The sequence below is a fragment of the Streptomyces sp. NPDC015220 genome (genome assembly GCF_043079345.1).
Taxonomy (GTDB): domain Bacteria; phylum Actinomycetota; class Actinomycetes; order Streptomycetales; family Streptomycetaceae; genus Streptomyces.
The window spans coordinates 1-55,859 of the sequence record NZ_JBIBUK010000032.1; the positions used below are offsets into that span (position 1 = coordinate 1).

Consider the following 55,859-nt stretch of genomic DNA (forward strand, 5'->3'; position numbering starts at 1 on the left):
CGCCCGGTTACATTCCGAACCCGGAAGCTAAGCCTCACAGCGCCGATGGTACTGCAGGGGGGACCCTGTGGGAGAGTAGGACACCGCCGAACAATTCTTCAGAAGAGGCCCACACCGAAATGGTGTGGGCCTCTTCGTTTTTCCTGCATTACGGTGGCCCCATGAGCAGCCCTGACAGCGACGAGAAGTACCTGGTCCGCGCCATACGAGCTGAGGAATGGCCCGCCGTGAAGGCGTTGCGGCTCCGTGCACTGCGGGACCCGATCGCTCACCTTGCCTTCCTGGAGACGTACGAGGACGCCGCCGCGAAGCCCGATTCGTTCTGGCAGGAACGCGCCGCCAAGGCGTCCACGGGCGAGACCGGCGTGCGGCAGTTCGTCGCCCAGGGCCCCGACGGCGAGTGGGTCGGAAGCGTCACCGTGCTCCTGGAGGAGGCCGGCACGACGGACTGGGCCGGGTTCCCGGTCGAACGCCGCCAGGGGCACCTCGTCGGCGTGTACGTGCGTCCCGAACACCGCGGCTGCGGGCTCACCGAGGTGCTGTTCGACGAGGCCGTGCAATGGGCCTGGGCGATCGGTGTGGAGCGGATACGGCTGATCGTGCACGAGGACAACGGGCGTGCCCAGCGCTTTTACCGCAGGGTCGGCTTCCTGCCGACCGGCCGCACCGTGCCGTTGGCAGGCAAGCCCGGCGAGACCGAGCTGGAGTACGCGCTCGAGCGCCCCTGAGACCCCTGCCCACCGGCGGGAGAGACCCTCGGGGAGGACGCACGGTCCTCGATGAGCCGGTTCCCTCGGGCCCAGGGCGTCGGGTCAGCCCGGCGTCAGACCGGCAGTTCGTCGTGGGGCCAGCGGGCGCGGCCCTGTTCCCGGGAGCGGAGCAGGGCCAGGGTCGGCAGCCCCTGGTCGGCGCCGCGGGCCAGCAGCTCGGGGAGCTGCGGCAACGGGGCCACGGCCGCCACGTCGTCCAGGACGAGGACGAGTGGTGGGTCGAGCCGACCGGAGGATGACCGTTCGGCCATGCGCCGGCCGCGCTCGACCACGCTTGCGGCGAGTGCCGTCAGGAGAGGCATGGCACCCGGGTTGGTGCGGGGATCCTCGATGGATTCGCCGACCAGATAAAGCGTTCCCCCTTCGTTGACGAAGGAATCCAAGGCGAGCGCATCAGTTCGGTTGGGAGTACAGGCTTCACGGATGTTCACCGTGGAGAGCGAGGCCAGGGCACGGCCCGTCAGTTCCTGGGCGATGTCGCGGCGTTCTGGGTGGGCGGTGAGCGCCGCCTCGAGCTCGCCCGCGGAACCCGAGGCGGCCCTGGGGTTCGTACGCAGGGTCCGCACGGCGTCCTGGAGCTGGGTGCCCTGGGACCAGCGGTGGACGTGGCGGATGGTGCGTCCGTCCACGGCCGCGGCGTGCAGGAAACTGCGCAGCAGGGTCTGCGCGGTCTCGGCCACCGCCTGGTCGATCTTCGCGGTCGGACGGACCGGGGCCAGGAGGGCGGCGGCCCGCAGGAGAGCGGTCTGCTTGTCCTCGCAGCCGACCGACGGTGACCAGTGGAGGCGGGCCGGGGTGTCGCACAGGTGCGCGGGGTCGTAGAGGAGGACCGGGCCGAGTTTGGCGCGGGAGTCCTTGGTGTCCAGCCACAGGTCCGGGTTCGACGTGACCACGAGGGCCGGGCCGACCGCGTCGCGGATCGCCTCGGCGGCCGCGGTCCGGCGGGTCTCCCGCGGACCGACGAGGACGCTGGAGAACCGGGCCGCGGCGAACGGCGCGGGTGTCGCCCCGGGCTCCGGCGCCGGCGTCGTGGGTCGCCCCGAAGCCGTGAGCGGCTCGTGCCCGAGTCCCGGCCGGGAGGCGCTGCCGGACCCGGGCTCGGTCTCGGAGGCGGGGGCGGCCATGCGCTGGCCGGGAAGCCCGACCTCCTCAGGGGCCGCGGCAACCTCACGGGGAGCGGGAACCACCTCTGGCTCGGACGGTACCTCATGGGGTTCGGAAGGCGCCTCATGGTGCCGGGGTCCCCGGGGGGCCGGAGCGGGGGCCTCGCGGTCCTCGGGCGTCACGGCGCGCTCCCGTGACCCCGCTCCGCTCCGCTCCCGGGCCGCCGCCTTCTCCGCCCGTCGCCTGAGCCGTCCGGCTCTCCACCGGGTCACCGTGCCGATCACGAACACGGTCAGCACGAACAGCACCATCAACTGGCCGATGAACAGGCCCCAGAACAGTCCGTATCCCGAGAGCCGGTCCGGTGGGGTGCCGGGCCAGGCGCCGGGGACGTCGTGCGGCTCGGTGACGAGGTGGCGCATGGCCAGGGGCGTACGGGCGAAGCTGACACCGGACGGCCAGGAGCCGTGCGAGAGCAGGCCGGCCAGGCCCGTGGCCGTCCACACCAGCACGGTCATGCCGAGCAGGAAGGCGAGGAGCCCGACCAGCAGGCCGTCGGGGATGCCGCCCTGGCCCTGCCGGCCCCCGCCCCGCCCTCCGTCGTCCGCTCTCACCGCTGCGCGCCTCCCTGCACGGCCCTCAGGCCACCGTCGACTCGGAGGAGCCGCCCAGGTCGGGGACGTGCTGCTCCACGAAGGCGGCCGCCCGTGCCTCGGCCTCCAGTTCGGCGGCGCGCAGGGCGTCGTCGGCGAGACGGTCGTGCGAGGACTCGGTCATGGCCCGGTCGGTGAAGACCAGTGGCCGTTCGGTCTCCGTGATCAGGTGTTTGACGACCTGGACGTTGCCGTTGACGTCCCACACCGCGATACCGGGCGTCAGCGTCGGGATGATCTCCACCGCCCACCGGGGCAGGCCCAGCACGCGGCCAGTGGCCCGTGCCTCGTCGGCCTTCTGGGCGTAGATCGTCCTGGTCGACGCCATCTTCAGGATCGCCGCGGCCTCCTTGGCCGCCGCGCCGTCCACCACGTCGGACAGGTGGTGGACGACCGCCACGAAGGACAGACCCAGCCGGCGCCCGAACTTCAGCAGCCGCTGGAACAGCTGCGCGACGAACGGGCTGTTGATGATGTGCCAGGCCTCCTCGACCAGGAAGATGCGCTTCTTGCGGTCGGGGCGGATCCAGGTGTGCTCCAGCCACACGCCGACGATCGCCATGAGGATCGGCATGGCGATGGAGTTGCGGTCGATGTGGGAGAGGTCGAAGACGGTCAGCGGCGCGTCCAGGTCGATGCCGACCGTGGTCGGGCCGTCGAACATGCCGCGCAGGTCACCGTCGACCAGGCGGTCCAGGACCAGGGCGACGTCCAGGCCCCAGGCGCGTACGTCGTCTATGGCGACGTTCATCGCCTCGGCCGACTCCGGCTCCGGGTGGCGCAGCTGCTCGACGATGTCGGACAGGACCGGCTGGCGCTGGACGATCGTCTCGTTGACGAAGGCGTGCGCGACCTTCAGGGCGAAGCCGGAGCGTTCGTCGAGGCCGTGGCCCATCGCGACCTCGATGATGGTCCGCAGCAGCGCCAGCTGGCCCGTGGTCGTGATCGCCGGGTCCAGCGGGTTGAGCCGGATGCCGTGGTTCAGGGCGGCCGTCGGGTCGAGGCGGATGGGAGTTATCCCGAGCTCCTCGGCGATGAGGTTCCATTCGCCCACCCCGTCCTCGCCCTGGGCGTCCAGGACGACGACCTGGCGGTCGCGGAAGCGCAGCTGGCGCAGGACGTACGTCTTCTCCAGCGCCGACTTGCCGTTGCCGGACTCGCCGAGGACCAGCCAGTGCGGGGCGGGCAGCTGCTGGCCGTACAGCTGGAAGGGGTCGTAGATGTAGCCCTTCCCGGAGTAGACCTCGCGGCCGATGATGACGCCCGAGTCGCCGAGGCCGGGCGCGGCGGTGGGCAGGTAGACCGCCTGGGCCTGCCCGGTGGAGGTGCGCACCGGCAGCCGGGTCGTCTCGACCTTCCCGAACAGGAAGGACGTGAAGGCGTCCGTGAGCGCGGTCAGCGGGTCCCGCATCAGAGCATCAGCCCCTACCGTCGGATTCCGGTGGCGAACGGGAGCGTGTTCACGAAGGCGCGGTGGTGCTCACGGTCGCACCACTCGAGTTTCAGGTACGACTTTCCGGCCGACGCCCTTATCGTCCGCTTGTCGCGGGCCAGGGCCTCGGGGGTGCGGGAGGAGACGGTGATGTAGCCGACCAGGTTGACACCGGCCGCGCCGCTGGCGAGGTCCTCGCCGCGCTGGTCGATGCGGTTGTGGGCGGCGACGTCGCGCGGGTCGACGGTGCGGTTCATCTTGGCGGCGCGGCTCGCCTCGGCGACGTCGTTCGTCTTCTCGGTCAGCATGCGCTCGATGGCGACCTCGGTGGGTTCCAGGTCCATCGTGACGGCGACGGTGCGGATGACGTCCGGGGTGTGGACGAGTAGGGGCGCCAGGAAGTTGACGCCGACCGGGGTCATCGGCCACTCCTTGACCCAGGCGGTCGCGTGGCACCAGGGCTCCCGGGTGGCCGACTCGCGGGTCTTGGCCTGAAGGTACGTCGGCTCCATCGCGTCCAGCTCGGCCGGCCAGGCGTTGCGCCTGGTCATCGCCTGGATGTGGTCGATCGGGTGGTCCGGGTCGTACATGGAGTGGACCAGCGAGGCCAGCCGTCCCTGACCGAGCGGCTGCCGCACCCGGATGTCGGCCTCCTGGAGCCGGGAGCAGATGTCGGTCAGCTCGCGGGCCATGACGACCGCGAGACCGGCGTCCCGGTCGAGTTTCCGGCCGGACCGCGGCCGGGCGGCCCGGGCCATGGCGTGCGCCTCGGCGGCCAGTTCGCGGGTGAAGTGCATGCAGGCGACGAGGTAGGCGCGGTGCTGCTCGCTGCTGGTGGACACCATGGACTGCAGTTGGTCGTACGACTGCTGGAGCCAGCCCGGGGAGCGCTCGTCGCCGCGCTGGGCGACGTCCTTGGCGTGGGCGTCCGGGTCGGCGGGCAGGGTGCGGGCGAGCATCTGCAGACGGGTGACGAAGCCGTCGCCGTTGGCCACGTGCTTGAGCAGCGTGCCGAACCGGTCGACCAGGGCCTCCTGGTCCTCGGAGTCGCGCAGGCCGACGCCGGGCCCCTCGATCTCGATGGCGGCGGTGACGGTCTTGCGGTCGGCGTGCAGCAGCACGGCGATCTCGTCGGGGCCGAAGGGAGCGGCGAGCCAGGTGATGCGGCCGATGCCGGGCGGCGGGCCGATCTCGATCTCCCGCCCGTCGATGCGGGTGCCGGCCTCCATCGCGCCGGAACGGTAGGCGGCGTTCCGCTTGACCGTGCGCTTGTAGCTGCGGTTGATCTCGAACCACTTGTAGAAGGTCCGGTGCCGGTAGGGCATGTAGACGGCCGCGAGGGCGAGCAGCGGGAAGCCCGCCAGCAGCACGATGCGCAGGGGCAGCACGGGGACGAGGAGCCCGCACATCATGCCGATGAACGCGCCCACGACGATCAGGGCGATCTCACCGGTCTCGCGGTTGCGGCCGACGATCGCGTTCGGCCGGGCGCGGCCGATCAGATATGTACGGCGGGGCGTGACCGCGTGGGACACGTGGGACTCGGTCGTCAACGCCCTTCACCTCCCGTGCGGTTGGTACTGCTGTTGCGGGTGCTGCTGGCGTGCGGGGTGTTCACCGGGCTGGGCGAGCGGGGGGCGGGGGTGGCGGAGGGGGCTCCGCCGCCGTCCGAGGGGCGCGAGCTGTGCGCCGCGACGCCGCCGGAGGCGGTGTTGGCCGGGCGGGGGGCGGCGGACTGGGCACCGCCGTTGCTGTCGGCCCGGGTGCTGTGGGTCTTGATGCCCTGGGCGACGAGGGTGGCCGGGGAGCTGATGACGGCCGCTGCCTTGCCTTCGGCGCCCTGCATGATGCGGTTGTTGCGGCCGGCCGCGATCTCGTCGCCGAAGCCGGGGACGAACCGGTAGATCATCGCGCTGGCGAAGATGGCGAGCAGGATGATGGCGAGGCCGGAGACCACGGCTCCGAGCGCGTCGGGACCGCCGTCGGTGGTGAGCGCGCTGGCCAGGCCCAGCACGATGACGATCACCGGCTTGACCATGATCACGGCGATCATGACCCCGGCCCAGCGGCGCACGTGGCCCCAGAGGTTCTTGTCGACGAGCCCGGAGTAGACCACGACGCCGAGCAGGGCGCCGACGTACAGCAGGATGGCCCGCAGGAACAGCTCCAGGTAGAGGATGCCCGCGGCGAGGATCGAGACGAGCGAGACGATGATCAGCATGATCGGGCCGCCGCCGATGTCGTTGCCCTTGTCCAGCGCGCCGGCGAAGGTGCCGAAGAACATGCCGGTCTGGTCGCCCGTGCCCTTGGCGAGGACGTCGCTGACGCTGTCGGTCGCGGAGACGACGGTGTAGAGGATCAGCGGGGTGAAGGCGGAGGCGAGCACGGTCAGCCAGAGGAAGCCGACGGCCTCGGAGATCGCGGTGGTCAGCGGCACGCCGCGCACGGCCCGCTTGGCGACGGCCAGCAGCCACAGCAGCAGGGTGAGGATGGCCGACGCCGCGAAGACGATGGCGTACTGCTTGCGGAACTCCGCGTTGGTGAAGTCGACCGTGGCGGTCTCGTGCAGGGCCTTGCTGAGCTGCTTGATCGTCCAGGAGGCGGCGTCGGCACAGCCCTTGGCGAGGGAGGAGAGGGGGTCGAGGGTGGAGGTGGGGTCGGAGGTGGTCGCTCCGCTTCCACTGCTCTCGTTGCCGCGCTCGCAGTACTTCTTGGCTTCGCCGAAGATCAGGTCGCAGTTGTTCTTGCTCGGCGACGGTGACGGCGCTGCCGACCCTGATGGCGAGGGCGTCGAACTGGGTGAGGGAGGCGCGGCGACGGCACGGGTCGCCAGCAGCACGGCCGACGTCTGCACGGCTGCCACGACTCCGGTGAGCCCGAGCGCGCGCTGCTTGCTACCGGGCATACGTGAACCCTCCGTACTCTTCGATGGCCTTGCTGATCTCGTCGGAGGTGGCGGCCCTGTCGTCACCGGGGACCGGGGCGGGGCCGTTCTTCTGCGTGTCAGCGACGATCTTCCAGTCGCTTCCCGCCCACTGGAGATCGAACGTCCAGGTCTTCCAGGACGCGGTGATCGGGTCGGTCGAGCGCTGTCCGGACATGCCGATGAGGCCCACGTACCAGACCGCGATCTGGGTGCCGCTCTTGTCGTACCGCTGGACTGTGGTGCCCATGGGGGTCACGCGGGAGACGAACGTGCTGCCGGACGGCGCCTTGCCGTCGGCGTCCAGCCCCATCTTGCTGAGGAAGCCGGTGGAGTAGGCCTGGTCCATCGGGCCCTGGAGTTTCGCCGCCGCCTCGGAGGTGTACAGGAAGTCCACGATGGTGTGCCGGCTGGTCTTGTTGAACATGTCGGTCGAGCCCAGTGCCACGGCGTAGTTCGCCGCCGCGCTCTGTGCCCCCTGCTGGTCGTGGGCGAAGCCGGAGGGGATGCCGCCGGTCTTCGTCGTCACCGGCCGCTTGCCGGTGGCCGCCGTGGAGGCGCTCCTCGGCTTGGCTCCGTCGCCGTCGGCGGCGTCCGAGCCGCCCTTGCCGCCGCCGCGGTTCGCGAAGGCGATGGCGGCGATGAGGAGGACGACCACGGCGACCACAGTGACCAGGCCGCGCGAGGACGAGCGGGCACCGCGCCGGGCGCCCCCGTACGGGTCGCCGGCCCGGTCGGGGAGTCTCGTGCGGGTCTGTCCGCCGCCGTAGGGATCGTCGTCGGCGCGTGCGGAATCACCGAATCCGTGCTCGTCTCCGAGACTCATGCCCGGTACGCCCCCTCGACCTCGACCTCGTGGCGGTACGCGTGGAAGTACGACGGTAGCCGCGCTGGTTCCCGCGCGGGCGCGGTGTGGTGACTCGACATCAGGGAAACGCAACCTCGGCCGGTGGGCACGGTGGATGGGTGGGGGCAGCGGGGGCACCGGGCGCGTCCGGAGGGGCCGGCCGGCGGCGTGGCCGGAGCACCGTGCGCGGCATGCGCGGGTGTGCGCCGGTCACCCGGTCTACACGGCCATGCCGTACACGATGGTGAACAGCGTGCCGAGGGAGCCGATGATGAACACCCCCGTGAGACCGGCGATGATCAGTCCCTTGCCCTGTTCCGCGCTGAACGTGTCGCGCAGGGCGGTGGCGCCGATCCGCTGCTTGGCGGCTCCCCAGACGGCGATGCCGAGGCAGAGCAGGATGGCCACCGCCATCACCACCTCGATCATCACCTTCGCCTCGTTGCCCAGGCTGCCGAAGGGCCCCCAGTTCGGAGCGATCCCGCCGATGATGGTGTTGATGTCTCCCTTGTCGGCCGCAAAGAGCATGTAAGTCACCGCCCCTGGTGGGTAGTTCCGCGCGCCCCCGCGGGCGCGCGGAGGTCAGGCCTCATTGTCGCCGACGATGATGCCCGCGTATGTCGACTTGGCGCCATTGACTGGCGAGTTTCGTACCTATGGTTACTGTGTGTATCACGGCAGGTCACGCCGGGCAATGAAGTGTGAGCGGAACCTGCCGTGCGGGCCCGTCGTTGACACTTTTCACGTCCGGCAAGGTTTCTGACGGCCAGTCGAGTGAGTGGTCGTCACGATGGTCTCACGTCCGGGGGTCCCCCACGAAGTGGTCCAACTCGCCCGCCCGTGCCGCGGCCGCGGAGGACGGCCCGACTGCCCCGCCGCCGCGTGGGTATCCGTACTGCCGGCCGTCGAGGAGGCGGGACGGCCGTCGGGTCTGCGGAGCCGCGCCGGGGCGGCGGGACGAGGAGGACGATGCGGGGCGAGGCGTGCGATGAACGGGGGTTTCACAGGAAAATCTCAGTGAAGTCGGGGCCCGTTTCTCACCTTCGTGGGTCAGAGTGGGGCGCGATGAAGCGCACCTCAGGCACCCAGAGCCCCGCTCGTCACGGACGCCCGCGCAACCGCGCCCGGAACCAGGCGCTGTTCGTCGGCTTCGTGCTGATCGCCGTGACCTCTGCCTCGGTCGCGGCCGCCGACGACGGCAGCGGTCCTCTCGGGGTGACCGAGATCTCCGCCACCACCCCGCCGGCCGCGAAGGTCGGTGCGCTCTTCGGTGCGGACAAGGCCGACGCCCTGTCCGGGAACCACTTCTGCACCGCCTCGGTCGTGCACAGCCCCGGCCGGAACCTGATCCTCACCGCCGCCCACTGCGTGACCGGCGACAGCGACCTGGTCTTCGCGCCGGGTTACCGCGACGGCAAGGCGCCGTACGGCGTCTGGGCGGTCAGCAAGCGCTTCGTGCCCGGCGGGTGGTCCAAGGACCAGGACGAGGACAGCGACCTGGCGTTCGCCGTGCTCGCCCCGCTGAAGGGCAAGGAGGTCGAGGACGTCGTCGGCGCCAACCGCTTCGCCACGGGGAAGAGGACCGGGGCGACGGCGGTGACCGTCACCGGCTACCCCGACGAGCGCGAGGTGCCGGTCAGCTGCACCAACAGGCCCAGCGCGCACAGCGACACCCAGCAGCGCATCGACTGCCCCGACTTCACCAGCGGCACCAGCGGCAGTCCCTGGATCAACCGTGACCGGCAGGTCGTCGGCGTCCTCGGCGGGCACGAGATGGGCGGCTCCACCCCGGACACCTCCTACAGCGTCGCCTTCGGCGACGAGGCGGCCGAGCTCTACAAGGACGCCGCCTACGAGCCCTGAAGAGCACGGCGCGGGCCGTGGCCGCTGGGCCGGCCGAGGTAGCGGTGAGGGATGCGCTGTCGTTCAGATGCCTCTCACCCTGAGGACGGAGGCGCGGACGCGACCCCATTCGTTTCGCGCCCGTGTACGGACCCTGGAGGCTGGATCATCCACAGTGGGCTGCTAGTGACTCCGCCTGTGCGATCTTGCCGGCGTAATTGATCTGCCCGAATATCGCGATGCACCGTCCCGCGGCCTTGACCGATACCGGACCCGCGTAGTTCGAGTATGTTCCGGCGTCGTTGTCGTAAGTGACTACGGACTGGCACGCGTCCCCCGGTACGGTCGACGCGCAGACATCTATCTCGGCCCTCATGTACTTGGGCGTTCCGTAACCTCCGGCCGAGTTGGCGACCGTGACACCGCAATTCCTGCCCGTGGAGGCGTCGTAGTAAAGGTAGAAGTACCCGAACACGGCACCGCCCGGGTAGGCCTTTGCGTAGTACGTGTCGATCAGGTTACCGGCACATCCGTAACCAGCGGCGTGGGCGGACGGCGTCAGCGCAATGCTGCCGAGTGCCACGACCGAGACGGCGGTGATTCTGGCGATTCTTCTGTATATGCCGGCTGGAATCCCCACACGTGACATCCGTAATCCCCTTCACCTGGGCGTACTGTCCTGAAGCGTGGGCAGCATACATAGATCCTTTTGGATGGCCGAGCCGGTTCGGACGGCTCCTCAATACCTGACCCACAGCGCGCCTGTGTCGCATCCGGCCCACCCTTCGTGCCTCTGCGGAGCCTTCCTGGTGACCGACTCTGCGTGAGGTGTTCCCGGCGGCGCCTTCGGGCGGAACCCGCCGCCTCCGTCCCGCCCGTCGTGGACCGTGTGCGCATGACGGCCGGGGTGGCGCGAACCTGGTGGTCCTCGGTGCGCGGTCCTCTCAAAAAGCGAGCGATGCGGCCCTAAACTGTCGCTCGGCTGGACTCCCCTGCCACGAGAGGTGGTTGACGGTGCGTAAGGCGTGGATCGTGGCGTTCGCCGTCGTGGGGTCAGGGGTTTCCTTCGTGTTGCTGCTGGTCGTCGGCGTGTACGTCGTCGCCGGGAACGTCGCCGGCGGGGTGGGCGCGGGATCCGTCGGGCTCGCCAGAGGAGCGGTGCCGGCCGCGTACCAGACCCTCGTGCAGAGGTGGGGCAACCTCTGTTCCGCACTCAACCCGGCTCTTCTCGCCGCCCAGTTGTACCAGGAGAGCGGGTTCAACCCGAAGGCCAGGTCTCCGGCCGCGGCCGAGGGCATAGCGCAGTTCATCCCCGGCACCTGGGCCACGCACGGTGTCGACGGCAACGGCGACGGCAAGCGCGACGTCTGGGACCCGAATGACGCGATCCCATCGGCCGCCTCCTATGACTGCGAGCTCGCGAAGTACGTGAAGACCGTGCCCGGGAACCCGACGGACAACATGCTCGCCGCGTACAACGCCGGGGCGGACGCGGTCATTAGGTACGGGGGCGTACCGCCGTACGCCGAGACCCGGAACTACGTGAAGACGATCACCACACTGGAGAAGAGCTTCGCCGCGCCCGTCACGCGGGTGGATCCCTCCAAGCAGGCCGCCGTGGCGATCTCCTTCGCGCAGAGCAAGCTGGGCACGCCCTATCTGTGGGGCGGGGAGGGAACCGCCGCGCAGGGGGGACGGTTCGACTGCTCGGGGCTGACCCAGGCGGCGTACGAGACCGCGGGGATCAACCTGCCGCGGGTCGCCAACGACCAGTACAACGCGGGGCCACACCCCAAGCGCGAGGAGTTGCTGCCGGGCGATCTGGTGTTCTTCTCCCCGGATCCGACAAACTCGCGGGCCATCAGGCACGTGGGTATCTACGTCGGCGGCGGGTACATGATCGACGCACCGCGGACCGGGGCCGTGATCCGGTTCGACCCGATCGACACACCGCTCTACTTCGGGGCCACCCGGGTCACCGAAGATGGCGCGAAAGCGCTCCCCGTCTCGGTGTGAACCCGGCGTGAACCCACGCCCTGAGCTGCGGTGACGAGTCTCTCTTCGGTAACGTCTGCGTGATCATTCGGTGGAGCGTGGAACGCATCAATCGGGCTCGTGCGTTCCTGTTGACGTAGCCAAGCCGACGTCGGACGGAGCGCGTGCCGCACTCGCGCGCTCGCAGCGGGAGCGGATCTACGACCACGGGGGTGGCAGGCGCGGCGCACACACCGTGCGCCCGGAACGACACGACGAAGGGGCCGCAGCACCATGGCTGGACTCGCCGAATCCGGGTCGAACCCCGACGTCGACCTGCTCTACGACATCAACGGCCTCGCCAAGGACGCCCCGCACTGGTTCGACAGGGCCGTGGAGTACGTCGGCGAGTACGGGCTGCTGCTCGCCATGGTGCTGCTGGTGGTGTGGTGCTGGTGGTCCGTGCGGCGGCGGGGCGGGGAGAACGCGGCTCCGTCCGTGGCCGCGCTGGTCTGGGCGCCGCTGGCGGCCGGCATCGCCGTGCTGGTGAACGTGCCGATACGGGGCTTCGTGGAGCGGCCCCGGCCCTTCCTCGACCACCAGGGGCTGGACGTGCTGGTCTCCGGCAAGACCGACTACTCCTTCGTGAGCGACCACGCGACGATCACCATGGCGATGGGCGCCGCGCTGTTCGTGGCCGACCGTCGGTTCGGTCTGGCGGGGATCGCCCTGGCGCTGCTCGAGGGGTTCTGCCGGGTGTACATGGGCGTGCACTACCCGACCGACGTGGTGGGCGGGTTCGCGCTCGGGACGGCTGTGGCGCTGTTGCTCTCGCCGCCGGCGATGGCACTGCTCACGCCGGTGGTCAAGGCGGTCGAGCGGACCGGCTGGGGCGCCCGGCTGGTGCGCGGCGGGCGCGGCGCCGCGGCGGGGGCGGTGCTGTCCGAGGCCCGCGGTACGGAGCAGGCCTCGGCACAGGAGCGGGACCTGGCCGCGTGAGACGGCCGAGGGTCCTTACAGCCCCTGCGGGTAGCTGAAGAACCGGTCCGGGTCGTACCGCTGCTTCACCTTGGCCAGGCGGGCCGCCGCGTCGCCGTAGTAGGCCGTGCGCCAGTCGGTCAGGGTCGGGTCGGTGTAGTTCTGGTAGGCCGCCCCGGAGGCGTACGGCCGCATCGCGGTGTGCGTCGCGGTCAGCCAGGACTGGGCGATCGCGCCGGTCGTGCCCGGTGTCCAGGAGACTATGTACTGGGCGAGCATGCGGGATCGGCGGTGGACGAAGGCCGTCGCCGTGGGCGGGACGCGGTTGACCGCGCCGCCGAGCGCGGTGAGCGCGATGCTGCCCGCGCCGCCCCGCACCGAACCCGTCCGGGCGAGCAGGGTCTGGACGCCGGCCGCGGAGATCGAGCGGTCGAAGAAGTCCGAGCGGGCCGCGTACGTCTCACGGCCGAGCCGGCCCTGCGGGGAGCGGCCGGGCGTCGAGCCGGGCAGGTGGCACTGCGGCTCGGTCGGGAAGGACGAGCAGCCCGCGTAGGCCTCCATGGCGCCCTCGTAGGAGTGGCGGCGCAGGGACACGCTCGACGCCCGCGCGCCGATCCCGGCGGCGAGGCGGTCCACCGCGTTCTGCAACTCGCCGTAGGTGCCCAGTGAGAAGGCGGCCACGGAGACCTTCGGTGTGCCGCCCGGGGTGTTCTCCAGGTGCAGGGAGGACCAGATCTCGTCCGGCTGGCCGGGTCCCCACTCCTGCCAGGCCCGCACCACCGCCGCCGCCCGCGCCCACGGCCAGGTGAGGTGGGCCGACACCGCCTGGGGCGCGGGATGGGTGCGGAACCGCAGTTCGGTGACGACGCCGAAGTTGCCGTTGCCGGCGCCGCGCAGCGCCCAGAAGAGGTCCTCGTTCTCCGTGGCGTCGACCGTCAGCTGCTTGCCGTCCGCCGTGACGACGGTGGCCTGGGTGAGGCTGTCGCAGGTCAGGCCGTAGGCGCGGGAGACCACGCCGTGGCCGCCACCGAGGACCAGACCGGAGACGCCCACCGTCGGACAGGAGCCGGCGGGTATCGTCACGCCCTTCGCGGCCAGCGCGCGGTAGACGTCGATCAGTTTCGCCCCGGCGCCGACCACCGCCGAGGTGCCGCTCGCCCTGACCTGGTCGAGCCGCGAGACGTCGATGACCAGCCGGCCGTCGCCGGAGGACCAGCCCGCGTAGGAGTGGCCGCCGTTGCGGACCGCCACGCGCAGCCGGTGGGCGCGGGCGTAGGCCAGTGCCGTGCGGATGTCGCCGGTGTGGGCGACATAGGCGACGGCGGCCGGTCTCAGGCCGTCGAAGCGGGTGTTGTAGAGCTGACTGGCCGTCGTCCACCGGCTGTCGCCGGGACGCAGCAGGGTGCCGTCCAGGGCACGGGCGAGGGCGGTCCAGTTCGAGGCCGTGCGCGCGGCGCCGGAGGTGCGCAGCGCCGTGCCGGCGGACCCGGACGCCGGTGAAGCGCCCGCGCCGGACGCTCCGTTCGCGCCTTCGCCGCCGCCCGGGCCGCCCTCGCACGCGGCCGTGGCGACCGCGGCGAGTGCCGCCGTACCGCTCGAGATGAACGCCCGCCGTTCCATGGTCGCGCCTCCTTCGGCTCCTGTGGACCGAGACGACCGCCGGGCCCGGCGGGTTCCCGGGACGGCCGCCGAAGGGGCGCGAGTGCGCCGGGTGGGGCGGGACGGCGGTCGGCCGAGGCCGGGTTGCCGGGCGGTCCGGTGGCGGGGGGGGCGCCACCGGGTGGGGCCGATTGGTGGTGGGCCGGAGCCGGGTTGTCGGCGGTCCGGTGGCGGAGGGTGCCACCGGGTGGGGCCGATTGGTGGTGGGCCGGAGCCGGGTTGTCGGCGGTCCGGTGGCGGAGGGTGCCACCGGATGAGGTCGAACGGCGGTCGGCCGAGGCCGGGTTGTCGGCGGTCCGGTGGCGGGGGCACCACCGGGTGGGGCGGGACGGCGGACGGTCGGGGCCCGGTTCCGGGTGGTCCGGCACCGGAGGGCACCACCGGGTGGGAGGCGGCAGCGCCCGGCTCCGGGACCTGCACGTGTTCTCCCCGTGAGCATTCCGTGACCTCACCGCGCCGACGGCAGGGGTTCACCCCTCGTTCACTTCCGGCCATCGGCGGCTTCACCTGTTCTGCCTAATTTCGGCCTTACCCGGTGCTGATGCGCATGTCGGCGCATCGGTGTCGACCACTCTTCGCACGCCGCCGGTCAGGACGGCGGCTCCTGGAAGGAACTCCCTTAAGTGAAGCTTCAGCGCAAGAACCGGCGGGCACTCGCTCTCGGCGCTCTCGCCGTCTCCGGCGCCCTGGCCCTCACGGCGTGCGGCTCCGACGACACGGGCGGCAAGGACGACGCCGGCGGCGGCAGCAGCACCGCGGCCTCCAACAGCTCCATCAAGTGCGACGGAGCCAAGGGCCAGCTGCTCGCGGACGGCTCCTCCGCGCAGAAGAACGCGATCGACGCCTGGGTGAAGGAGTTCAGCCGGGCCTGCGGCGTGCAGATCAACTACAAGGGCGGCGGCTCCGGCGCCGGCGTCACGGCGTTCGGCCAGGGCCAGGTGGCCTTCGCCGGCTCCGACTCCGCGCTGAAGCCGGAGGACGTGGCGGCCTCCAAGAAGGTGTGCAGCGGCGGCCAGGGCATCGACCTGCCGATGGTGGGCGGCCCGATCGCGGTCGGCTACAACGTCCCGGGCGTCGACAACCTGGTCCTGGACGCCCCGACCCTGGCCAAGATCTTCGACGACAAGATCAAGACCTGGGACGCCCCGGAGATCAAGAAGCTGAACCCCGACGCCAAGCTGCCCAGCCTGAAGATCCAGGCCTTCCACCGCTCGGACGAGTCCGGCACCACGGACAACTTCACCAAGTACCTCAAGGCCGCCGCCCCGAACGACTGGAAGTACTCCGGCGGCAAGGCCTGGCAGGCCAAGGGCGGCCAGGCCGCCCCGCAGTCCTCCGGCGTGGCCCAGCAGGTCAAGCAGACCAACGGCGCCGTCGGTTACTTCGAGCTGTCGTACGCCAAGGACATGTCCACGGTCGCCATCGACACGGGCGCCTCGGCCCCGGTCAAGGCCACCGTCGAGAACGCCACCAAGGCCATCGCGGACGCCCAGGTCGTCGGCACCGGCAGCGACCTGTCGCTGAAGCTGAACTACGCCACCAAGGCCGACGGCGCCTACCCGATGGTCCTGGTCACGTACGAGATCGCCTGCGACAAGGGCAACAAGGCCGACACCCTGCCCGCCACCAAGGCGTTCCTGCGCTACATCGCCAGTGAGGACGGCCAGAAGATCCTCACCGAGAAGGACTACGCGCCGATCCCCGACGCGATCATCAGCAAGGTCCGCACCACCATCGAGGGCCTGAGCTGATCCGCGTGCGGTCCGGCCCCCAAAACGGGGCCGGGCCGCACCGTCCGGTGCACCGCCGCCAGGAGCCGTACGCCGTGTACGGCTCCGCAGACCGGAGAACCCGATGGACATATCCACACAGCAAACAGACGCCGTCGCGCCTCCCGCCCCGTCGGGCCCGGCCGAGCGCAAGCGCGCCGCCCGCGGCGCCACCCGCCCCGGAGACCGGGTCTTCGTCGGCCTCACCCGCGGGTCGGGCATCCTGCTCCTGGTGATCATGGCCGCCATCGCGGTCTTCCTCACCTACCGCGCGTCCCTGGCCATCAGCAAGGACCACGGCAACTTCCTCACCACCTTCGAGTGGAACACCAGCCTGGTGCCGCCGACCTTCGGTATCGCCGTGCTGGTCTACGGCACGGTCGTCTCCTCGGTCATCGCCATGGTCATCGCGGTCCCGGTCGCGGTCGCCATCGCGCTCTTCATCACCCACTACGCCCCGCGCCGGCTGAGCGGCCCGATCGCCTACATGATCGACCTGCTCGCCGCCGTACCGTCCATCGTGTACGGCCTGTGGGGCGCGCTGGTCCTCGGCCCGCACCTGGAGGGCCTGTTCGGCTGGCTGGACAAGTACCTCGGCTGGACCGGGATCTTCTCCTGGGAGGGCGGCGCGCCGCGCTCGATGCTCACCGTCGGCATCCTGCTGGCGATCATGATCCTGCCGATCATCACCAACGTCAGCCGCGAGGTCTTCCGCCAGGTCCCGCGGATGCACGAGGAGGCGGCCCTGGCCCTCGGCGCCACGCGCTGGGAGGTCATCCGCATGTCGGTGCTGCCCTTCGGCCGCTCCGGCGTGATCTCCGCCTCGATGCTCGGCCTCGGCCGCGCCCTGGGCGAGACGATGGCCGTCGCCACCGTGCTCTCCCCGACCTTCGAACTCAAGGCCAGCCTGCTCGACCCGGGCGGCGGCACCTTCGCCCAGAACATCGCCAGCAAGTTCAGCGAGGCGACGGAGTTCGGCCGGGACGCGCTGATCGCCTCCGGTCTGGTCCTGTTCGTCATCACCCTGCTGGTCAACGGCGCGGCGCGGCTGATCATCGCCCGCCGCAAGGAGTACTCGGGGGCCAACGCATGAGCACCGCCGCAGTTTCCGACGAGCGGACCAGCAGCCTGCGCGGCGCCAGTCTGCCGAGGTGGACGCCGTGGGCGATCGCCGCCGGCTCGCTCGCCGTCGCGATCGCCGTCGGTCTGGCCGGCGGTCTGGACAGCCACGTCCAGTGGGGGCTGATCGCCGCCGTCCTCTTCGTCCTCGGCACGTACGCCGTCGCCGCGCGCGTCGAGGGCCGCCGGCAGGCCAAGGACCGGGTCATGACCAGCCTGGTCTGGGTCGCCTTCCTGCTCGCCGTGGTGCCGCTGGTCTCCCTGGTCTGGACGACCGTCAGGCGCGGCGTGAAGGTCCTGGACGTCTACTTCCTCACCCACTCGATGGGCGTGGTCGCCGACACCGAGCCCGGCGGCGGCATCTACCACGCCATCCTCGGCAGCCTGGAGCAGGTCGGCCTGGCCACCCTGATCGGTGCGCCGGTCGGAGTGCTCACCGCGATCTACCTGGTCGAGTACGGGCGGGGCGCCCTGGCCCGGGCCGTGACCTTCTTCGTCGACGTGATGACCGGCATCCCGTCGATCGTCGCCGGTCTGTTCATCCTCAGCCTGATGCTGATGACCAAGACGCAGCCGTTCGGCTTCGCCGGTTCGCTGGCCCTGGCCATCCTGATGATGCCGGTCGTGGTCCGCTCCACCGAGGAGATGCTCAAGCTCGTGCCGAACGAGCTGCGGGAGGCGTCCCTCGCCCTGGGCGTGCCGAAGTGGCGCACGATCCTGAAGGTGGTCCTGCCGACCTCGCTCGGCGGCATCACCACCGGCATCGTGCTGGCCATCGCCCGTATCGCCGGCGAGACCGCGCCGGTGCTGCTGCTGGTCTTCGGCAACCCGTTCATCAACACGAACCCCTTCGAGGGGGCGCAGTCCTCGCTGCCGCTGTACATCTACCAGCAGTACGCGAACAGCGCGGGCTACGGAGCGGCGTACGACCGCGCCTGGGCGGCCTCGCTCACCCTGATCGCCTTCGTGATGATCCTCAACCTGGCGGCCCGCGGCATCGCCCGCTGGAAGGCCCCGCGCTAACAATCCGCGGCTCCGCCGCGCGGCCGGTCGCCGACGCCTTCGGCTCGAGGCCACCGCCGCGCGGGGCCCGACGGCGACCCCCGGACTTTTTGGAAGTGAAGTAGTCATGGCCAAGCGAATCGACGTGAGCGGGCTCACCGCCTACTACGGCTCCCACAGGGCGATCGAGGACATCTCGATGACGGTCGAGCCGCGTTCGGTGACGGCGTTCATCGGGCCGTCCGGCTGCGGCAAGTCGACGTTCCTGCGCACCCTGAACCGGATGCACGAGGTCACCCCCGGCGGCCGGGTCGAGGGCAAGGTGATGCTCGACTCCGAGGACCTCTACGGCGCCGGGATCGACCCGGTCTCGGTCCGCCGCGAGGTGGGCATGGTGTTCCAGCGGCCCAACCCCTTCCCCACCATGTCGATCTTCGACAACGTGGCGGCGGGGCTGCGGCTGAACGGCAAGTACCGCAAGAGCGAGCTGAACGACATCGTCGAGAAGTCGCTCAAGGGCGCCAACCTCTGGAACGAGGTCAAGGACCGCCTGAACAAGCCCGGCTCGGGCCTGTCCGGCGGCCAGCAGCAGCGGCTGTGCATCGCCCGCGCCATCGCGGTCGAGCCGAAGGTGCTGCTCATGGACGAGCCCTGCTCCGCGCTCGACCCGATCTCGACCCTCGCCATCGAGGACCTGATCGGCGAGCTGAAGGAGCGCTTCACGATCGTCATCGTGACGCACAACATGCAGCAGGCCGCCCGGGTCTCGGACCGTACGGCCTTCTTCAACCTGGCGGCCGTCGGCCAGCCGGGCCGGCTGATCGAGATCGACGACACCGAGCGGATCTTCTCCAACCCGTCCGTCCAGGCCACCGAGGACTACATCTCCGGCCGCTTCGGCTGATCACGGACCCCTCATGGTGCTGCATGGCGGTGCCACCGTGAGGATGCGGAAGGGCCCGCCCCTGGCTCCCGGGGGCGGGCCCGTACGCGTGGTGCGGCGGTCCTACAGGAACGCCAGGTCGATCAGCCAGAAGGCGACGGCCGACACGATCGCCGCGGCCGGCATGGTGATGAACCAGCCGAGGACGATGTTCTTCGCCACGCCCCAGCGGACCGCGTTGACCCGCTTGGTCGCGCCCACACCCATGATCGCCGAGGTGATCACATGGGTGGTGGAGATCGGGGCCTTGAACAGGAACGCCGTGCCGAACATGATCGACGCGCCGGTCGCCTCGGCCGCGAAGCCCTGCGGCGGGTCCAGCTCGATGATCTTGCGGCCCAGGGTGCGCATGATGCGCCAGCCGCCCGCGTAGGTGCCCAGCGACAGCATCAGCGCGGAGACCAGCTTCACCCACACCGGGATCGGGTCGCCGTAGGTCTCGACGCCGCCGATGACCAGGGCCATCACCACGACGCCCATGGTCTTCTGCGCGTCCTGGAGGCCGTGTCCCAGCGCCATGCCGGCCGCCGAGACGGTCTGGGCTATGCGGAAGCCGCGCTTGGCCTTGTGCGGGTTGGTCCGGCGGAAGATCCACATGATCGCGGTCATCACCAGGTAGCCGACGATCAGGCCGACCACCGGCGACAGGAACATCGGGGTGACGACCTTGTCCAGCACGCCTGACCAGTGCACCGCCGTGCCGCCCGCCAGCGCGGCGCCGACCAGGCCGCCGAACAGCGCGTGCGAGGAGGACGAGGGCAGTCCGAAGTACCAGGTGATCAGGTTCCAGACGATGGCGCCGAGCAGCGCGGAGAAGAGGATGCCCATCCCCTGGCTGCCGGTGGGGGTGTCGATCAGGCCTTCGCTGACCGTCTTGGCGATGCCGCTGCCGAGGAAGGCGCCGGCGAGGTTCATCACCGCCGCCATCGCCAGCGCGGCCCGCGGGGTGAGCGCGCGGGTCGACACCGAGGTGGCGATGGCGTTGGCCGAGTCGTGGAAGCCGTTGGTGTACGCGAAACCGAGCGCGACGAGGATGGTCAGTACAAGAGCGAAGGTGTCCATGGACGCCTCAGGACTCCTTGACCGCGATGGTCTCCACCGTGTTCGCCACGTGCTCGAAGGCGTCCGCCGCCTCCTCCAGTACGTCGACGATCTGCTTGAGCTTCAGCACCTCGATCGCGTCGTACTTGCCGTTGAACAGGTGGGCCAGGAGCTTGCGGTGGATCTGGTCCGCCTGGTTCTCCAGACGGTTCACCTCGATCCAGTACTCGGTGAGGTTGTCCATGGTCCGCAGGTGCGGCATGGCCTCCGCCGTGAGCTCCGCCGCCCGCGCCAGCACCTCGATCTGCTGCTCGACGCCCTTGGGAAGTTCCTCGACGTTGTAGAGGACGACCAGGTCGACGGCCTCCTCCATGAAGTCCATGATGTCGTCCAGGGACGACGCGAGGGAGTAGATGTCCTCGCGGTCGAAGGGCGTGATGAACGAGGAGTTCAGCTGGTGGAAGATCGCGTGCGTGGCGTCGTCACCTGCGTGTTCCGCGGCCCGCATACGCTCTGCGATCTCGGCCCGGGCGGAAGCGTCCGCCCCGAGCAGTTCCATCAGGAGTTTCGAGCCGGTGACGATGTTGTCCGCGGACGCGGCGAACATGTCGTAGAAGCTCGTCTCCCTGGGGGTCAGACGAAAGCGCACGTGGGGTCCTCGGGGTGCTTCGGTTTCGGTCAGGGTGATGCTAAGCGCATCATCCGGCCACGGCTAAGGGGCCGTCCCCAGTGTCGCCCATCGGGCAGAGTGTTCGGCACGGGGGCGGGCCAAGGGTCCTGTACCCCGGGAAATTAGGTAGGATATACCGGGCAGGGGTATGTCTGCCTGATTCTGTCCCGAGCGGGAGGACGCGATGACGACCACCGAGGCCGGCGCGACGGCGGTGCCCTGCGCGGGCGAAGAGGCCGGACAGGAACACGCCACCTACGGCTACCACAAGCAGAAGGACGAGCACCTCAAGCGGCTGCGCCGGATCGAGGGGCAGATCCGTGGCCTGCAGCGGATGGTGGACGAGGACACCTACTGCATCGACATACTCACGCAGGTGTCCGCCTCCACCAAGGCCCTGCAGTCCTTCGCGCTCCAGCTCCTGGAGGAGCACCTGCGGCACTGCGTCGCCGACGCGGCCGTCAAGGGCGGCGCCGAGGCCGACGCGAAGGTGGAGGAGGCCACCAAGGCGATCGGCCGGCTGCTGCGCACCTGACGCGTGACCGAATGCCGCTCCCGCGGCGCGGACGGTCACGTGACCTTCATGACGTTTGTGACGAATCAGACTTACGCGACGGGCGCCGGGTTCACCGGCCGGTGCCGTCGCGGCGTTCCTCGGTCACTCTCAGTACCTCGTCGATGCTCTCCAGGCTGAGCCGCTCCCGGGCCGCCGAGGCCGCGATGATCAGTTCCCCGCACAGTTCGATCTCGGCGAGGGCCACGTGGTCCTGTACTGCCGTACCGCCGGCCGGAGCCACGCGCATCACCTCTTCTCTGCCGTCACCGGCTTCCTAGTGCTGCGACCGCCAGTGGCCTGCCGTGAGGTCCGCGGCGTCCGGTGCGGTGCGTCGCGAGGCGGAGCATCGCCCGCGTACCGGATGTACTCGGGTGATGCGGCAACGCGGCGCGGGGGCGCCCCCGGCCGAAGGACGGGGAGTGCCGTGCCGGGCGTCGCGAACCGGTGGACCGTTCCGGTCGCAGCACTAGAGTAGGGAGCGGTGTGCGTGCCGCGCATGGCACGGAAGGGCTAGTTCGCCTCGGCGATCCGGCCGGTGTAGATGTCCGCGGCGCGCGGCAGGGTCACGGTGACCGGAGTGCCGAAGGCGTACAGCAGTGTCGTGGAGTCGACCGACACGGTGTCGCGGTGGCGGCCGTTGACGAAGGCGAAGCTCTGCCTCAGCTTGCGGATGCGGCCCTGGTCGTCGAGGTAGGCGTCGAACGGGACGTCCGGCGTGGCGAACCCTTTCGCCGCCGCCCGCAGCGCCGCCTCGTCGGCCGCCGACGCGCCGCGCGCCGCGAGCGCGAGGTCCGCGGTGCCCCGGAAGTGCCGCACCGCCACCCCCGCCACCCGGGTCCGGCCCACGTACGTCGCCCTGCGCGTGCCGCGCAGCACCTCGGCGGCGGTGAACGGGTCGGTGGCGCCGCCGGTGACCAGGTTGCCGTCGGAGAGGGTGGCCGTCGCCACCCGCACCCACTTGTCCGCGGGCACGCCCGCTCCCCGGTTCTTCATGAACAGCGCCCCCGGGGCGAGGAGTTCGACGATGGGCACGTGCTCGGCGGCGCCGGTCGGGTCCTGCGGCAGCACCACCGTGAGCTGTCCGAGCTGCCGGCGGAAGTCGTAGGCGCCCTCGCCGCGGATCGTCACCCGGGTCCCGCCCGTGGCCATCTCCATCGCCGTACGGGCCTCGGAACTGCCCGCCGCGAGCAGCGCCTCGGGGGCCTGCCGCAGGGCCTGCACCGGATCGGTGGCGGCCCGGGCGTCCTCGGAGGCGGCGCCCTCGCCCGCGCACCCCGAGGCACACGCGCAGAGCAGGAGTCCCGCCGCGAGTACCGCTCCGTCCCTCTGCCGCCGCTGCCGCTTGGCCATCGCCTGCCTACCCCCAGCCGGTACGTCCGTCACGGGCCCCCTGTCGTCCGGTTAACGACGAGTAGGGGGCCCCGTCACGCGCCGCCGGACGCGGGGGAGGTCCACAGGAAACCGCAACCGGCCGTTCACCCGGCGTGGGTAGCGTTGACCGCGTGGCGCAGCAGGAGGGGCTCGGCCCCGCCCAGGAGCAGCACCGGGACGGCCTGGAACACCGGGCGCACCCCGGACACCAGGGGCACTCGGCACACCCCGAGCGCCCCGGACCCCCGGACCATCGGACGACCACCGTCGAACAGGGCCGCTTCTGTCTGGCCCGGTGCAGCTGCGGCTGGCGCGGTCCCGCGCGCCGGGCCCGCAGTCTGGCGCGCACGGACGCGGAGGGACACGCGCGAGACGCCTGAGCCGGTCCGGTCCGGTCCGGTCCGGTCCGGACGAGCGGATCCCGGTCTAGGCGAGGCGCAGGGCGGCGAGGAGTTCGTCGACCAGTTCGCCGTCGCGCGGCCGGGTCAGCCGGTCACGGGCGGGGGCGGGCGCGAGCCAGCGGAGGCGGTCCACCTCCCTGTTGGGGGTGAAGTGGCCCGACGTGGCCTCGGCGGCCCAGTAACGCACCTGTTTCGGGCGGCCGTCCGCGGTGTAGGTCACGGTGCTCAGTTCCGGGCCGGGCACGGCGGTGTACCCCGTCTCCTCGGCCACCTCGCGCAGGGCGCCCGCGAGCGGGTCCTCGCCGCGTTCGAGCTTGCCCTTGGGCCAGGACCAGTCGTCGTACTTCGGCCGGTGCACCAGGCACAGTTCGAGCGCGCCGGTCGCCGGCGAGCGGCGCCACAGCACGCAGCCGGCCGCCCGGACGACGCCGTCCTTCGGTGAAGTCACCGGATCCCCTCCTCAGTTGGCGCCGACCGCGCGCTTCTGCCAGGACTGCTGGAAGGCGAACCGGGCCGCCTCCACCTCGTGCCGCTGGTCGGCGTGGAGCACGCCGAGCGCGTACGCCGTCGCCGGGGCGATACGCGGGGTGCGGGCCGCTGAGGACGCGGCGGCCGCCGCCTCCGAGGCGTCCCGGTGCCGGTTGAGCGCCCGGCCGGCCGCCGGCAGCCTCGGGTCGGCCGGGGCGTCGGGCTCCTCGCCGCCGCGCAGCGCCTCCTGGGCGTAGCGGTGCAGGCGCAGCAGCAGGCGCACCTGGTGCCAGGGCGCGTCCTGCGGGTGCGGCGCCGGGTCGGGGGACAGCCCGTGGATCAGCGCCTCGGCGTTGTAGGGGCTGCCCGCCGTGACCAGGGGCAGCGCGGCCACGGCGTCGGTCAGGCGTTCCTCGGCGGCGGCGGCCAGCGGGCGCAGGTCCATGCCGTGCGCGGCGGCGGTGAGGGGGACGTCGCTGGCGAGTAAGGCGACCTTGTCGGCGACGGCGTGGAAACGGGAGGAGCCCAGCGCCTGGAGGGCCGTCGAGTGCGCCCGGGTGCGGGCGAGGGTGAGCTGGCGGTCCAGGAGGGCGCCGGCCTTGGCGGCGCCCACGGTGAGGTTGCCGCGGCCCGGTGCCGGCGGGTGGGCCAGGGCGTCGCCGGGCGCCTCCGCCAGGCCCTTCTGGCCGGGGATGCCCCCGGCGGCCGCTCTCCCCCGGGAGCCGCTGACGGGCTCCGGCGCGGGGGAGACCCCCACCGCCGCGGCGGTCCGGCCGGCCGCGGCCAGGTCGGCGGCGGCCCGGCCGACGGGCACCTGGGCGTTGCCGGCCGGAGCCGGATCGGTCCGGGGCGACAGCCGGTGCAGGGCGAGCAACAGGCGGTCCAGGCGGGCCTGGTAGGCGTGTTCCCGGGCCAGCGTGCCGGAGAGCCAGGCCAGTTCGGGGCGCAGCTCCTCCGCCCAGGCCTCCTCCAGCAGGGGGCGGAAGGTGTGCAGGCTGCCGCTGATGCGGCGGGCCGAGTGGCGCAGGGCGCGCGCCGCGTCGCCGGACTCCGCCGTGCCGCCCGCCGCGCCGCCGCCGGTCTCGCGGTGCAGGCGCAGGGCCCGGAGGAACTCCGTGGCCTGGGCCCGCAGATAGGCCGCGAGGGCGTCGGCGGCCACGGGCGCGGCGGCCGTGGGGTCCGTCGGGTCAAGGTGTCGCTGTGCCACGCCGGCGCCTCCGGGCGTCTATGAGCATCTCCTGGACGTTGCGCAGGGGCTGGCCGTCCGAGTCGGTCGCGTGCCGGGTCCAGTCGCCGTCCGGGCCGAGGTGCCAGGAGGCGGTGGTGTCGGACATGCCGGTCTCGAGCAGCCGGTTCAGGGCCGCCCGGTGGGCCGGGTCGGTGACCCGGACCATGGCCTCGATACGGCGGTCGAGGTTGCGGTGCATCATGTCGGCGCTGCCGATCCACACCTCGGGTTCACCGCCGTTGCCGAAGGCGAAGACCCGGGAGTGCTCCAGGAAGCGGCCGAGGATCGAGCGGACCCTGATGTTCTCCGACAGGCCCGGCACGCCGGGGCGCAGGGCGCAGATGCCGCGCACCCACACGTCGACCGGCACGCCGGCCTGCGAGGCGCCGTAGAGCGCGTCGACGACCGCCTCGTCCACCATCGAGTTGACCTTGACGCGGATGAAGGCGGGCCGCCCGGCGCGGTGGTGCTGGATCTCCTTGTTGATCCGGGAGACCAGGCCGTCCCGCAGGGACTTGGGGGCGACGAGCAGCCTGCGGTAGGTCTCGCGGCGGGAGTAGCCGGAGAGCCGGTTGAAGAGGTCGGAGAGGTCCGCGCCGACCTGCGGGTCCGCGGTGAGCAGGCCGAGGTCCTCGTAGAGGCGGGCCGTCTTGGGGTGGTAGTTGCCGGTGCCGACGTGGCTGTAGCGCCGCAGCGTGTCGTCGCCCTCCTGGCGGACCACCAGGGACAGCTTGCAGTGGGTCTTCAGACCGACGAGGCCGTACACGACGTGGCAGCCGGCCTCCTCCAGCTTGCGCGCCCACTTGATGTTGGCGTGCTCGTCGAAGCGGGCCTTGATCTCGACCAGGACGAGGACCTGCTTGCCGGACTCGGCCGCGTCGATGAGCGCGTCGACGATGGGGGAGTCGCCCGAGGTGCGGTACAGGGTCTGCTTGATGGCGAGGACGTCCGGGTCGGCGGCGGCCTGCTCCAGGAAGGCCTGGACGGAGGTGGAGAACGAGTCGTAGGGGTGGTGCAGGAGCACGTCCCGGCTGCGCAGCGCGGCGAAGATGTCCGGCGGGGACGCCGACTCGACCTCGGCGAGGTCGCGGTGGGTGCCGGCGACGAACTTGGGGTACTTCAGCTCGGGCCGGTCCAGGCTGTGGATGCGGAACAGGCCGGTGAGGTCGAGCGGGCCGGGGAGCGGGTAGACCTCCGCCTCGGAGATCTTCAGCTCGCGCACCAGCAGGTCCAGGACCTCGCGGTCGATGGACTCCTCGACCTCCAGGCGCACCGGCGGCCCGAAGCGGCGCCGCATGAGCTCCTTCTCCAGGGCCTGGAGCAGGTTCTCGGCGTCGTCCTCCTCGACCTCCAGGTCCTCGTTGCGGGTGAGCCGGAAGGTGTGGTGCTCCAGGACCTCCATGCCCGGGAACAGCTCCTCCAGGTGGGCGGCGATGACGTCCTCGAGGGGGACGTAGCGGCCCGGGGAGCTCTCCAGGAAGCGGGACAGCAGCGGCGGCACCTTGACCCGGGCGAAGTGGCGGTGGCCGGTGACCGGGTTGCGCACCACGACGGCCAGGTTCAGGGAGAGGCCGGAGATGTAGGGGAAGGGGTGCGCGGGGTCCACGGCCAGCGGGGTCAGCACGGGGAAGATGCGGTGCCGGAAGAGGGTGAACAGGCGGGCCTGCTCCTTCTCCGTCAGCTCCGTCCAGCGGACCAGGTGGATGCCCTCCTCCGCGAGGGCGGGGGCGACGTCCTCGTGGTAGCAGGCGGCGTGCCGGGCCATGAGCTCGCGCGAGCGCGCCCAGATCATCTCCAGCACCTCGCGCGGCTGGAGCCCGGAGGCGGAGCGGGTGGCGACGCCGGTGGCGATCCGGCGCTTGAGACCGGCCACCCGGACCATGAAGAACTCGTCCAGGTTGCTGGCGAAGATCGCGAGGAAGTTCGCCCGCTCCAGCAGGGGCGTGTTCGGGTCCTCGGCGAGTTCGAGGACCCGCTCGTTGAAGGCGAGCCAGCTGCGCTCCCGGTCGAGGAACCGGCCCTGCGGCAGCGCTTCGGCGTCCTGCGCCGACTCCTCGTAGGCATCGAGGTCGGCGTCGATGTCGGGATCCAGGTCGGAGACCGGCGCCGCCACGGTGTGCGGGCGGTGGGCGGCTATCGAGCCCACGGAGGGCTGGACCTGTGCTGCCTGGGTGTCTGGCTGGCTCATGAACCCATTCTTCCGCGCCCGATGGGATACAGGCGCGTCGGAGAGCGCGGGCGGGAGCACGGCGGCGGACCCCTCTGCGGGCGGCGGAGGCTCTGGCACGGCGGGCGTCATTGAGTGAGCGTCGCAAGCCTGTCTGAATCACCGGTTACGGAGACATGACGTGCGGGATAGCGGGGTGCGGCCCGCGGGCGTCCGGACGTCCTCCGGCCGGCGGGGAGACCGTACGGGACCGGCGGCCGAGGCGTCCGGGGCCCGGTCCGGAAAATGGTCGCCCGTGCCGTGAACCGAACGGCCGGGCCGGTCCGATGAGGGGACGTGAGCGGAACGAGAAGCGACGGGGAACTGCTGCGGGCCATCGCGGCGGACCGGGACCGGCGCGCCTTCGAGGAGCTGTACCGGCGGTACGCGCCGTGGCTGGCCGCGCGGCTGCGCGGCCGCTGCGCCGATCCCGCGATGGTCGACGACGTCGTCCAGGAGACCTTCCTCGCCGTCTGGCGCGGCAAGGCCCACTACCGGCAGGAGGGCGACGTCGCCGGCTGGCTGTGGCGGATCGGCGCGCGGCGCCTGATCGACGCGCTGCGCGGCGACGGGGCGCGCGGCCGGCTGCGCCAGGCGCTCGCCCGGCTGCGCCACCGCGACGAGGCGTCCGCCGAGGAACGCGTGCTCTCGGGGGTCGAGCACGGGGACCTCGCGGGCGCCCTCACCCGCCTGTCGCCGGAACTGCGGGCCGTCCTCCAGGCGACGGTGATCGACGGACTCACCACCCGGGAGGCGGCCGTCCTGCTCGACATTCCGCCCGGCACGGTCAAGACGCGGGCCCTGCGCGCCCGCAAGCAACTGCGGGAGGCGCTGGCATGAGCGGCGACACGAACCCTCGAGGGCCCTGGCACCTGGCCGAGGAGGAGCTGCGCGCCTACGACCGCGGCGAGCTGGCCCCGCCGCTGCTGTGGTCCACCGACACCCACCTCGCCGGCTGCGCCGAGTGCCGGGTCCGGCTCGCCGCGCTCGCCGACCCGGCCGCGCTCGACGCCGCATGGGCGCGGCTGGACGCCGAGCTGGACGCGCCCCGCCCGGGGCCGCTCGAAGGGCTGATGCTGCGGCTGGGCGTCGCCGACCACACCGCGCGGCTGCTGGCCGCCACACCGGTGCTGCGCCGCTCCTGGCTGATCGCCGTGACCGCCGTACTGGTCATGACCGCGGCGGCGTCGGACGCCCTGCGCCCGGCCCACTCGCCCACCCTGTTCCTCGCCCTCGCCCCGCTGCTGCCGCTGGCCGGAGTGGCGCTGGCGTACGGGCCCGTGCTCGACCCGACGCACGAGATGGCCGTGGTCGCCCCGCTGCACGGGTTCCGGCTGGTGCTGGTGCGCACGGTGGCCGTGCTGGCCGTCGGGCTCGGCGTGAACGGACTGGCCACCCTCGCCCTGCCCGGCTACGGGCTGCGGGCGCTGGCCTGGCTGCTGCCCGCGCTCGCCCTCACCGCGACCGGGCTCGCGCTCACCCCCCGGCTGGGGGCGGTCCTCGCGCCCGCCCTGACCGGCGCCGCCTGGGTGGTGTTCCTGCTGGTGGCGGTGGTCCGGCGGCACGGCGACGCGCCGCTGCCGCCGTTCACCCCGGCCGGGCAGGGCGCCGCCGCCGCCGTCGCCGCCCTCGCCACCGTGCTCCTCTTCCAGGTGCGCGACCGCTTTGACTTCGCCACCGCCCGCACGCCGTACACCGACGCGCCGCACCGGGACCGGCCGTGACCGCCGCCGTCCTCACCCCGCGGTCCGCCGTGACCCGCGCCCTTTTCACCCTCGACCCTTCCTACGGGAGTGCCTCGTGACCGCCACCGTCTCCGCCTCCGGGCTCACCCTCCGCTACGGCGGCACCGCCGCCCTCGACGACGTGGCGCTGCGGCTGGAGGAGGGCATCACCGCGCTGCTCGGACCCAACGGGGCCGGCAAGACCACCCTGTTGCGGGTGCTGGCCACCGCCGTGCCCGCCGACCGGGGCGCCTTCACCGTCCTCGGCCACGACCCGGCCACGGTCGCGGGCCGCCTGGCGGTCCGCCGCGCCCTCGGCTACCTGCCGCAGAACCCCGGTTTCCACCCGGACTTCACGGCCTTCGCGTTCGTCGACTACGTGGCGATCCTCAAGGAGCTCACCGACCGCGCGGCCCGCCACCGCGAGGTGCGGCGGGTACTGGAGGAGGTCGATCTCGGCGATGTGCGCGGCCGGCGGATCAAACGGCTCTCGGGAGGCATGCGCCAGCGCGTCGCGCTGGCCGCCGCGCTGGTCGGCGCCCCCCGCTTCCTCGTCCTGGACGAGCCCACCGCCGGCCTCGACCCCGAGCAGCGGATGCGCTTCAGGGACCTGGTCGGCCGCGCCGGCGAGGGCCGCACCGTGCTGCTCTCCACCCACCAGACCGAGGACGTCGCGATGCTCTGCCACCGGGTGATCGTGATGGCCGGCGGCCGGATCCGCTTCGAGGGCACTCCCGCCGAACTGACCGCGCGGGCGGCCGGCCGGGTGTGGTCCAGCGCCGAGCGCGCCCCGGGCGCCCGCGCCGGCTGGCGCACCGGCACCGGCTCCTTCCGAAACGTCGGCGATCCGCCCGAGGGCGCCGACCTGCTGGAACCCACCCTGGAGGACGGCTACCTGCTCACCCTGGACGGCACCGGAGCGGAGGCGAGCGCCCGATGACCACGACCGTCACCACCCCGGCCACCGCGGTGACCCCTGCCCCGGTCGCCGGCGGCCCGCGCGCGCGAGCCGTCCTCGCCCTCGCCCTGTTCGAGGCGCGCGAACTGCTCCAACAGGCGGTCGTCCTGCTCTTCTTCGTGGTCTACACGGCCTCGGCCGCCTGGCAGATGTTCTCCGGCCACCCCGGCTGGCACGAGCTCACCGGCCGCGAGGGCATGGCCGACTACCCGGCCCTCCAGGACGCCGACCGGGCCACCCAGGGCAGCGCCGTGCTGCTCGGCGTCGCCCTGTTCGTCTGCGCCAACCGGGCGGTGCTGCGCTCCCGCCGCCGGGGCACCGACCAGCACTTCGACACCCTGGTCATGGAACCGTGGCGGCGCACCCTCGCGCACGCCCTCTCGGTCCTCCCGTTCGCCCTGTTCACCGGCCTGGTCGTCGCCGTCCGCTTCGGCTGGGCGGCGCTCAGGCCGGGCGCGGTCGGCCACGGCTCGTTCTTCGAACTCGCGGTGGCCCCGCTGACGGTGCTGCTGTGCGGCGTCGCCGGTGTGCTGCTGGCGCGGCTGATCCCCTCCTCCTTCGCCGCCCCGCTCCTCGCGGTCGCCGCCTACGTCGCCGTCCTGGACTTCCTGGTGCTCGCCGACGACGCCCACTGGTCCCGGTGGCTGTCCCCGGTCGTGACCGAGACCGGCGCGGACCCGCTCCCCTCCGACCTGGTCGGCCGCCCGGCCGCCTGGCACGCGCTCTACCTCACCGGCCTGACCGCGCTCCTGCTGTGCGCCGCGCTGCTGCGCGCCGGCGGCCGCTCCGTCCGGATCAGGGTGGCGACCGCCGTGGCGCTGGCCGCCACCGCCGCCGGCGTCGCCGGCCAGTCCCCGGGCCCGTCCGCCGCGCTCCAGGCGGCCCGGACCAAGGTGTCCGCACACCCGGAGAGCGTGGAGTCCTGCACCGTGCGCGGCGCTACGACGTACTGCGCGCTGCCCGAGTGGACCGGCCGGACCGCCGACTGGGCGAAGGCCGTCGACCGCGTCCGCTCCCTCGCGCGCGGCGACGCCGCCGCCCGGCCGCTGACCGTGCGGCAGCGCGTGGAGGCCCGCTACGGCCTCGACGGCGACGCCTCCTACGACCCGCTCGGCACGCCCGGCGCCGTCACCGTCGGCACCCGCTGGGGCGGCAACCGCGTCCCCGAGTTCTCGGCCGGGCTGGCCGCCGTGCTGGTCGCCGGGGACGAGGAGGCGGCCGGCCGGGTGTGCGACGGCCGGGTGGTCACCATCATGTGGCTGGCGCTGGGCGCCGACCCCGACCCGCTCCGCAGCCTGCGCGCCGTCCGGCTCGACGACAGCACCGAGGGCGGCGCGTACGTCCTGACGCCCACGACCGGTCTGCTGATGAGCGCCGGCCAGACCAAGGTCGTCACCGAGCTGCTGCACCGCCCGCGCGCCGAGGTGACGGCGCGGGTCAGGGCGCACTGGACGGAGCTCACCACGCCTGGCGTCGACACCGCCCGGGTGGCGCGACTGCTGAGCGTCCCGGCCACCGGCCTGGGCGGGGAGGCGGGGAACTCGTGCCACGAGTAGAGGCGAAGGACACGGACGAGGCCCGCGGCGGCGCGGGGCGCACGGCCGCGCTGCGGACGCTGGCCGGGGTGGTGTGGCGGGTGCTGCCCTGGCGGGTGCTGGGGGCCGCGGGCGGTCTGGGGGCGGCGATCGCCGCCGGGACCCGGCTGCCCGGGCAGGCGCCGGGGGCGGTGACCGGCCTCCTGGTGCTCCGACTGGCCGCGCTCGTCGGCGGGTTCGGGCTGGCGTTCCTGTTCGACGACCCCGCCCGGCGGACCACCGAGGCGGTGCCGGTGCGGCGACCCGTACGGGCCGGGCTGCGGCTGGCGCTCGTCGCGCCCCTCGCGGGGGTGTGGTGGACGGCCGCGCTGTTCCTGGTGCCCGGGGCGGCCCGGCCGCCGGCCGGCGCGGTCACGCTGGAGGCGGCCACGATCTGCGCGGCCGCCGTGGCCCTGGCGGCGGCCTCCGTACGGCTGCGGACCGAACCGAGCCCCGGCGCGGGCGTGGCGCTCACGCTGCTCGCGACGGCCGCCGCCGCGGTGCTGGCGCCGAGCAGGTGGAACCTGCTGGTGCAGCCCGGCGACCCCGGCTGGGCGGTGGCGCACCGGTGGTGGTCGGTGCTGCTGGTCGCGGCGGCGGTGACGTGCGTCGCGTGCCTGCCGGAACCGCTGGGCCGGCCGCGGCACGCGACGCGCACCCGCACTCCCGGCCCCGACGCCCCGTCCCCGTGCGGCGCCTGAAGCGCGCGGGCCCCCTCCCGTCGTCGTGCGGCGCCTGAAGCGCGCGCGCCCCCTCCCGTCGCCGTGCGGCGCCTGAAGCGCGCGCGCCCCGTCCTGCGCGGTGTCCGAGGCGCGCGGCCTCGGTGTCACGTCTCCGTGCGGTACATGAGGTCCGTCTCGTACGTCGTGAAGCCCATCCGCTCGTAGACCGCCACCGCGGCCTTGTTGTCGGCGTCGACGTACAGCATCGCGGTCGGCAGGCCCGCCGCGGCCAGGTGGCGCAGACCGATCACCGTAAGGGCCTTGCCGAGCCCGCCGCCCTGGGCGCCGGGACGGACGCCGAGGACGTACACCTCGCCGAGCCGTTCCCGCTCGTGCACCTTGGTCCAGTGGAAGCCGACCAGCCGGCCCGCGCGCTCGGCCAGGAAGAACCCGCGCGGGTCGAACCACTCCTGCGCCTCGCGGTCGTCGAGGTCCCGCTGGGTGAGGGAGCCCTGCTCGGGGTGGTGGGCGAACGCCTCCGCGTTCACGGCGAGCCACGCGGCGTCGTCCTGGCCGGGGACGAAGGCGCGGACCGTCACGTCCTCGGGCAGCACCGGCTCGGGCAGCTCGAAGTCCGTCAACGGCCGCCGCATCTGGCGCAGTTCGCGGAAGAGGGTGAGGCCGAGGACCTGTGCGAGGTGGCGGGCGGCGGAGTGTCCGCCGTGCGCCCACACCCGCAGCCGCTTGCCGGAGGCGGCCAGCAGCGCGGCGCCGAGCGCCCGCCCGTGCCCGTGCCCGCGGTGGCCGGGGTGGACGACCAGCTCGGCGGCGGGCGCCTCCACCGGGTCGGTGTCCTCCAGCTGCGCGTAGCCGACGAGTTCGCCGTCGACGCTGAGCAGCAGGTGGGACACGCCCTCGCGGGCGCCGCCGCGCAGTTGCAGCCGGCCCTGTTCGGACACCGCCTGCTGACCGTCCTCGCGGGCCGCTGCCGCCAGCAGGTCGAGCACGGCTTCGGCCTGGTCCGCGGAGAGTTCGGAGAGGGTGTCGAGGCTGCGGGCGATCGGTGCGGTGTCGTCGCTGGTCATGGCTCAGAGCGTACAGAGCCGGACCGATCGTCCGGCAGTGGTCCGCGACAGGACGGTCGCGGGGCACCGGGCGCGGACGGCGCCGCCGTAGCCCGCGGGCGGACGGGATCCGGCTTCCGCGCATCCGGCGTACGGCCGCGGTGCGACCGGCCGTGGCAGGCGGGACGGCCGTACGCGCCTCAGGACGCGAGCCCGTGGGCCCGGCGTCGCGGGTGGGTCCGTGGCCGGGCGCGGGCGTCACGGGCGGGGCTGTGCGCCCGGCGTCTCCGGCGGCGGGGTCGGCGCCCCCGGCAGCCGCACCGTCGCCACCGTGCCGCCGTCCTCGGCCGGGGACAGGGCGACCTCGCCGCCGGACTGCCGGACGGTGCGGGCGACGATGGACAGGCCCAGGCCCGAACCGGGCAGTGCGCGGGCGCTCGGGGAGCGCCAGAAGCGGTCGAAGACGTGCGGGAGTTCGTCGGCGGAGATGCCGGGCCCGTGGTCGCGGACCGTGAGGACGCCGTCGGTGAGCCGTACGTCGATCGTGCCGCCCTCGGGGCTGAACTTCACCGCGTTGTCCAGGATGTTGACGACGGCCCGCTCCAGCGCGGACGGTTCCGCGCGTACGAACCAGGGCTCCACGTCCGCGGTGATCGTCAGCTCCGGGCCGCGCAGCCGGGCGCGGCGCAGCGCGGCCTCCACGGTGTCCTGGAGTGGGACCACCTGGATGCGTTCGCCGCGCTGGCTGTCCGAGCGGGACAGTTCCTGGAGGTCGCCGATGAGGGAGGCCAGCTCCGTCATCTGGGCCTTCACCGAGGCCAGCAGGGCCTTGCGGTCCCCCTCGGGCAGCGGCCGGCCGGTCTCCTCGCTGCGGGTGAGGAGTTCGATGTTGGTGCGCAGGGACGTCAGGGGCGTACGGAGTTCGTGGCCGGCGTCGGCGATGAGCTGCTGCTGGAGGTCGCGGGAGGAGGCCAGGGACGCGGTCATGGAGTTGAAGGAGCGGGACAGCCGGGCGACCTCGTCCTCGCTGTCGTCCGCCACGGGGATGCGGATGGTCAGGTCCTCGGTGCGGGCCACGTGCTCGACGGCCTCGGTGAGCTTGTCGACCGGGCGCAGCCCCGCGCGGGCGACGGCGAGACCGGCCGCGCCGGCGCCGACGACCCCCAGGCCGGAGACGAGGAGGAGGATCAGCGCCAGGTCGTTGAGGGTGGCATGGGTGCTCCCGAGCGGGGTGGCGACCAGGAGGGCGGCGCCGGGGAACAGATGGGGTTCGGTGCCCAGGCCCTGGGTCACGACCAGGGGCACGGTCAGCACCCGTACGGCGTTGCCGTCGCCGTCGGTGCCGTAGCGGGAGACCAGCCGGCCCCGGCCCTGGGCGGCGTACCGGATCACCTCCTTGTCGGCGGCGGTGGCCGACACCACGCCCGCCGAGTTGGACGAGACGCAGGGCGGGCCGTCCGGCCGGACCAGTTCGAGGTAGAGGTTCTCCCGGGTCCGCAGCTCGCCCTGGGCCCCCTGCGGGGTCTGGGTGCAGTCGCTGAGGGCGCCCACGACCTCCGAGTAGCGCTGCGGCTGCTTCGTCGCCTGTTTCAGGTCCTCGTCCACCTGGGCGATCAGCCGGCCCTTCACGATGAACCAGCACGTCACGGACACCGCGGCCACGCCGAACGCCACCGCCGCCGCCACCAGCAGCGCCAGCCGGGAGCGGATCGGGAGGGTGCGGTAGCGGCGCACGGCCCGGATCACTCGGCGCCGCCCTGCCGCAGGACGTACCCGACCCCGCGCACCGTGTGGACCAGGCGCGGCTCGCCCCCGGCCTCGGTCTTGCGGCGCAGGTACATCACGTAGACGTCGAGCGAGTTCGACGAGGGCTCGAAGTCGAAGCCCCAGACCGCCTTCAGGATCTGCTCACGGGTGAGCACCTGGCGCGGATGGGCCATGAACATTTCCAGGAGCGTGAACTCGGTGCGGGTCAGCTCCACCTGGCGTCCGCCGCGGGTGACCTCACGCGTGGCGAGGTCCATGCGCAGGTCGCCGAAGGTGAGCGCGTCGCCCTCGTCGGCCGCGCCCGCCACGGCGGACACGTAGGAGCTGCGGCGCAGCAGGGCCCGGATGCGGGCGAACAGCTCGTCCAGCTCGAACGGCTTGACCAGGTAGTCGTCCGCCCCGGCGTCGAGCCCGGTGACCCGGTCGCCGACGGTGTCGCGGGCGGTCAGCATCAGGATGGGGGTGGTGTCGCCGGCGCCCCGGATGCGGCGGGCCGCCGTCAGGCCGTCCATGCGCGGCATCTGGATGTCGAGGACGACCAGGTCCGGCTGGTAGGCGGTCGCCTTCTCCAGCGCGTCCGCACCGTCCACGGCGACCTCCGTGCCGTACCCCTCGAACGCGAGGCTGCGCTGGAGTGCTTCGCGCACCGCGGGCTCGTCGTCGACGATCAGGATGCGCTGGGGGTCGCGGTCACGGTCGCGGTCGCCGTCGGCGGGGCTCATCGTTCGGTCTTCCTCGGGAGGCGGTGGGGTGTGGGCGGGACGGTGTCAGCCTCGCACGTTTCCGGGCCGGCGGGCGGTACGCGCCGTCGCTCACGGCGCGACCGCCCCCGACGGGTCCCGGTCCGGCCGGCGGTACGAGCCGTCGCTCACGCCGCGACCGCGGTCAGCCGGCGCAGCGGCACCTTGTGGCGGTGCGGCCGCGCGGCGGAGGTGCGCAGACCCATCAGCTGGGGGACCAGGGCATCGGGGTCCGGGGTCCGGTGGACGGGGGCGAGGGGCTTCCGGGTCGGAGCCAGGGGGAAGGTGACGCCGACGGAGGCGGCCGCTTCGACGTTCTCGATGCTGTGGTGCGCAACCTGCTGGATCATGACGTGCTCCTTGTACTGTGCCGGACGCCCTGCCGGTGTCGCACTTCGGGTCGCTCCAGGCCGAGGCGGACCGAGTCGGATCGGTTCGGACCGTTTCAGCTCTGCGATCCGGAGCGCAGCTTGGTCAGGTCGGACTTGACGGTGTTGATCGGGATGGCGAAGCCGAGGCCGACGCTGCCGGCGTTGGACGAGTCCGAACTCGCCGCCGACGAGTACATCGCCGAGTTGATGCCGACGATGTCGCCGTTCATGTCGATCAGCGCGCCGCCGGAGTTGCCCGGGTTGAGGGACGCGTCGGTCTGGATGGCCTTGTAGGTGGTCGTGGAGGAGCCGGTGTCGCCGTTGAACTGCCGGCCGCCGAACTGGAACGGCCACTGGCCGTCGCCCTGGCCCTGGTCCTGTCCCTGGCTCTCGTCGGTGGACACGGTCACGTCCCGGTGCAGGGCGGAGACGATACCGCTGGTGACGGTGCCGGTCAGGCCCTCGGGGGAGCCGATGGCGACGACCTGGTCGCCGACCGCCACGCCGCCGGAGTCGCCGAGCGCGGCCGCCTTCAGGCCGGAGGCGCCGTCCAGCTTGATCAGGGCGAGGTCCTTGGAGGAGTCGGTGCCGACGACCTGCGCGCCGTAGGTCCTCCCGTCGCTGGTGCGTGCCTTGATGGTCGAGGCGCCCGCTATGACGTGGTTGTTGGTGACGATCTCGCCGTTGCCGGTGATGACCACACCGGAGCCGGTGGACGTGCCGTTGTTCAGCGTGGCGGTGATCTCGACGACGCTCGGGCTGACCGCCTTGGCGATCGCCGAGATGCTGCCCCGCTGGCTGGAGGGCACCACATGGATGCCGGCGCCGCCGGTGGCGACGGTGTCCTTGCCGGCGAGCTCCTGGAAGGCGTACGCGGTGCCGCCGCCCACGGCCGCGGCGGCGATCGCCACGGCGGCGAGCAGTGCGAGCGGGCCCTTGGCGCGCTTCCTGGGGGCGGGTGCGGGTACGACCGGGGCCGGGCCGCCGGCCGGCGGGAGAGCGGAGCCGCCGCCGTCCCGGCCGGGGCCGCCGTGCGCGTCCGGCGCGCCGGCGACGGGCTGCGCCGGGGGGTACGCGGGCGGGGGCGGCCACTCCGGGTTCACGGGGCTGTAAGCGTGCTGCTGCTGGTACGCGAACGGGCCCGGCCCGTCACCCTGGGGGGTCTCGTACTCGCCGCTGCGGCGGATGCTCTCGGTCATGTCAATGAGAGTGCCCCGTGATCATGAGAGCTTCCTGAGGGCCCGCTGAGAAGCCCGACAGAACCTCGTATGCCCGATATAAGGAGCCTCGCCGAGACGGCGGTAGCAGGCGCGGAGGCGGGCCTCGCGGCGCGGTGACGCGCGCGGCCACGGACCCGCGGTGGGGCCGCTACGCGCAGCCGCAGGACCTGCGTACCACCAGCCGGGACGGGAACACCTTCAGCCGCTCCCGCCGTGAACCGGCGACCCGCAGCCCGTCGTCCAGCACCAGGTCCACGGCCGCCCGGGCCATCGCCGACCGGTCGGAGGCGACCGTGGTCAGCGGCGGATCCGCCAGCGCCGCCTCCTTGATGTCGTCGAAACCGGCCACCGCGAGCTCGCCCGGCACGTCGATGCGCAGCTCCCGCGCGGCCCGCAGCAGACCGATCGCCTGGTCGTCGGTGGAGCAGAAGACGGCCGGCGGGCGGTCGGGCCCGGCGAGCACCTCCAGGCCCACCCGGTAGGCGTCGTAGCGGTTGTACGGCGCCTCGAACAGGCGCCCCTCGGTCGGCAGCCCGGCCTCGGCCATCGCGCGCCGCCAGCCCTCGACGTGGTCGGAGACCGGGTCGCCCACCGCCGGGGTGTCGGCCGTGCCGCCCATGCAGGCGACGTACTCGTAGCCGTGCTCCAGCAGATGCCGTACGGCCAGTTGCGCGCCGCCCAGGTCGTCGGTGACCACGGCCACGTCGTCGATCGCCTCGGGCCGCTCGTGCAGCAGCACCACCCGGGCTTCCCAGGCGTCGATCTCGGCGGCGGCCAGGTCGTTGAGCGCGTGGGAGACCAGGATGAGTCCCGAGACCCGCATTCCGAGGAACGCCCGCAGGTAGTGGACCTCGCGCTCGCCGACGTAGTCGGAGTTGCCGACGAGGACCATCTTCCCTCGCTCGGCGGCGGCCCACTCCACGGCGTGCGCCATCTCGCCGAAGAAGGGCTGCCGGGCGTCCGGGACGATCAGGCCTATCAGGTCGGTGCGCCGCGAGGCCATCGCCTGCGCGACCCGGTCGGGCCGGTACCCCAGCTCCTTGATCGCGGCGAGGACGCGCTCGCGCGTGGCCGGGGCGACCGGCCGGGGTCCGTTGTTGATGACGTAGCTGACAACGGCGGTGGAAGTCCCCGCCAGCCTCGCCACGTCGTCCCGAGTCACCTTGGCCACGCGCGGAGTCTACGCGGATGGACCCGCTTCCGGGCAGGGCGTTTCACAGCTTGGATGTGCGGACGCAACGCCCTGCCACGCCCCCCGCTACGCCTCCGCCGGGGCCTCCTGACGGGCCGGGCTCGCCGTCTTGGCCGCATCGCCCCGATTCGTCCGGCTCGCCTTGGTCTTGGCCTCCTCCGCGGCACGGTCGGCCTTCTCGGGAGTGACGAACCGGTAACCGACGTTGCGGACCGTGCCGATCAGCGACTCGTGCTCGGGGCCGAGCTTGGCGCGCAGCCGCCGCACGTGCACGTCGACGGTCCGGGTGCCGCCGAAGTAGTCGTAGCCCCAGACCTCCTGGAGCAGCTGGGCGCGGGTGAAGACGCGGCCCGGGTGCTGCGCGAGGTACTTCAGGAGCTCGAACTCCTTGAAGGTGAGGTCCAGCACCCGGCCCTTGAGCCTGGCGCTGTAGGTCGCCTCGTCCACGGACAGGTCGCCGTTGCGGATCTCCATGGGGGAGTCGTCGCCGCCGATCTGCTGCCGGCCCATGGCCAGCCGGAGGCGGGCCTCCACCTCGGCGGGGCCCGCGGTGTCCAGCAGCACGTCGTCGATGCCCCAGTCGGCGGTGACGGCCGCCAGGCCGCCCTCGGTGACGACCAGGACCAGCGGACAGCCGGGCCCGGTGGAACGCAGCAGCTGGCACAGGCTGCGCACCTGCGGCAGGTCGCGCCGCCCGTCGACCAGGATCACGTCGGCGCCCGGCGTGTCGACGAGCGCGGGTCCCTCGGCGGGGGCCACGCGCACGTTGTGCAGCAGCAGGCCGAGGGCGGGAAGCACCTCCGCCGACGGTTGGAGGGCATTGGTCAGCAGCAGCAGTGAACTCATCGCGACCCACCTGCCCGGGTCGGCACGCGTTCTTCGTGCACGGTTCGCTCGTCCATGGCGTCTGGTTCCTCCTCGGGTCCCTGCGAGGACGTATGCGGCACTCATCGTCGCTTCGTCGTGGTGCGGGTCCCGCGCCCCTGGGCCCCGCCGCGGATCCCGGGCCTCCGTAGGAACCCCAAGAGCCACCGCGCGTTCGACCGCGGCGTACACCCGCGGTTTCCCGCGCCGTGTACAACGCTTCCGAAAGCACGAAAGGACCCGGGGGCTTCGCTGCCCGAGTCCTCTTCGCAGCAGAATAGCCGACATGGGCTCGGATTCGGCAGGTCATGTGGCGCGTTCGACGGACGTCCCGGGGTCCGGGACGCCGCCGCGCACCCGTGTCAGGAGGTTCCTGCGCACGGCGGACGGGGTGCCGGTGGAGGTGGTGTACGAGCCGGGAGCAGCCGTACGCGGGGGCTCCGGCGGCCGTCCGGACGCCGCCTCGGGGCCACCCTCAGTCGATCTGGTGTTCGTTGTCGCACACGGTTTCACGGGTGACCTCGACCGGCCGCACGTGCGCCGGGTCGCCCGGGTGCTCGCCCGGTACGGGGCCGTGGTGACCTTCTCCTTCCGCGGTCACGGGTCCTCCGGCGGGCGCTCGACGGTCGGCGACCGGGAGGTGCTGGACCTGGCGGCCGCGGTGGCCTGGGCGCGCGGCTTCGGGCACCCGCGGGTGGCGACCGTCGGCTTCTCCATGGGCGGCTCGGTGGTGCTGCGGCACGCGGCGCTGTACGGCGAGGGGGCCGACCCGGCGGACGCCGGGACGGAGACGGTGGCGGAGGCGTCGGGGCGTTCGGAGGCGTGGGGGCGCGCGGGGGCGCGGGCCGGGGCGGGGACGGACACCGTGGTCTCCGTGAGCGCGCCGGCGCGCTGGTACTACCGGGGCACGGCCCCCATGCGCCGGCTGCACTGGCTGGTCACGCGCCCCGAGGGACGCCTGGTGGGCCGCTACGGCTTCCGCACCCGGATCCACCACCGCGACTGGGACCCGGTTCCGCTCTCCCCGGTGGAGGCGGTCCCGCGCATCGCGCCCGTGCCGCTGCTGATCGTGCACGGCGACCGGGACGCCTACTTCCCGCTCGACCACCCCCGCACGCTGGCCGCGGCCGCCGGCGACCGGGGCGAACTCTGGCTGGAGCCCGGCATGGGCCACGCCGAGAACGCCGCCCCGGACGCCCTCCTGCACCGCATCGCGCGCTGGACCCTGGCACAGCAGGGCCTCGGCACCAGCGGCCGGACTCCCGCCCGCCCGGCGCCGGGCCCCGGCCCGCAGGGCGGGCGACGGGAATTTGACCACAGGGCCTAGCCTGAACCAGTTCATTGTCGGCTCATTGCCGAGTGACTAGTGACGCGAGGGACGGGATGGCAAAGGTCACGGTGCGCTACTGGGCGGCGGCGAAGGCCGCGGCCGGGGTCGCCGAGGAGCCGTACGAGGCGGAGACGCTCGCCGAGGCGCTCGCCGCGGTGCGCGAGCGGCACCCCGGCGAGCTCGCCCGGGTCCTGCTGCGCTGCTCGTTCCTCATCGACGGCGACCCGGTGGGAACGCGCGGACATGAGACGGTACGGCTGATCGAGGGCGGCACGGTCGAGGTGCTCCCCCCGTTCGCAGGAGGGTGAGCGATGACCGACCGGCCGTATGAGGGGCCGCCGTACGACGGCTCGTACGGGACCCCGGACGAGGGTGCGTACCCGAACGCGCACGGGGGTGCGTACCCGAACGCGAACCAGGGGCCGTACGGAACCCCGCACGACGGCGCTTACGGGACCCCGCAGGACGGCGCTTACGGGACCCCGCAGGACGGCTCGTACGGCTCCGCGCACGGCGGTTCGTACGGCGCAGCCCCGCACGAGGGGTACTCCGACCCGTACGCGCAGCAGTACCGCCAGCCGCAGCCCCACCAGCCGCAGCAGCCGCAGCAGCCGCAGCAGCCGCAGCAGCCCCAGGCCTGGCCCGGGCAGCAGCAGGCGTACGACGATCCGAACGCCGACCATCAGCACACCCAGCAGTGGCAGGGGCAGACGTGGGACACCCAGACCCACGCCCGCCCGGTCGTCGCCGCGGCGGAACCGGCGGCACAGACGGCCTACCTGCCCTCGCTGGGCCACCAGGACCCCGCGCCGGCCCACGCCTCGCGGACGCCGCCGCCCGAGCCCGCGTACGCGCAGTCGGCGCCCGGCCCGGCGGGGCCCGCCCCCGCCGAGGCTCCGGCCGCCCCGGACGGCGCCCCGGAGGGGGCCGGTCCCGCCTACGGCCCCGCCACCCTCGGCGGCAACGCCCGGGTCACCGACGCGCAGCGCGCCCGGGCCGAGGGCCGCTCGCCGATCATCGAACCGGGGATGCAGCCCGCCGCGCTCACCGCGCTGCTGGGGCTGCTGCTGGCCGGCGCGGCGGAGATCGGCACCTACGCGCTGCTCGTCCCGCTGGTGCTGCTCCAGGCCGTGACGGCCGCGGGCTGGTTCCGGCTGAACGGCATGTGGCCCGCCCGGCAGGGAATCGCCCTCGGTTTCGCCGGCGCGCTCGTCTCCGACGCGGCGGTGCTGGGAGCGGGCCGGGAGCACGCGCCCGCGGCGATCCTGGGCACGCTCGGGGTGTGGGTGCTGCTCTCCCTCGTCCTGCAACTGCGTTCCCACGCCGACCCGGACGAGCGGATGTACGGCCTGATGGCGAGCGTGGCCTCGGCGGCGCTGTCCATCATCGCGACCGGGTACCTGGCGGGCGGCACGGACGCGGTCGCGGTCGGTGCGGTGGCGGTCGCGGTGGCCGTCCTCGCGCGCGCACTGCCGCTGCCCACGCCGGCCTCGGTCGTCGTCTCGCTGCTCGCGGCGGCGGGGGCGGGAATCGTGCTCGGCGGCATGACGGGCCTGGGCTCCGGTGGCGCGCTGCTCGGCGCGGGCGCCGCGGCGTGCGCCCTGATCGGCCATCGCGCGGCCGGCTACGACTACCCCTCGCGTTTCGTGCACTTCACCGCCGGTGTGGCCCTGCCGCTGACGGCCGCGGCACCGGTGGTGTGGGTGCTGGGGCGGGCGCTCGGGTAGCGGAGCGGGACCGGCGCGCACCGGGCAGGGCCCGTGCGCGCCGGGGCCTTGTGGGCCCGCCGGAGCGGCGGACCCCCTGGGGCCCGGCCGTCCCCCTCCCGGCGACGGACGCCCCGTCGTCCCCTGTCACAGGTGATCGACAATTCTCCGGCCCGGCCGGTCCCCGGGGCTAGGCTCGTGGAGGGCGGCCGTCCGGTCGTCGGGGACCGCTGATGTGGGGGAACACCGCATGCGCGCGCTGCGAGCACTGCTGATCGTCGTCGTGATCCTGGGTGTGCTGTTCGTCGTGGTCGACCGGGTCGCGGTGCGCTTCGCGCAGGGGCAGGCCGCGGACAAGCTCAGGAGCACGGAGAACCTGGCGCGCACCCCCGACGTGTCCATCAAGGGCTTCCCCTTCCTCACCCAGGTGGCGAGCGGAGAACTGGACGACGTCGAGGTCGGCATCAAGGACTACGAGGCGGCCACCGGCGACGCCGGGCAGACGATCCGTATCGACGACCTCAAGGCCCACATGCGGGGCGTGACGTTCTCCGGCGACTACAGCTCGGCCACCGCGGCCACCGCCACCGGCACCGCGACCATCGCCTACGACGAGCTGCTGAAGACCGCGAAGTCCGAGCCGGACCAGGTCCTGCCGGGGGTGACCACCCAGGTGATCGGCCTGTCGGACGGCGGCAACGGCAAGATCAAGGTCGCCCTCAAGGTCTCCGTGCTGCCCCAGCCGGTCTACGTGCTCAGTTCGGTCGCCGTCCAGGGCGACAAGGTGCGGGTCACGGCCGACGGCCTGCCCAAGCTCGGCGAGCTCGACCTCGCCGAGAGCCGGATCCGGTCGATCACCGACTTCCAGCAGGCGATCGACCGGTTGCCCGGCGGCATCAAGCTGGACTCGGTGCGGGCGGTGAAGGACGGGGTCGAGATCGCGGTGAAGGGTTCGCACGTCAAGCTCGCCGGGTAGGAGAGCCGCCGCGGCAATTGACCCGTGGCCCGTGGCCCTGAGCCCCTGGATCGTGGCTCGCGGCCCTGGCGCGGGGGCCGGGTGGGTCGTGGCCGGTGGGTCGTGGCCGGTGGTTCACTGCGGCCCGTGCGCACTGGTGTCCGAGGGGCGAGACGGCCACGTCCGTACGACAGATGGGACGGTGGGCGCCAGGGGCGGGGGACGGGCCGGAGCGGTCCGGAACGGCACGTCGATCCCACATCACGGACGATCCCGTCTCACCATACGACATGCCGGTGACATGGCCGCCTGTCCCTCCCTACGATCGGGCGTATGAAGCGACAGGCGGATCTCACGAAGCGGCGGGCAGTAGACCTGTGCCGCGTTGCCGCCATGCTCTGTCGCTCCTTCTGAGCGGGAGTCCCGCCTCCCGCGTCATCGGCCCCGCACCTGACCCGGGGCCGTCCGCGTGCCGCACACGCCGACGCCGGTCCGTGTGCCCGCGCGCCCCTCGCACTCGCACACCCCGCCGCAACTGCCCCGGAGGAGATTGAGCATGAGCCGCAGCGACGTACTGGTCGACGCCGACTGGCTCCAGGAGCACCTGGACGACCCGAGCATCGCCATCGTCGAGGTGGACGAGGACACGTCCGCGTACGACAAGAACCACATCAAGAACGCCATCCGGATCGACTGGACCGACGACCTCCAGGACCCGGTCCGCCGTGACTTCGTCGACCAGGCCGGCTTCGAGAAGCTCCTGTCGGAGAAGGGCATCTCCAACGACCACACGGTGGTCCTGTACGGCGGCAACAACAACTGGTTCGCCTCGTACGCCTACTGGTACTTCAAGCTCTACGGCCACGACAGCGTCAAGCTCCTCGACGGCGGCCGCAAGAAGTGGGAGCTGGACGCCCGCGAGCTGGTCGACGGCACCGACGTGCCCGAGCGCGCCCGCACCGAGTACAAGGCCAAGCCGCAGGACGCCTCCATCCGCGCCTTCCGCGACGACGTGGTGAACGCCATCGGCGCGCAGAACCTGGTGGACGTGCGCTCGCCCGACGAGTTCTCCGGCAAGCTGCTCGCCCCGGCGCACCTGCCGCAGGAGCAGTCCCAGCGCCCGGGCCACGTCCCGTCCGCCAAGAACATCCCGTGGTCCAAGAACGCCAACGACGACGGCACCTTCAAGTCGGACGACGAGCTCAAGGAGCTCTACACCGCCGAGGACGTCGACCTGGCCAAGGACACCATCGCCTACTGCCGCATCGGTGAGCGCTCCGCGCTGACCTGGTTCGTGCTGCACGAGCTGCTCGGCGTGGAGAACGTCAAGAACTACGACGGCTCCTGGACCGAGTACGGCTCCCTGGTGGGCGTGCCGATCGAACTCGGCTCCGGCAAGTAACGGACAGTCCGACCCCGACCTCTCAAGACCTCTCTTCAGGAGTACGACATGTGTGGAGCGAAGGCCGGCGGCCCCGACGCCTCGACGATCAAGCCCGGTGAGACCACCATCCAGGGTCAGGTGACCCGCGACGGCGAGCCGGTGACGGGTTACGTCCGGCTGCTGGACTCGACCGGCGAGTTCACCGCGGAGGTCCCCACCTCGGCGACCGGCCAGTTCCGGTTCTACGCGGCCGAGGGCACCTGGACCGTACGCGCCCTCGTCCCCGGCGCCACCGCCGACCGCACGGTCGTCGCTCAGCAGGGCGGCCTGGCGGAGGTCGCGATCGCGGTCTGAGACCGCGCGGACCGCTGAGACCGCGGAAGGGCCGCATCCCTCGGGTTGGACGCCTGGGGTGCGGCCCTTCGGCATGCGCGCCGAGGTGGCCCCGGACCTACCCTGGACGTATGTACGCACGCCGCCGCCACGCGTATTTCGCCATGATGGGCACCTGCATCACGCTGTTCGTCCTGGCCTGGGGCGTCGTGCGTCTCTGGTCGGTGCCCGCCGCGGTCGGCATGTGCCTGTTCGCCATGGTGATCCCGCCGGTCGCCGCCATGGTCGCCAACCGGCGTGGCCCCGAGGACCGCTGGTGGGACGACCCGTCGGGCGATCCGAAGTCCGACGAGTGGTGGGACGAGCTGGACGGCAAGAAGCGCCACTGAGGACTGTCGCGGTCCGCCCCGGGCGCGGCCGGGCACGGGCTCAGTAGACGAGGGCCTGCGTCTCCTCGCCCAGCGCCTCCTGGACGAAGACCTGCGCGCCGGCGATCCGCACGCCCTCGAGCACGTCCTTCTCGGTGATGTCGCGGCGGGCCGCGCACTGGGTGCACAGGGTGACGCGGCCGGCGGCGAGGATGGAGTCGAGCAGGTCGGGCAGCGGGGCCGCGTGCGGGAGCTCGAACTCGGCGGCCCGGCCCGGCAGCGCGAACCAGGAGGACTCCCCGGTCAGCCACAGCGACACGTCCACGCCGCTGGCCACGGCCACCGCCGCGACCGTGAACGCCTGCGAGCACCGTTCGGGCGCGTCCGCCCCCGCCGTCACCTTGATCACGAGCTTCTTGGCCATACCGGAAGGGTAGCCGCCGTGCCCGAAGCCGACCGGAGGCGGCCACGACGGGCGACACCGACTGCGCCACGGCGGGCGACATCGACTGGTGAGGCCCACGGGGCGCACCCGGAAGGGGCCTTCCCCGCCGCGGCCCGGCCGCGGTCAAGGACGTCGAACGCTTCGTCCTCGCCGAGGACGGGCCGTACGGCTGCCGGACAGGTCCGGCAGGCGTACCTCCACCCGGGCGACGCCGTGGCGGTGGTCGTCGGGTCCCGTGCGGCCGCCGCGCCGGCCTGCCCTTCGAGCGGACGGTGACCGTCCAGAGCCGGCTGCTCGGACGGCCGTCACCGCGGACCCTCCCCGTGCGGGCGCACCTCACGGAGAGGGCCGGGTCCCGGCCGACTAAGCTGGTGTGCGGCCCTGTGTACCTACCGCACCGCGCTCAACAAGGAGCACCCCGTGGAGATCTTCTTCGAAACCCTGCTGGTTCTGGTCTGCGTCGGCGTTCTCGCGTTCGCCGGGCTGACCGTGAAGAAGCTGTACCAGGGCCAGCGCTGACCACGACCAGGAAACGCCGCTCATGATCGAGATTCCGTCCGACCTCCACAAGAACCTGGTTCCGCTCGCCTTCCTGCTCGGCAACTGGGCCGGCGCCGGCGTGCACGACTTCCCCGGCTCCGAGAAGTGCAACTTCGGCCAGGAGGTGACCTTCACCCACGACGGCCGGGACTTCCTTGAGTACCACTCCCACACCTGGGTGCTGGACAACGACGGCAACAAGGTGAGGCCGCTGGAGTCCGAGTACGGCTTCTGGCGGATCGACGCGGCCCGCAAGGTCGAGGTCACCATGACCCGTGACGACGGCGTCATCGAGATCTGGTACGGCGAACTGGCCGACAAGAAGCCGCAGATCGACCTGGTCACCGATGCCGTGGCGCGCACCGCGGCCTCCGACCCCTACACCGGCGGCAAGCGGCTGTACGGGTACGTCAAGAGCGACCTGATGTGGGTGGGCGAGAAGCAGACCCCCGAGGTGGAGCTGCGCCCCTACATGTCGGCCCACCTGAAGAAGGTCGTCACCCCGGAGGACGTCGAGCGCTGGGCCAAGGCCCTCCCGGACGACATGCCGGACGACGGCATCGCCTTCTTCAAGTAGCCGGTCGCGGGGCCTTCCGTTCGGATCGGGCCGGATCAGGGTGCGGTGCCGGGACCCGAGAGCCCGGCGTCGCCCGAACGGGAGGCCCTAGACTCTTGGGTGTGGTGAGCACCGACTGGAAGAGCGACCTCAGGCAGCGCGGTTACCGGCTGACGCCACAGCGGCAGCTCGTGCTCGAAGCCGTGGACACCCTGGAGCACGCGACCCCCGACGACATCCTCGGCGAGGTGAGGAAGACGGCGTCGGGGGTCAACATTTCCACGGTCTACCGGACCCTGGAGCTCCTGGAGGAGCTCGGGCTGGTCAGCCACGCCCATCTCGGCCACGGAGCGCCCACGTACCACCTCGCCGACCGCCACCACCACCTGCACATGGTCTGCCGGGACTGCGAGAACGTCATCGAGGCCGATGTCGAGGTGGCGGCGGACTTCACCGCGAAGCTGCGGGAGCAGTTCGGCTTCGAGACCGACATGAAGCACTTCGCGATCTTCGGCCGCTGCAAGGACTGCTCCCCGAGGAGTTCAACTACCGCGTCGTAGGCTTGCGGTATGAAGAGCCCCCTGCTGTCGCTGCCCGGCGCCGTCCCCGCCGAGGGCGTGGACGAAGGCGTCGCCGCACACTACGGCGACCTGTTCCGCGAGCAGCGCGCCCTCGCGGACGGCACCGGCTTCGTCGACCTCTCGCACCGCGGTGTCGTCACCGTCTCCGGCGAGGACCGGCTGAGCTGGCTGCACCTGCTGCTCACCCAGCACGTCAGCGAACTGCCCGCCGGCCGGGCCACCGAGGCGCTGATCCTGTCCGCCAACGGCCACATCGAGCACGCGCTCTACCTGGTCGACGACGGCGCGACGGTCTGGGCCCACGTGGAGCCCGGCACCCAGGAGGCGCTGGTCGCCTACCTGGAGTCGATGAAGTTCTTCTACCGGGTCGAGGTCGCCGACCGGACCGCCGACTTCGCCGTCGTGCACCTGCCGGCCGGCTCGATCGCCGAGGCGCCCGAAGGGGTCGTCGTACGGGAGACCGCGCACGGCCGTGACCTGTTCCTGCCCCGCGCGGACCTGGAGCCGTACGCGGAGAAGGCCGGACCGCCCGCCGGGATCCTCGCCCACGAGGCGCTGCGCGTCGAGCAGCACCGGCCCCGGCTCGGCTTCGAGACCGACCACCGCACCATCCCGCACGAGCTGGGCTGGATCGGCACGGCCGTGCACCTCCAGAAGGGCTGCTACCGCGGCCAGGAGACCGTGGCCCGGGTGCAGAACCTGGGCAAGCCGCCGCGCCGCCTGGTCTTCCTGCACCTCGACGGCAGCGAGGTGCACCTGCCGGTGCCCGGCACCGGCATCCACCTCGCCGACGAGGGCCCGGACGGCCGCCGGATCGGTGTCGTCACCACCTCCGTACGCCACTACGAACTCGGCCCGGTCGCTCTCGCCGTCGTCAAGCGGAACGTCCCCGTGGACGCCCGGCTGATGGCGGGCGGGACGGCGGCGGCGCAGGAGGTCGTGGTGGAGCCGTAGGGCGCCGTGCCCCCGCGGCTCACATCTCCAGCAGGACGGTGAACGGGCCGTCGTTGGTCAGCGACACCCGCATCCGCGCGCCGAACCGGCCCGTCGCCACCGTCGCGCCCAGCGCGCGCAGCCGGGCGACCACCTCGTCGACGAGCGGTTCGGCGACATCACCGGGGGCCGCTGCGTTCCAGGTGGGCCGGCGGCCCTTGCGGGCGTCGCCGTAGAGCGTGAACTGGCTGATCACCAGCAGCGGGGCGCCCGTGTCGCTGCACGAGCGCTCGTCGTGCAGCATGCGGATCGACCACAGCTTGCGGGCGAGCTGTGCGGCCTTCTCCTTGGTGTCCTCGTGGGTCACCCCGACGAGGACGCACAGTCCCTCGCCCTCGATGGCCCCCACCGTCTCGCCGTCCACGACGACGCTCGCGCCGTCCACCCTCTGCACCACTGCACGCATGCCGACCATGATGCCGGGCGACCGGACACGCCCCCGCAGCGGGCCGGTGCGTCCATATCGTGCTTCTTTCTGATCCGTAACCCCCCATCTGGGGGTGATCGGGGGCACTCGTTCACATAGTTGCCGGTTGGGGTGGCACGATGCTTCCGTACGCGCCGGTCGAGGGGACGGTTGAGGCTCATGAGCACATCGAGTACCGAGCAGCAGGCGCAGCCCGGGGCGATCTCGCCGCTCCGCGCGGCGGTCGCGGAGACCCACCGGCCGCCGGTGCAGCGCACCGACAGCCCGTCACTGCCACCGGGACCGCAGACCGTGGAGCCGACCCCGGCCGTCGGCCCGGCGCAGGCCGCGGATCCGGCGGCGGCCGTCGACCCGCGGGCCGAGGGCCGTGCGCCGTCCGAGAGCCGTCCGTCGTCGGAGGGCCGTCCGTCGTCCGAGAGCCGTCCGTCGTCGGAGGGCCGTGCGCAGTCGGAGGGCCGTCCGTCGTCGGAGGGCCGTGCGCCGTCCGAGGTCGGTTCGCTGCTGGCCGTGGATCCGCCGGAGCCCGACCTGACCGTGCCGAGCCTGCCCGAACTGCGCTCCCTGCGCCGGCAGGCGCAACGGGACGAGGCCGACCTCAGCTATGTACGGCGGCTGCTCCAGGGGCGGATCGACATCCTGGGGGCGGAGCTGGCCCGGCGCGGCTCCGGGGCCGGGGCCGGGACGGAGCCCGCGGCCGGGCTCACCTCCGTGGTGCACGCCGGTGCTGGGCCGGTCGTCGAACGGCTCGCGGAGATCCTCAGGGACGCGCCCGCCCGGCAGCGCAGCTCGGCCCGGCACGTGACCCTCGGCACCCCGCACAGCGAGGAGTACCGGCGGCTGGCCGCGGAGATGCTCGGCGAGGTCGAGCTGTCGGACCTGAGTGCCCGCACCGACCTGGAACTGGGCGCGGCGATGGGCCGGCTGGTGCGGTACGAGCAGCAGGTCTCCCGGCGCCGGCAGCGCCTCCAGCGCACGGCCGACGACTGCAGCGCGGAGATCGCCCGCCGGTACCGGGACGGGGAAGCGCAGGTGGACGACCTGCTCGTGTGAGCCGTCGCTCCCGTACGGGCACTCCCACGCTCGGCGTGGCTCCCGTACGTGGCGGCGCCTCCCGTATGAGCCGGACCGCTCGGGTGGGACGGTCCGCTCGTGCGGGCGGGTGTCGCCGGGCAGCCTGTGCGTGCCGGACGGCCTGTGCGTGCCGGGCGGCCTGTGCGTGCCGGACGGCCTGTGCGTGCCGGGCGGCTGTCGGCCCGGGAGGGCCCGTCCGCCCGGTGCGGCGGGGTCGGGGGAAAATCCCGCGACACCCCCGGTGCCGTCCGCCTACCGTCGGTCCATGACAGGCGCCCGCTCGCACATCGACGTACGTCCCATCACCGAGGCCGAGATCCCCGACTGGAGCCGGGCGCTGAACACCGGTTTTCTGCGGCCTCCGACCGTGCCCGACGTGGAGGCGGCCGACCGGAGCTCCTACATCGTCCCCGCGCGCACCCTCGGCGCCTTCGACGCCGGCCGCTGCGTGGCGACGTTCCGTTCCTTCGAGCAGGAACTCACCGCCGTCGGCGGCGCGGTCGTGCCCGCCGACGCCGTCACGAACGTCTCCGTCACCGCCACCCACCGCCGCCGCGGCCTGCTGACCCGCATGATGGCCCAGGACCTCGCGGCGGCCAGGGAACGGGGCGACGTCGTCGCCACCCTGATCGCCGCCGAGTACCCGATCTACGGCCGCTACGGCTTCGGCCCCGCCACCTGGACCACCGGCTGGACGATCGACGTGCCCCGGGCCGGCCTCGACCCCCGTTGGTCCGGGCCGGGCGACGGCGGCAGCGTGGACCTCGTGGACGGCGACGAGGTGCGCAAGTTCGGGCCCGAACTGCACGACCGGCTGCGTCGGGCCCAGCCCGGCGCGGTCGACCGGTCCGAGCGCTGGTGGAAGGTCAACACCGGCGTGGTGCGCCCGGACTTCTCCCGGTGGACCGAGCCGTTCCACGCCGTGTACCGCGCGGCGGACGGCACCGTCGAGGGCCTGGCGGCGTACGTGTGCGACGACACCTGGTCGGACGCCAAGCAGCCGATGAACACGGCCACGGTGAAGAGCCTGATCGCGGTGACTCCCGCCGCCGAACGCGCGCTGTGGCTGCACGTGTGCTCGCTCGACTGGGTGGTGCGGGTGAAGAGCGGCCGGCGGGCCCCGGACGACCTGCTGCCCCTGCTCCTGCCGAACCCGCGCGCGGCCGTGGTCACCACGCACGCCGACTGGCTGTGGGTACGGGTCCTGGACGTGGTGCGGGCCATGGAGGCGCGGACGTACGAGGGGGAGGGCTCGCTGGTGCTGGAGGTGGTCGACCCGGCCGGGCTGACCGGCGGGCGCCGGCGGCTGGAGGTCTCGGCCGGCCGGGCGTCGTGCACACCGACCACCGTGAGCGCCGATCTGACGCTGGACGTGGGTGAGCTGGCCGCTCTGTGGCTCGGTGACGAGTCGGCGGTGCGGCTGGCGGCACTCGGCCGGATCCAGGAAGAACGAGCGGGCGCCGCCCGTGTGGCCGACGCCCTGCTGCGTGCGTCCAGGCGGCCGTGGTGCCCGGACATCTTCTGAACGCTCCTTCCGGCCGGTGACGGTGACAGGGGTGACGCATCCGTAGCTTGGCTGTTCGGTTGTGGCTGTGCGGACGAGACGGTCTTCGGTTGTGGCTGTGCGGACGAGACGGTCTTCGGTTGTGGCTGTGCGAGACGGTCTTCGGTTGTGGCTGTGCGCGGGTGTCCGGTTGTCGGTGTTCTGTTGTGGCTGTGCGGCGTGCCCGCGCCGTGGAGTTCGCGGCGTCGCGGCTGTGGAGTTGTGGCTGTGCGACGCGGACCGGGCACCCGGCTCCCCTCCGGAGAGGCGCCACGGTCCTGCGTGTCCTGACTGTCACCCGGGTAGCCAACCCCCGAAGGTCTGACCATGTCGCTCAAGTTGGCTACCAACTTCACTCCTTCTTATCTCCGCTTGGGTGCGATGCATAACCACCTTTCGATGAACTGCCGAAAGATGGCGGGAAGTTGTACTCTTCGGCCGTGGACCCGGGACACGCCTCCGCCAGTGGGCCGAAAAGGCCGCATGGGTCGCAGACGTCGCACCGCGAGGTGGCCGACGAACTGCGCCGCCGCATCAGGTCCGGTGTGCTGCGGCCGGGCCAGCGCATGCCCACCCAGGCCGAACTGGGCGACGAGTTCGGCGTCGAGCGCGGCGCCGTGCGTCAGGCGCTGCGCATCCTCCAGGCGGAGCACCTGCTCACCGACGTGTCCAGAGGCAGTCCGGCGACCGTCGCGGCCGGCCCGGACCGGTTCCCGGCCGGCCCCGCCGCGCTGCCGCTGCCCACCCTGGCCGCACTCCCGCCCCGGATCGCCGCCGCCTTCGCCACCGCCCACGTGGAGATCGACGCCCTGTGCCTGACCTCGGTCTCGCTCACCCTCGCCATCGGTGAACCGCTGCGCCGGATACACGCCGGGCGGCTGAAACCGGCCAAAATCGACGTTCGGGTGCTGCTGCCCGGCCGGGGCGTCGATCTCGCCTTCCCGGTACCCGCGGGCGCTTCGGCACCCGCGGACGCGCCGGTGCCGGCGGACTCCTCGGCACCCGCGGACTCTCCGATACCGGAGGACTCCCCGGCTCCGGCGGACCCATCGCCGGCGGACTCCCCGGCGGCGGCTCTGCACAGGCGGTGGCTGACCCAGCGCAACGCCCAGGGGCAGGTGCTCCGGCACGGTCTGCTGGCGCTGCGCGCCTCCCACGGCATCGACGTGCGGGTGACCTTCCGCGCGCTGCCCTTCACTCCGCCGGTCAAGCTCTACCTGCTCAACGGCTCCGAGGCGCTCTTCGCGTACTACACCGTGCGGCGTCGCGAGCGGGAGGTCGACCACGAGCCGCTCCAGACGTACGACGTCGAGGGCACCCGGTCGATGCTGTTCTCCTTCGAGCGGGGCGCAGGGCCGCACGACGCGGCGTTCGTAGGGCAGTCGCGGGGCTGGTTCGACGCGTTGTGGGAGACGATCAGCTCGGAGCTGGTGCTCACGGGCTGACGTCTCCCACGGGGTGCGCCGGGGTGCGCCGGGGGCGTCGGCGCCTCACCGGACGGGTCCGACGAACAGCGTCGCCAGCACCACCGCTCCGGCGAAGCCGATGGCCGGGTTCCTGGCCTTGATGCCGACGGAGGTCAGCAGCAGGCCCACGACGCCCCACGTGCCGTACCTCCACTGGACGACCTGCTCGAAGCCGGCGACGGACAGCGCGGACAGAAGAGCGGGAGCGAGCACGGTGGTTCCCCCTTCGGGTCTGCGTGGACGGAGCGGGAGCGGAGATGGTTGGCGGGACCGGGAGGCAAAACCTCCGCCAACTGGCCCGAGTTGGCAACCAACTCTGATGGAGTTGTCCCCACTTGGCGACCACTCCTAAACAAGTCTCAAACAACTGCCGCGAGATGGATCAAAGTTGTAGCGTTTTGGTCGTGACCCAGGAGAACGCGGCCGTGAACGGCAGTCGCAGGAGCCCGTCGGCCCAGGAGATCGCCGAGACCCTGCGCGAGAGGATCCGCACGGGCGAACTCAGGCCGGGCGACCGTCTGCCCACCCAGGCCGAACTGGCCGACGAGTTCGGTGTGGAGCGCGGCGCCGTGCGCCAGGCCCTGCGGGCGCTCCAGGACGACGGCCTGCTCAGCAACGTGAGCAAGGGCAGCCCCCCGAGGATCGCCGAGGCCGCGCCCGTGCGGGACGAGCCGCAGCCGACCATGGTGGCGCTCGCCCCCCGGCTGACGGACGCGCTCTCCGCGCGGCGCGCGCGCATAGACGTGGTGTGCCACACGGCGGAGACGCTGATGGTGGCCATCGGCGAGCCGCTCCGCCTGATCCACGAGGGCCGGATGCGCCCGGAGGCGATCGACCTCCGCGTCCTGGTGCCGTCGCGGGACATCAACCTCGCCTTCCCCGTCCCCGTGGCGGGAGGCGACGGGGGCGACCTGGTGCACCAGCGCTGGCTGGCGATGCGCAACGCCCAGGGCCAGGTGCTCCGGCACAACCTGATGTCCCTGCGCGCCACCCACGGCGTCGACGTACGGGTGACGTTCCGCGCGCTGCCCTTCACCCCACCGGTCAAGCTCTACCTGCTCAACGGCGAGGAGGCGCTGCTCGGCTACTACACGCTCACCCGGCGCGAGGAGGACTGGGGCGACGAGACCCTGGACATGTACGACGTCCTGGGCTCCAAGTCCCTGCTGTTCTCCTTCGTCAGACGCGCCGGCCGGCGGGACGCGGCTTTCGTGGCCGAATCCCAGAAGTGGTTCGACGCCCTCTGGGAAACCATCACCACGGACCTGACACTCTCCTAGTGACTTCTGAGACGAAGCGAACCGTTCCGGTGGCGGTACGGACCGGGACCGACACCGAGGGCGGTCGGCTGCGGGAACTGGTCACCCGTGCGCGGGCGGTGCTCTGGGACTTCGACGGTCCCGTCTGCCGTCTGTTCGCCGGGCACTCCGCGGAGCACGTGGCGGGCGAACTGACGCGGTGGCTCGAGGGCCGGGGCCTGCACGGCCTGCTGACCGGGACCGAACTGGAGTCGCCCGATCCGCACGTCGTGCTCCGCGCCGTGCACCGCGGGCACCCCGGCAGCGACCTGGTCGAGGAACTGGAGGCCCGCCTCACGTACGAGGAACTGCGCGCCGCCGGCTCCGCCTGGCCGACGCCGTACGCCGACCCGCTGATCCGCACCTGGACGGCGCTGGGCCGCCGGCTGGCCATAGCCACCAACAACTCGCCCCGTGTGGTGCGCGGGTACCTCGACGGCCGGGGACTCCTCCCGTGCTTCGCCCCGCACGTCTACGGCCGTACCCGGGACCTGAAGCACCTCAAGCCGGACCCGCACTGCCTGAACCGGGCCCTGAGCGCGACGGGCGCCGCCCCGGCGGAGGCGCTGATGATCGGCGACACCCCCTCGGACCACGAGGCCGCGCTCCGGGCCGGCGTCCCCTTCCTCGGCTACGCACCCAACGCCCGCAAGGAGAGGCTGCTCAAGGAGGCGGGCGCCACCGTGGTCGTCGGCTCGCTGGAGCCCGTGCTGCGGATCCTCCGGACGAGCCGGGCCGGTGGGGAGACCGACGCGCTGTGACACCCGAGCGGTCGCGGACGTCCAGGGCACCGGCGCAGCGGTAGCGTGTTCCCCCTTCCGCACCCCGCGGAAGGGGGCACGGCGAAAGAACACACGATGTCACCCGAACCGGCTTCCCCCGCCCTGCGCCGAGCGGTCGGGCTGAGCGGTGACCCGGACGCCCTCGAGGGGCCGTTGCGGGGCTACCACCACGAGACGTACGCGTTCCCGCTGCCGGGCGAGGCCGGTGCCGCCCGGCCGGGGCGGTGGAAGTGCCGGGAGCCGCGCGGCGACCTGCTCTGGTTCGACCGCCGGTGCTTCCGCTCGGAGGAGCAGCTGCTGAGCGCCCTGCAAGGCAGGATCACCGGCATTCCGGAGCTCATCGAGGTCGGTGGCATCGGCCTCCAGCGGTTCATCGAGGGCCGGACGCTGGGTTCCTTGTGCGGGTCCGGCCACCCGGTGCCCGAGGAGCTGTTCCGGCAGATCACCGGCCTCTTCGGCCGGCTGATCGCGGTGGCCCCGGGGACGATCGGCGCCGAGCGCCGGTGCGAGGCCGCGGACCGGCCGGCCGACGGGGACACGGACGCCTTCCTGGAACGGCTCGTGCACTTCGCCGAGGAGCGGGTCTACGCGGCCAACCTCGCCGAGTTCGGCGCGCTCTTCGCGGACCTCGGCCTGGACGACGAGGCGTTCAAGCGGCTGCGCAAGCACCTGAAGGGCCTCAGGGAGCGGCCCTTCTGCCTGCTGCACGCCGATCTGCACCGGGAGAACTTCATCGTCGACGCGGACGGCCGGCTGTGGACCATCGACTGGGAACTGGCCATGCTCGGCGACCCGTTGTACGACCTGGCCACCCACCTGTACCTGATGCGGTACCCGCGCCGGCAGGAGAGCCGGATGACGCGGGCCTGGTGCCGGACCGCCGAACGGGTCCGCCCGGGCAGCTCGTGCGGCTGGGAGCACGACCTGGGCCTGCTCATCGACTTCAAGAAGGCCCAGTCCGTCTTCACCGACGTCATCCGCGGCGCGCT

56 protein-coding genes and 1 rRNA gene (1 of these 57 running past the window's edge) are annotated in these 55,859 nt (G+C 72.5%); 32 read left to right on the plus strand and 25 right to left on the minus strand.

Annotated features, from left to right (window positions below; genetic code table 11):
- Positions 1–92: ribosomal RNA gene (rrf, locus tag ACF061_RS35955) — 5S ribosomal RNA — on the plus strand; the annotation flags it as partial.
- A 69-nt stretch (positions 93–161) separates the two neighbouring features.
- Entirely contained in the window at positions 162–728 is a 567-nt protein-coding gene (locus ACF061_RS35960; protein ID WP_392271216.1) for a GNAT family N-acetyltransferase, read from the plus strand.
- Positions 729–823: 95 nt separating this feature from the next.
- On the opposite strand, the gene ACF061_RS35965 is transcribed toward ACF061_RS35960, so the two are convergent.
- From ACF061_RS35965 to ACF061_RS35990, 6 genes are all read right to left on the minus strand, one after another.
- Positions 824–2,488, minus strand: a complete 1,665-nt coding sequence (locus ACF061_RS35965) for a type VI secretion protein (RefSeq protein ID WP_392271217.1) — start codon at positions 2,486–2,488, stop codon at positions 824–826.
- A gap of 25 nt (positions 2,489–2,513) precedes the next feature.
- Positions 2,514–3,938, minus strand: coding sequence for an ATP-binding protein (locus ACF061_RS35970; protein WP_392271218.1), 1,425 nt, complete (start codon positions 3,936–3,938; stop codon positions 2,514–2,516).
- A gap of 14 nt (positions 3,939–3,952) precedes the next feature.
- Positions 3,953–5,512, minus strand: coding sequence for an SCO6880 family protein (locus tag ACF061_RS35975; protein WP_392271219.1), 1,560 nt, complete (start codon positions 5,510–5,512; stop codon positions 3,953–3,955).
- The gene (locus tag ACF061_RS35980; RefSeq protein ID WP_392271220.1) at positions 5,509–6,864 is read right to left on the minus strand and encodes a hypothetical protein; all 1,356 of its coding nucleotides are present in this window, start codon (positions 6,862–6,864) and stop codon (positions 5,509–5,511) included. Before ACF061_RS35980 ends, ACF061_RS35975 begins: the two co-directional genes overlap by 4 nt.
- Entirely contained in the window at positions 6,854–7,708 is an 855-nt protein-coding gene (locus ACF061_RS35985) for a hypothetical protein (protein ID WP_392271221.1), read from the minus strand. The genes ACF061_RS35980 and ACF061_RS35985 overlap by 11 nt, the downstream gene beginning before the upstream one ends.
- 240 nt (positions 7,709–7,948) lie before the next feature.
- On the minus strand, positions 7,949–8,257 hold the full coding sequence (locus ACF061_RS35990; protein WP_009189392.1) for a hypothetical protein: 309 nt from the start codon (positions 8,255–8,257) through the stop codon (positions 7,949–7,951).
- A 537-nt stretch (positions 8,258–8,794) separates the two neighbouring features.
- On the opposite strand from ACF061_RS35990, the gene ACF061_RS35995 reads away from it, so the two are divergent.
- Positions 8,795–9,592 carry a trypsin-like serine peptidase gene (locus tag ACF061_RS35995; protein ID WP_392271222.1) on the plus strand — a complete coding sequence of 266 codons (798 nt, stop codon included), beginning with the start codon at positions 8,795–8,797 and terminating at the stop codon, positions 9,590–9,592.
- 145 nt (positions 9,593–9,737) lie between these two features.
- On the opposite strand, the gene ACF061_RS36000 is transcribed toward ACF061_RS35995, so the two are convergent.
- Positions 9,738–10,211: a hypothetical protein gene (locus ACF061_RS36000; protein WP_392271223.1), complete on the minus strand. Its 474-nt coding sequence runs from the start codon at positions 10,209–10,211 to the stop codon at positions 9,738–9,740.
- 368 nt (positions 10,212–10,579) lie between these two features.
- Between ACF061_RS36000 and ACF061_RS36005 the strand changes: the two genes are divergently transcribed.
- Both ACF061_RS36005 and ACF061_RS36010 read left to right on the plus strand, forming a co-directional pair.
- A complete protein-coding gene (locus ACF061_RS36005; RefSeq protein WP_392271224.1) occupies positions 10,580–11,587 on the plus strand; it encodes an NlpC/P60 family protein in 1,008 nt (335 codons plus the stop codon).
- A 252-nt stretch (positions 11,588–11,839) separates the two neighbouring features.
- Positions 11,840–12,544 carry a phosphatase PAP2 family protein gene (locus ACF061_RS36010; protein WP_392271225.1) on the plus strand — a complete coding sequence of 235 codons (705 nt, stop codon included), beginning with the start codon at positions 11,840–11,842 and terminating at the stop codon, positions 12,542–12,544.
- A gap of 15 nt (positions 12,545–12,559) precedes the next feature.
- Here the strand turns inward: ACF061_RS36010 and ACF061_RS36015 are convergent, their stop codons facing one another.
- Positions 12,560–14,143 carry an FAD-binding oxidoreductase gene (locus tag ACF061_RS36015; protein WP_392271226.1) on the minus strand — a complete coding sequence of 528 codons (1,584 nt, stop codon included), beginning with the start codon at positions 14,141–14,143 and terminating at the stop codon, positions 12,560–12,562.
- A gap of 662 nt (positions 14,144–14,805) precedes the next feature.
- Here ACF061_RS36015 and pstS point away from each other — a divergent pair.
- From pstS to pstB, 4 genes are all read left to right on the plus strand, one after another.
- A complete protein-coding gene (pstS, locus tag ACF061_RS36020; protein ID WP_392271227.1) occupies positions 14,806–15,933 on the plus strand; it encodes a phosphate ABC transporter substrate-binding protein PstS in 1,128 nt (375 codons plus the stop codon).
- A 103-nt stretch (positions 15,934–16,036) separates the two neighbouring features.
- On the plus strand, positions 16,037–17,044 hold the full coding sequence (gene pstC / locus ACF061_RS36025) for a phosphate ABC transporter permease subunit PstC (RefSeq protein WP_392271228.1): 1,008 nt from the start codon (positions 16,037–16,039) through the stop codon (positions 17,042–17,044).
- On the plus strand, positions 17,041–18,093 hold the full coding sequence (gene pstA, locus ACF061_RS36030; RefSeq protein ID WP_392271229.1) for a phosphate ABC transporter permease PstA: 1,053 nt from the start codon (positions 17,041–17,043) through the stop codon (positions 18,091–18,093). The genes pstC and pstA overlap by 4 nt, the downstream gene beginning before the upstream one ends.
- 106 nt (positions 18,094–18,199) lie before the next feature.
- Positions 18,200–18,976, plus strand: a complete 777-nt coding sequence (gene pstB, locus ACF061_RS36035; protein ID WP_392271230.1) for a phosphate ABC transporter ATP-binding protein PstB — start codon at positions 18,200–18,202, stop codon at positions 18,974–18,976.
- 102 nt (positions 18,977–19,078) lie between these two features.
- On the opposite strand, the gene ACF061_RS36040 is transcribed toward pstB, so the two are convergent.
- Together ACF061_RS36040 and ACF061_RS36045 are read right to left on the minus strand one after the other, a co-directional pair.
- Positions 19,079–20,077 carry an anion permease gene (locus ACF061_RS36040; RefSeq protein WP_392271231.1) on the minus strand — a complete coding sequence of 333 codons (999 nt, stop codon included), beginning with the start codon at positions 20,075–20,077 and terminating at the stop codon, positions 19,079–19,081.
- A gap of 7 nt (positions 20,078–20,084) precedes the next feature.
- Positions 20,085–20,705, minus strand: a complete 621-nt coding sequence (locus tag ACF061_RS36045) for a DUF47 domain-containing protein (RefSeq protein ID WP_026252685.1) — start codon at positions 20,703–20,705, stop codon at positions 20,085–20,087.
- Positions 20,706–20,910: 205 nt separating this feature from the next.
- Between ACF061_RS36045 and ACF061_RS36050 the strand changes: the two genes are divergently transcribed.
- Positions 20,911–21,261 (plus strand): metal-sensitive transcriptional regulator, encoded by a 351-nt coding sequence (locus ACF061_RS36050; protein WP_392271232.1) that lies wholly within the window; start codon positions 20,911–20,913, stop codon positions 21,259–21,261.
- Between the two features lie 91 nt (positions 21,262–21,352).
- On the opposite strand, the gene ACF061_RS36055 is transcribed toward ACF061_RS36050, so the two are convergent.
- The 5 genes from ACF061_RS36055 to ACF061_RS36075 form a co-directional block, all read right to left on the minus strand.
- Positions 21,353–21,529: a hypothetical protein gene (locus tag ACF061_RS36055; RefSeq protein ID WP_392271233.1), complete on the minus strand. Its 177-nt coding sequence runs from the start codon at positions 21,527–21,529 to the stop codon at positions 21,353–21,355.
- A 263-nt stretch (positions 21,530–21,792) separates the two neighbouring features.
- A complete protein-coding gene (locus ACF061_RS36060) occupies positions 21,793–22,632 on the minus strand; it encodes a hypothetical protein (RefSeq protein WP_392271234.1) in 840 nt (279 codons plus the stop codon).
- 447 nt (positions 22,633–23,079) lie between these two features.
- Positions 23,080–23,502, minus strand: a complete 423-nt coding sequence (locus ACF061_RS36065) for an NUDIX hydrolase (RefSeq protein ID WP_392271235.1) — start codon at positions 23,500–23,502, stop codon at positions 23,080–23,082.
- Between the two features lie 12 nt (positions 23,503–23,514).
- Entirely contained in the window at positions 23,515–24,729 is a 1,215-nt protein-coding gene (locus tag ACF061_RS36070; RefSeq protein ID WP_392271236.1) for a CHAD domain-containing protein, read from the minus strand.
- Positions 24,710–27,049 (minus strand): RNA degradosome polyphosphate kinase, encoded by a 2,340-nt coding sequence (locus tag ACF061_RS36075; protein ID WP_392271237.1) that lies wholly within the window; start codon positions 27,047–27,049, stop codon positions 24,710–24,712. Before ACF061_RS36075 ends, ACF061_RS36070 begins: the two co-directional genes overlap by 20 nt.
- Positions 27,050–27,253: 204 nt before the next feature.
- On the opposite strand from ACF061_RS36075, the gene ACF061_RS36080 reads away from it, so the two are divergent.
- From ACF061_RS36080 to ACF061_RS36100, 5 genes are all read left to right on the plus strand, one after another.
- Positions 27,254–27,796, plus strand: coding sequence for an RNA polymerase sigma factor (locus tag ACF061_RS36080; RefSeq protein ID WP_392271238.1), 543 nt, complete (start codon positions 27,254–27,256; stop codon positions 27,794–27,796).
- Positions 27,793–28,680 (plus strand): zf-HC2 domain-containing protein, encoded by an 888-nt coding sequence (locus ACF061_RS36085; protein ID WP_392271239.1) that lies wholly within the window; start codon positions 27,793–27,795, stop codon positions 28,678–28,680. The genes ACF061_RS36080 and ACF061_RS36085 overlap by 4 nt, the downstream gene beginning before the upstream one ends.
- A gap of 76 nt (positions 28,681–28,756) precedes the next feature.
- Complete coding sequence (locus ACF061_RS36090) at positions 28,757–29,620, plus strand: ATP-binding cassette domain-containing protein (RefSeq protein WP_392271240.1); 864 nt, start codon at positions 28,757–28,759, stop codon at positions 29,618–29,620.
- A complete protein-coding gene (locus ACF061_RS36095; protein ID WP_392271241.1) occupies positions 29,617–31,194 on the plus strand; it encodes an ABC transporter permease in 1,578 nt (525 codons plus the stop codon). The genes ACF061_RS36090 and ACF061_RS36095 overlap by 4 nt, the downstream gene beginning before the upstream one ends.
- Positions 31,182–31,913 carry an ABC transporter gene (locus ACF061_RS36100; protein WP_392271242.1) on the plus strand — a complete coding sequence of 244 codons (732 nt, stop codon included), beginning with the start codon at positions 31,182–31,184 and terminating at the stop codon, positions 31,911–31,913. Before ACF061_RS36095 ends, ACF061_RS36100 begins: the two co-directional genes overlap by 13 nt.
- 125 nt (positions 31,914–32,038) lie before the next feature.
- Here ACF061_RS36100 and mshD read toward each other — a convergent pair whose 3' ends face one another.
- The 7 genes from mshD to ACF061_RS36135 all read right to left on the minus strand — a co-directional run bounded on the left by mshD (position 32,039) and on the right by ACF061_RS36135 (position 39,074).
- Positions 32,039–32,959: a mycothiol synthase gene (gene mshD / locus ACF061_RS36105; protein WP_392271243.1), complete on the minus strand. Its 921-nt coding sequence runs from the start codon at positions 32,957–32,959 to the stop codon at positions 32,039–32,041.
- Positions 32,960–33,196: 237 nt separating this feature from the next.
- Positions 33,197–34,684 carry an ATP-binding protein gene (locus tag ACF061_RS36110; protein WP_392271244.1) on the minus strand — a complete coding sequence of 496 codons (1,488 nt, stop codon included), beginning with the start codon at positions 34,682–34,684 and terminating at the stop codon, positions 33,197–33,199.
- Positions 34,681–35,427: a response regulator transcription factor gene (locus ACF061_RS36115; protein WP_392271245.1), complete on the minus strand. Its 747-nt coding sequence runs from the start codon at positions 35,425–35,427 to the stop codon at positions 34,681–34,683. Before ACF061_RS36115 ends, ACF061_RS36110 begins: the two co-directional genes overlap by 4 nt.
- A gap of 146 nt (positions 35,428–35,573) precedes the next feature.
- Positions 35,574–35,795, minus strand: coding sequence for a hypothetical protein (locus ACF061_RS36120; protein WP_392271246.1), 222 nt, complete (start codon positions 35,793–35,795; stop codon positions 35,574–35,576).
- A gap of 95 nt (positions 35,796–35,890) precedes the next feature.
- Positions 35,891–37,015, minus strand: a complete 1,125-nt coding sequence (locus ACF061_RS36125; RefSeq protein ID WP_392271247.1) for a S1C family serine protease — start codon at positions 37,013–37,015, stop codon at positions 35,891–35,893.
- Positions 37,016–37,184: 169 nt separating this feature from the next.
- Entirely contained in the window at positions 37,185–38,207 is a 1,023-nt protein-coding gene (locus tag ACF061_RS36130) for a LacI family DNA-binding transcriptional regulator (protein WP_392271248.1), read from the minus strand.
- Between the two features lie 87 nt (positions 38,208–38,294).
- Positions 38,295–39,074, minus strand: a complete 780-nt coding sequence (locus ACF061_RS36135) for a winged-helix domain-containing protein (RefSeq protein WP_392271249.1) — start codon at positions 39,072–39,074, stop codon at positions 38,295–38,297.
- Positions 39,075–39,402: 328 nt separating this feature from the next.
- Here ACF061_RS36135 and ACF061_RS36140 point away from each other — a divergent pair, with 328 nt between their 5' ends.
- The 8 genes from ACF061_RS36140 (at position 39,403) to ACF061_RS36175 (ending at position 45,189) form a co-directional block, all read left to right on the plus strand.
- Complete coding sequence (locus tag ACF061_RS36140; protein ID WP_392271281.1) at positions 39,403–40,419, plus strand: alpha/beta hydrolase; 1,017 nt, start codon at positions 39,403–39,405, stop codon at positions 40,417–40,419.
- Between the two features lie 56 nt (positions 40,420–40,475).
- Positions 40,476–40,730, plus strand: coding sequence for a MoaD/ThiS family protein (locus tag ACF061_RS36145; RefSeq protein WP_392271250.1), 255 nt, complete (start codon positions 40,476–40,478; stop codon positions 40,728–40,730).
- 3 nt (positions 40,731–40,733) lie between these two features.
- A complete protein-coding gene (locus ACF061_RS36150) occupies positions 40,734–42,149 on the plus strand; it encodes a hypothetical protein (protein WP_392271251.1) in 1,416 nt (471 codons plus the stop codon).
- A 229-nt stretch (positions 42,150–42,378) separates the two neighbouring features.
- The gene (locus ACF061_RS36155) at positions 42,379–43,104 is read left to right on the plus strand and encodes a DUF2993 domain-containing protein (protein WP_392271252.1); all 726 of its coding nucleotides are present in this window, start codon (positions 42,379–42,381) and stop codon (positions 43,102–43,104) included.
- Between the two features lie 312 nt (positions 43,105–43,416).
- Entirely contained in the window at positions 43,417–43,497 is an 81-nt protein-coding gene (locus tag ACF061_RS36160; RefSeq protein WP_351515640.1) for a putative leader peptide, read from the plus strand.
- 142 nt (positions 43,498–43,639) lie between these two features.
- Entirely contained in the window at positions 43,640–44,485 is an 846-nt protein-coding gene (locus ACF061_RS36165; protein ID WP_392271253.1) for a sulfurtransferase, read from the plus strand.
- 48 nt (positions 44,486–44,533) lie between these two features.
- Positions 44,534–44,821, plus strand: coding sequence for a DUF1416 domain-containing protein (locus ACF061_RS36170; RefSeq protein WP_010351646.1), 288 nt, complete (start codon positions 44,534–44,536; stop codon positions 44,819–44,821).
- A gap of 110 nt (positions 44,822–44,931) precedes the next feature.
- Positions 44,932–45,189, plus strand: coding sequence for a DUF3099 domain-containing protein (locus ACF061_RS36175; RefSeq protein ID WP_392271254.1), 258 nt, complete (start codon positions 44,932–44,934; stop codon positions 45,187–45,189).
- Between the two features lie 40 nt (positions 45,190–45,229).
- Here ACF061_RS36175 and ACF061_RS36180 read toward each other — a convergent pair whose 3' ends face one another.
- Positions 45,230–45,592, minus strand: coding sequence for a DsrE family protein (locus tag ACF061_RS36180; protein ID WP_392271255.1), 363 nt, complete (start codon positions 45,590–45,592; stop codon positions 45,230–45,232).
- Positions 45,593–46,154: 562 nt separating this feature from the next.
- Here ACF061_RS36180 and ACF061_RS36185 point away from each other — a divergent pair.
- From ACF061_RS36185 to ACF061_RS36195, 3 genes are all read left to right on the plus strand, one after another.
- Positions 46,155–46,730 carry an FABP family protein gene (locus ACF061_RS36185; RefSeq protein WP_392271256.1) on the plus strand — a complete coding sequence of 192 codons (576 nt, stop codon included), beginning with the start codon at positions 46,155–46,157 and terminating at the stop codon, positions 46,728–46,730.
- A 101-nt stretch (positions 46,731–46,831) separates the two neighbouring features.
- A complete protein-coding gene (locus ACF061_RS36190) occupies positions 46,832–47,269 on the plus strand; it encodes a Fur family transcriptional regulator (RefSeq protein WP_392271257.1) in 438 nt (145 codons plus the stop codon).
- A gap of 9 nt (positions 47,270–47,278) precedes the next feature.
- Entirely contained in the window at positions 47,279–48,244 is a 966-nt protein-coding gene (locus ACF061_RS36195; RefSeq protein ID WP_392271258.1) for a YgfZ/GcvT domain-containing protein, read from the plus strand.
- A gap of 19 nt (positions 48,245–48,263) precedes the next feature.
- Here ACF061_RS36195 and dtd read toward each other — a convergent pair whose 3' ends face one another.
- Positions 48,264–48,689, minus strand: coding sequence for a D-aminoacyl-tRNA deacylase (gene dtd / locus ACF061_RS36200; RefSeq protein WP_392271259.1), 426 nt, complete (start codon positions 48,687–48,689; stop codon positions 48,264–48,266).
- Between the two features lie 528 nt (positions 48,690–49,217).
- On the opposite strand from dtd, the gene ACF061_RS36205 reads away from it, so the two are divergent.
- From ACF061_RS36205 to ACF061_RS36215, 3 genes are all read left to right on the plus strand, one after another.
- Positions 49,218–49,760, plus strand: coding sequence for an aerial mycelium formation protein (locus ACF061_RS36205; RefSeq protein WP_392271282.1), 543 nt, complete (start codon positions 49,218–49,220; stop codon positions 49,758–49,760).
- A 286-nt stretch (positions 49,761–50,046) separates the two neighbouring features.
- On the plus strand, positions 50,047–51,306 hold the full coding sequence (locus ACF061_RS36210) for a GNAT family N-acetyltransferase (RefSeq protein ID WP_392271260.1): 1,260 nt from the start codon (positions 50,047–50,049) through the stop codon (positions 51,304–51,306).
- 458 nt (positions 51,307–51,764) lie between these two features.
- Complete coding sequence (locus ACF061_RS36215; protein WP_392271261.1) at positions 51,765–52,769, plus strand: GntR family transcriptional regulator; 1,005 nt, start codon at positions 51,765–51,767, stop codon at positions 52,767–52,769.
- A gap of 45 nt (positions 52,770–52,814) precedes the next feature.
- Here the strand turns inward: ACF061_RS36215 and ACF061_RS36220 are convergent, their stop codons facing one another.
- Positions 52,815–53,003 (minus strand): hypothetical protein, encoded by a 189-nt coding sequence (locus tag ACF061_RS36220; protein ID WP_392271262.1) that lies wholly within the window; start codon positions 53,001–53,003, stop codon positions 52,815–52,817.
- A 185-nt stretch (positions 53,004–53,188) separates the two neighbouring features.
- Here ACF061_RS36220 and ACF061_RS36225 point away from each other — a divergent pair, with 185 nt between their 5' ends.
- The 3 genes from ACF061_RS36225 to ACF061_RS36235 all read left to right on the plus strand — a co-directional run.
- Positions 53,189–54,070: a winged helix-turn-helix domain-containing protein gene (locus ACF061_RS36225; protein WP_392271263.1), complete on the plus strand. Its 882-nt coding sequence runs from the start codon at positions 53,189–53,191 to the stop codon at positions 54,068–54,070.
- Complete coding sequence (locus ACF061_RS36230) at positions 54,070–54,849, plus strand: HAD family hydrolase (protein ID WP_392271264.1); 780 nt, start codon at positions 54,070–54,072, stop codon at positions 54,847–54,849. The genes ACF061_RS36225 and ACF061_RS36230 overlap by 1 nt, the downstream gene beginning before the upstream one ends.
- Before the next feature lie 96 nt (positions 54,850–54,945).
- Positions 54,946–55,859, plus strand: the 5' portion of a protein-coding gene (locus ACF061_RS36235) for a phosphotransferase family protein (protein WP_392271265.1). The gene runs 190 nt beyond the window's last position; only the first 914 of its 1,104 coding nucleotides appear in the window; its start codon is at positions 54,946–54,948; the stop codon falls past the right edge of the window.

Excerpts from the sequence above, each read along its gene's own strand:
- ACF061_RS35960 (WP_392271216.1), top strand. The coding sequence starts at position 162 with ATGAGCAGCCCTGACAGCGACGAGAAGTACCTGGTCCGCGCCATACGA.
- ACF061_RS35970 (WP_392271218.1), bottom strand. The coding sequence starts at position 3,938 with ATGCGGGACCCGCTGACCGCGCTCACGGACGCCTTCACGTCCTTCCTG.
- ACF061_RS35980 (WP_392271220.1), bottom strand. The coding sequence starts at position 6,864 with ATGCCCGGTAGCAAGCAGCGCGCGCTCGGGCTCACCGGAGTCGTGGCA.
- ACF061_RS35985 (WP_392271221.1), bottom strand. The coding sequence starts at position 7,708 with ATGAGTCTCGGAGACGAGCACGGATTCGGTGATTCCGCACGCGCCGAC.
- ACF061_RS35990 (WP_009189392.1), bottom strand. The coding sequence starts at position 8,257 with ATGCTCTTTGCGGCCGACAAGGGAGACATCAACACCATCATCGGCGGG.
- ACF061_RS35995 (WP_392271222.1), top strand. The coding sequence starts at position 8,795 with ATGAAGCGCACCTCAGGCACCCAGAGCCCCGCTCGTCACGGACGCCCG.
- ACF061_RS36010 (WP_392271225.1), top strand. The coding sequence starts at position 11,840 with ATGGCTGGACTCGCCGAATCCGGGTCGAACCCCGACGTCGACCTGCTC.
- ACF061_RS36015 (WP_392271226.1), bottom strand. The coding sequence starts at position 14,143 with ATGGAACGGCGGGCGTTCATCTCGAGCGGTACGGCGGCACTCGCCGCG.
- pstC (WP_392271228.1), top strand. The coding sequence starts at position 16,037 with ATGGACATATCCACACAGCAAACAGACGCCGTCGCGCCTCCCGCCCCG.
- pstA (WP_392271229.1), top strand. The coding sequence starts at position 17,041 with ATGAGCACCGCCGCAGTTTCCGACGAGCGGACCAGCAGCCTGCGCGGC.
- pstB (WP_392271230.1), top strand. The coding sequence starts at position 18,200 with ATGGCCAAGCGAATCGACGTGAGCGGGCTCACCGCCTACTACGGCTCC.
- ACF061_RS36040 (WP_392271231.1), bottom strand. The coding sequence starts at position 20,077 with ATGGACACCTTCGCTCTTGTACTGACCATCCTCGTCGCGCTCGGTTTC.
- ACF061_RS36050 (WP_392271232.1), top strand. The coding sequence starts at position 20,911 with ATGACGACCACCGAGGCCGGCGCGACGGCGGTGCCCTGCGCGGGCGAA.
- ACF061_RS36055 (WP_392271233.1), bottom strand. The coding sequence starts at position 21,529 with ATGCGCGTGGCTCCGGCCGGCGGTACGGCAGTACAGGACCACGTGGCC.
- ACF061_RS36060 (WP_392271234.1), bottom strand. The coding sequence starts at position 22,632 with ATGGCCAAGCGGCAGCGGCGGCAGAGGGACGGAGCGGTACTCGCGGCG.
- ACF061_RS36075 (WP_392271237.1), bottom strand. The coding sequence starts at position 27,049 with ATGACGCCCGCCGTGCCAGAGCCTCCGCCGCCCGCAGAGGGGTCCGCC.
- ACF061_RS36085 (WP_392271239.1), top strand. The coding sequence starts at position 27,793 with ATGAGCGGCGACACGAACCCTCGAGGGCCCTGGCACCTGGCCGAGGAG.
- ACF061_RS36095 (WP_392271241.1), top strand. The coding sequence starts at position 29,617 with ATGACCACGACCGTCACCACCCCGGCCACCGCGGTGACCCCTGCCCCG.
- mshD (WP_392271243.1), bottom strand. The coding sequence starts at position 32,959 with ATGACCAGCGACGACACCGCACCGATCGCCCGCAGCCTCGACACCCTC.
- ACF061_RS36115 (WP_392271245.1), bottom strand. The coding sequence starts at position 35,427 with ATGAGCCCCGCCGACGGCGACCGCGACCGTGACCGCGACCCCCAGCGC.
- ACF061_RS36120 (WP_392271246.1), bottom strand. The coding sequence starts at position 35,795 with ATGATCCAGCAGGTTGCGCACCACAGCATCGAGAACGTCGAAGCGGCC.
- ACF061_RS36125 (WP_392271247.1), bottom strand. The coding sequence starts at position 37,015 with ATGACCGAGAGCATCCGCCGCAGCGGCGAGTACGAGACCCCCCAGGGT.
- ACF061_RS36135 (WP_392271249.1), bottom strand. The coding sequence starts at position 39,074 with ATGAGTTCACTGCTGCTGCTGACCAATGCCCTCCAACCGTCGGCGGAG.
- ACF061_RS36145 (WP_392271250.1), top strand. The coding sequence starts at position 40,476 with ATGGCAAAGGTCACGGTGCGCTACTGGGCGGCGGCGAAGGCCGCGGCC.
- ACF061_RS36150 (WP_392271251.1), top strand. The coding sequence starts at position 40,734 with ATGACCGACCGGCCGTATGAGGGGCCGCCGTACGACGGCTCGTACGGG.
- ACF061_RS36155 (WP_392271252.1), top strand. The coding sequence starts at position 42,379 with ATGCGCGCGCTGCGAGCACTGCTGATCGTCGTCGTGATCCTGGGTGTG.
- ACF061_RS36160 (WP_351515640.1), top strand. The coding sequence starts at position 43,417 with ATGAAGCGACAGGCGGATCTCACGAAGCGGCGGGCAGTAGACCTGTGC.
- ACF061_RS36165 (WP_392271253.1), top strand. The coding sequence starts at position 43,640 with ATGAGCCGCAGCGACGTACTGGTCGACGCCGACTGGCTCCAGGAGCAC.
- ACF061_RS36170 (WP_010351646.1), top strand. The coding sequence starts at position 44,534 with ATGTGTGGAGCGAAGGCCGGCGGCCCCGACGCCTCGACGATCAAGCCC.
- ACF061_RS36175 (WP_392271254.1), top strand. The coding sequence starts at position 44,932 with ATGTACGCACGCCGCCGCCACGCGTATTTCGCCATGATGGGCACCTGC.
- ACF061_RS36180 (WP_392271255.1), bottom strand. The coding sequence starts at position 45,592 with ATGGCCAAGAAGCTCGTGATCAAGGTGACGGCGGGGGCGGACGCGCCC.
- ACF061_RS36185 (WP_392271256.1), top strand. The coding sequence starts at position 46,155 with ATGATCGAGATTCCGTCCGACCTCCACAAGAACCTGGTTCCGCTCGCC.
- ACF061_RS36195 (WP_392271258.1), top strand. The coding sequence starts at position 47,279 with ATGAAGAGCCCCCTGCTGTCGCTGCCCGGCGCCGTCCCCGCCGAGGGC.
- dtd (WP_392271259.1), bottom strand. The coding sequence starts at position 48,689 with ATGCGTGCAGTGGTGCAGAGGGTGGACGGCGCGAGCGTCGTCGTGGAC.
- ACF061_RS36210 (WP_392271260.1), top strand. The coding sequence starts at position 50,047 with ATGACAGGCGCCCGCTCGCACATCGACGTACGTCCCATCACCGAGGCC.